Origin of the sequence: Nostoc sp. DedQUE07, assembly GCF_034530975.2 — a bacterium.
Taxonomy (GTDB): domain Bacteria; phylum Cyanobacteriota; class Cyanobacteriia; order Cyanobacteriales; family Nostocaceae; genus Nostoc.
In genome coordinates this window covers 1-57,671 of the sequence record NZ_JAVRCC020000009.1, presented here as the reverse complement: position 1 = coordinate 57,671, position 57,671 = coordinate 1, and the positions used below count along the sequence as shown (strand labels likewise).

The 57,671-nt window shown below is 40.6% G+C and carries 49 protein-coding genes and 3 pseudogenes (1 of these 52 running past the window's edge); 27 read left to right on the top strand and 25 right to left on the bottom strand.

The window, feature by feature from the left end; translation table 11 throughout:
• Both RMZ95_RS10030 and RMZ95_RS10025 read right to left on the bottom strand, forming a co-directional pair.
• Positions 1–386, bottom strand: partial view of an alpha-ketoglutarate-dependent dioxygenase AlkB gene (locus RMZ95_RS10030; protein ID WP_322686813.1) — the 5' portion only. The gene continues 286 nt to the left of window position 1, outside the view; the window shows 386 of its 672 coding nt (coding positions 1–386); the start codon lies at positions 384–386; the stop codon falls past the left edge of the window.
• 10 nt (positions 387–396) lie between these two features.
• Positions 397–1,188, bottom strand: coding sequence for a hypothetical protein (locus RMZ95_RS10025; RefSeq protein ID WP_322686814.1), 792 nt, complete (start codon positions 1,186–1,188; stop codon positions 397–399).
• A 255-nt stretch (positions 1,189–1,443) separates the two neighbouring features.
• Here RMZ95_RS10025 and RMZ95_RS10020 point away from each other — a divergent pair, with 255 nt between their 5' ends.
• Positions 1,444–1,899, top strand: a complete 456-nt coding sequence (locus RMZ95_RS10020; RefSeq protein ID WP_322686815.1) for a gamma-glutamylcyclotransferase — start codon at positions 1,444–1,446, stop codon at positions 1,897–1,899.
• A gap of 9 nt (positions 1,900–1,908) precedes the next feature.
• Here the strand turns inward: RMZ95_RS10020 and RMZ95_RS10015 are convergent, their stop codons facing one another.
• Positions 1,909–2,523 (bottom strand): anti-sigma factor family protein, encoded by a 615-nt coding sequence (locus RMZ95_RS10015; protein WP_322686816.1) that lies wholly within the window; start codon positions 2,521–2,523, stop codon positions 1,909–1,911.
• Between the two features lie 166 nt (positions 2,524–2,689).
• Positions 2,690–3,346, bottom strand: coding sequence for a sigma-70 family RNA polymerase sigma factor (locus RMZ95_RS10010; RefSeq protein ID WP_094352725.1), 657 nt, complete (start codon positions 3,344–3,346; stop codon positions 2,690–2,692).
• A gap of 1,226 nt (positions 3,347–4,572) precedes the next feature.
• Between RMZ95_RS10010 and RMZ95_RS10005 the strand changes: the two genes are divergently transcribed.
• Entirely contained in the window at positions 4,573–5,175 is a 603-nt protein-coding gene (locus RMZ95_RS10005; protein WP_322686919.1) for a L,D-transpeptidase, read from the top strand.
• 90 nt (positions 5,176–5,265) lie between these two features.
• Here RMZ95_RS10005 and RMZ95_RS10000 read toward each other — a convergent pair whose 3' ends face one another.
• The 5 genes from RMZ95_RS10000 to RMZ95_RS09980 form a co-directional block, all read right to left on the bottom strand.
• Complete coding sequence (locus RMZ95_RS10000; RefSeq protein ID WP_190909652.1) at positions 5,266–5,805, bottom strand: late competence development ComFB family protein; 540 nt, start codon at positions 5,803–5,805, stop codon at positions 5,266–5,268.
• 121 nt (positions 5,806–5,926) lie between these two features.
• Complete coding sequence (locus tag RMZ95_RS09995) at positions 5,927–6,862, bottom strand: M23 family metallopeptidase (RefSeq protein ID WP_322671389.1); 936 nt, start codon at positions 6,860–6,862, stop codon at positions 5,927–5,929.
• A gap of 516 nt (positions 6,863–7,378) precedes the next feature.
• Positions 7,379–8,083 (bottom strand): DevA family ABC transporter ATP-binding protein, encoded by a 705-nt coding sequence (locus RMZ95_RS09990; protein ID WP_322686817.1) that lies wholly within the window; start codon positions 8,081–8,083, stop codon positions 7,379–7,381.
• A gap of 95 nt (positions 8,084–8,178) precedes the next feature.
• Entirely contained in the window at positions 8,179–9,351 is a 1,173-nt protein-coding gene (devC, locus tag RMZ95_RS09985; RefSeq protein ID WP_322686818.1) for an ABC transporter permease DevC, read from the bottom strand.
• Positions 9,352–9,499: 148 nt separating this feature from the next.
• On the bottom strand, positions 9,500–10,696 hold the full coding sequence (locus tag RMZ95_RS09980; RefSeq protein WP_322686920.1) for an ABC exporter membrane fusion protein: 1,197 nt from the start codon (positions 10,694–10,696) through the stop codon (positions 9,500–9,502).
• Positions 10,697–11,315: 619 nt separating this feature from the next.
• Here RMZ95_RS09980 and RMZ95_RS09975 point away from each other — a divergent pair.
• From RMZ95_RS09975 to RMZ95_RS09965, 3 genes are all read left to right on the top strand, one after another.
• The gene (locus tag RMZ95_RS09975) at positions 11,316–12,776 is read left to right on the top strand and encodes a hypothetical protein (RefSeq protein ID WP_322686819.1); all 1,461 of its coding nucleotides are present in this window, start codon (positions 11,316–11,318) and stop codon (positions 12,774–12,776) included.
• A 141-nt stretch (positions 12,777–12,917) separates the two neighbouring features.
• Positions 12,918–13,538, top strand: coding sequence for a hypothetical protein (locus RMZ95_RS09970; RefSeq protein WP_322686820.1), 621 nt, complete (start codon positions 12,918–12,920; stop codon positions 13,536–13,538).
• A gap of 66 nt (positions 13,539–13,604) precedes the next feature.
• The gene (locus tag RMZ95_RS09965) at positions 13,605–14,555 is read left to right on the top strand and encodes a nuclease A inhibitor family protein (protein WP_322686821.1); all 951 of its coding nucleotides are present in this window, start codon (positions 13,605–13,607) and stop codon (positions 14,553–14,555) included.
• 57 nt (positions 14,556–14,612) lie between these two features.
• On the opposite strand, the gene RMZ95_RS09960 is transcribed toward RMZ95_RS09965, so the two are convergent.
• The 3 genes from RMZ95_RS09960 to RMZ95_RS09950 all read right to left on the bottom strand — a co-directional run bounded on the left by RMZ95_RS09960 (position 14,613) and on the right by RMZ95_RS09950 (position 18,105).
• Entirely contained in the window at positions 14,613–15,317 is a 705-nt protein-coding gene (locus RMZ95_RS09960) for a DevA family ABC transporter ATP-binding protein (protein WP_322686822.1), read from the bottom strand.
• Between the two features lie 95 nt (positions 15,318–15,412).
• Entirely contained in the window at positions 15,413–16,585 is a 1,173-nt protein-coding gene (gene devC, locus RMZ95_RS09955) for an ABC transporter permease DevC (RefSeq protein WP_322671385.1), read from the bottom strand.
• 209 nt (positions 16,586–16,794) lie between these two features.
• Positions 16,795–18,105 carry an HlyD family efflux transporter periplasmic adaptor subunit gene (locus RMZ95_RS09950; RefSeq protein ID WP_322686823.1) on the bottom strand — a complete coding sequence of 437 codons (1,311 nt, stop codon included), beginning with the start codon at positions 18,103–18,105 and terminating at the stop codon, positions 16,795–16,797.
• A 362-nt stretch (positions 18,106–18,467) separates the two neighbouring features.
• Between RMZ95_RS09950 and RMZ95_RS09945 the strand changes: the two genes are divergently transcribed.
• Entirely contained in the window at positions 18,468–19,082 is a 615-nt protein-coding gene (locus tag RMZ95_RS09945; RefSeq protein WP_322671383.1) for a TetR/AcrR family transcriptional regulator, read from the top strand.
• Positions 19,083–19,163: 81 nt separating this feature from the next.
• A complete protein-coding gene (locus RMZ95_RS09940; protein WP_322686824.1) occupies positions 19,164–19,871 on the top strand; it encodes a Crp/Fnr family transcriptional regulator in 708 nt (235 codons plus the stop codon).
• A 21-nt stretch (positions 19,872–19,892) separates the two neighbouring features.
• Here RMZ95_RS09940 and RMZ95_RS09935 read toward each other — a convergent pair whose 3' ends face one another.
• The gene (locus RMZ95_RS09935; protein WP_322686825.1) at positions 19,893–20,510 is read right to left on the bottom strand and encodes a PAS domain-containing protein; all 618 of its coding nucleotides are present in this window, start codon (positions 20,508–20,510) and stop codon (positions 19,893–19,895) included.
• A gap of 581 nt (positions 20,511–21,091) precedes the next feature.
• Positions 21,092–21,604 carry a translation initiation factor IF-3 gene (gene infC / locus RMZ95_RS09930; protein ID WP_322671380.1) on the bottom strand — a complete coding sequence of 171 codons (513 nt, stop codon included), beginning with the start codon at positions 21,602–21,604 and terminating at the stop codon, positions 21,092–21,094.
• 216 nt (positions 21,605–21,820) lie between these two features.
• On the opposite strand from infC, the gene RMZ95_RS09925 reads away from it, so the two are divergent.
• Both RMZ95_RS09925 and RMZ95_RS09920 read left to right on the top strand, forming a co-directional pair.
• A complete protein-coding gene (locus RMZ95_RS09925; protein WP_322686826.1) occupies positions 21,821–23,161 on the top strand; it encodes a DEAD/DEAH box helicase in 1,341 nt (446 codons plus the stop codon).
• Positions 23,162–23,346: 185 nt separating this feature from the next.
• Entirely contained in the window at positions 23,347–24,999 is a 1,653-nt protein-coding gene (locus tag RMZ95_RS09920) for an adenylate/guanylate cyclase domain-containing protein (RefSeq protein WP_322686827.1), read from the top strand.
• A 111-nt stretch (positions 25,000–25,110) separates the two neighbouring features.
• On the opposite strand, the pseudogene RMZ95_RS09915 reads toward RMZ95_RS09920, so the two are convergent.
• Positions 25,111–25,734 (bottom strand): annotated as a pseudogene (locus tag RMZ95_RS09915) (Uma2 family endonuclease).
• Positions 25,735–25,958: 224 nt separating this feature from the next.
• Between RMZ95_RS09915 and RMZ95_RS09910 the strand changes: the two are divergent.
• A complete protein-coding gene (locus RMZ95_RS09910) occupies positions 25,959–27,326 on the top strand; it encodes an NAD-dependent succinate-semialdehyde dehydrogenase (protein ID WP_322686828.1) in 1,368 nt (455 codons plus the stop codon).
• A gap of 212 nt (positions 27,327–27,538) precedes the next feature.
• Positions 27,539–29,182 carry an acetolactate synthase large subunit gene (locus tag RMZ95_RS09905; RefSeq protein ID WP_322671403.1) on the top strand — a complete coding sequence of 548 codons (1,644 nt, stop codon included), beginning with the start codon at positions 27,539–27,541 and terminating at the stop codon, positions 29,180–29,182.
• Between the two features lie 360 nt (positions 29,183–29,542).
• On the opposite strand, the gene RMZ95_RS09900 is transcribed toward RMZ95_RS09905, so the two are convergent.
• Positions 29,543–30,034, bottom strand: coding sequence for an orange carotenoid protein N-terminal domain-containing protein (locus RMZ95_RS09900; protein WP_322671374.1), 492 nt, complete (start codon positions 30,032–30,034; stop codon positions 29,543–29,545).
• A 598-nt stretch (positions 30,035–30,632) separates the two neighbouring features.
• Between RMZ95_RS09900 and RMZ95_RS09895 the strand changes: the two genes are divergently transcribed.
• Positions 30,633–31,028: a hypothetical protein gene (locus RMZ95_RS09895; protein ID WP_322686829.1), complete on the top strand. Its 396-nt coding sequence runs from the start codon at positions 30,633–30,635 to the stop codon at positions 31,026–31,028.
• Positions 31,029–31,140: 112 nt separating this feature from the next.
• Here the strand turns inward: RMZ95_RS09895 and RMZ95_RS09890 are convergent, their stop codons facing one another.
• Together RMZ95_RS09890 and RMZ95_RS09885 are read right to left on the bottom strand one after the other, a co-directional pair.
• The gene (locus RMZ95_RS09890) at positions 31,141–32,589 is read right to left on the bottom strand and encodes an AAA-like domain-containing protein (RefSeq protein WP_322686830.1); all 1,449 of its coding nucleotides are present in this window, start codon (positions 32,587–32,589) and stop codon (positions 31,141–31,143) included.
• Positions 32,590–33,171: 582 nt separating this feature from the next.
• Positions 33,172–33,567, bottom strand: coding sequence for a hypothetical protein (locus RMZ95_RS09885; protein ID WP_322686831.1), 396 nt, complete (start codon positions 33,565–33,567; stop codon positions 33,172–33,174).
• A gap of 458 nt (positions 33,568–34,025) precedes the next feature.
• On the opposite strand from RMZ95_RS09885, the gene RMZ95_RS09880 reads away from it, so the two are divergent.
• From RMZ95_RS09880 to RMZ95_RS09870, 3 genes and pseudogenes are all read left to right on the top strand, one after another.
• Positions 34,026–34,205, top strand: coding sequence for a hypothetical protein (locus tag RMZ95_RS09880; protein ID WP_322686832.1), 180 nt, complete (start codon positions 34,026–34,028; stop codon positions 34,203–34,205).
• A gap of 18 nt (positions 34,206–34,223) precedes the next feature.
• Positions 34,224–34,625 (top strand): annotated as a pseudogene (locus tag RMZ95_RS09875) (Coq4 family protein); the annotation flags it as partial.
• 402 nt (positions 34,626–35,027) lie between these two features.
• A complete protein-coding gene (locus tag RMZ95_RS09870; protein ID WP_322686833.1) occupies positions 35,028–37,760 on the top strand; it encodes a zinc-dependent metalloprotease in 2,733 nt (910 codons plus the stop codon).
• 145 nt (positions 37,761–37,905) lie between these two features.
• On the opposite strand, the gene RMZ95_RS09865 is transcribed toward RMZ95_RS09870, so the two are convergent.
• From RMZ95_RS09865 to RMZ95_RS09855, 3 genes are all read right to left on the bottom strand, one after another.
• Complete coding sequence (locus RMZ95_RS09865) at positions 37,906–38,793, bottom strand: alpha/beta hydrolase (RefSeq protein WP_322686834.1); 888 nt, start codon at positions 38,791–38,793, stop codon at positions 37,906–37,908.
• Positions 38,794–39,051: 258 nt separating this feature from the next.
• Positions 39,052–39,561, bottom strand: a complete 510-nt coding sequence (locus tag RMZ95_RS09860) for a HugZ family protein (RefSeq protein ID WP_322686835.1) — start codon at positions 39,559–39,561, stop codon at positions 39,052–39,054.
• A gap of 164 nt (positions 39,562–39,725) precedes the next feature.
• Entirely contained in the window at positions 39,726–40,382 is a 657-nt protein-coding gene (locus RMZ95_RS09855; RefSeq protein WP_322686836.1) for a DUF3386 domain-containing protein, read from the bottom strand.
• A 100-nt stretch (positions 40,383–40,482) separates the two neighbouring features.
• On the opposite strand from RMZ95_RS09855, the gene RMZ95_RS09850 reads away from it, so the two are divergent.
• The gene (locus tag RMZ95_RS09850) at positions 40,483–41,154 is read left to right on the top strand and encodes a LuxR C-terminal-related transcriptional regulator (protein ID WP_322671358.1); all 672 of its coding nucleotides are present in this window, start codon (positions 40,483–40,485) and stop codon (positions 41,152–41,154) included.
• Positions 41,155–41,515: 361 nt separating this feature from the next.
• Here RMZ95_RS09850 and RMZ95_RS09845 read toward each other — a convergent pair whose 3' ends face one another.
• Positions 41,516–42,166 carry a sigma-70 family RNA polymerase sigma factor gene (locus RMZ95_RS09845; RefSeq protein ID WP_322686837.1) on the bottom strand — a complete coding sequence of 217 codons (651 nt, stop codon included), beginning with the start codon at positions 42,164–42,166 and terminating at the stop codon, positions 41,516–41,518.
• 429 nt (positions 42,167–42,595) lie between these two features.
• Between RMZ95_RS09845 and RMZ95_RS09840 the strand changes: the two genes are divergently transcribed.
• The 11 genes from RMZ95_RS09840 to RMZ95_RS09790 all read left to right on the top strand — a co-directional run bounded on the left by RMZ95_RS09840 (position 42,596) and on the right by RMZ95_RS09790 (position 54,592).
• The gene (locus RMZ95_RS09840) at positions 42,596–44,320 is read left to right on the top strand and encodes a fatty acyl-AMP ligase (RefSeq protein WP_322686838.1); all 1,725 of its coding nucleotides are present in this window, start codon (positions 42,596–42,598) and stop codon (positions 44,318–44,320) included.
• A gap of 283 nt (positions 44,321–44,603) precedes the next feature.
• A complete protein-coding gene (locus RMZ95_RS09835) occupies positions 44,604–45,533 on the top strand; it encodes an acyl-CoA desaturase (protein WP_322686839.1) in 930 nt (309 codons plus the stop codon).
• A gap of 49 nt (positions 45,534–45,582) precedes the next feature.
• Positions 45,583–45,894 (top strand): acyl carrier protein, encoded by a 312-nt coding sequence (locus RMZ95_RS09830; RefSeq protein WP_322686840.1) that lies wholly within the window; start codon positions 45,583–45,585, stop codon positions 45,892–45,894.
• Positions 45,891–47,276, top strand: a complete 1,386-nt coding sequence (locus tag RMZ95_RS09825) for a thioester reductase domain-containing protein (RefSeq protein ID WP_322686841.1) — start codon at positions 45,891–45,893, stop codon at positions 47,274–47,276. The genes RMZ95_RS09830 and RMZ95_RS09825 overlap by 4 nt, the downstream gene beginning before the upstream one ends.
• A gap of 140 nt (positions 47,277–47,416) precedes the next feature.
• Entirely contained in the window at positions 47,417–48,121 is a 705-nt protein-coding gene (locus RMZ95_RS09820) for a lysophospholipid acyltransferase family protein (RefSeq protein WP_322686842.1), read from the top strand.
• Entirely contained in the window at positions 48,102–49,835 is a 1,734-nt protein-coding gene (locus RMZ95_RS09815; protein WP_322686843.1) for an FAD-binding oxidoreductase, read from the top strand. The genes RMZ95_RS09820 and RMZ95_RS09815 overlap by 20 nt, the downstream gene beginning before the upstream one ends.
• Complete coding sequence (locus RMZ95_RS09810; RefSeq protein ID WP_322686844.1) at positions 49,832–50,641, top strand: SDR family oxidoreductase; 810 nt, start codon at positions 49,832–49,834, stop codon at positions 50,639–50,641. Before RMZ95_RS09815 ends, RMZ95_RS09810 begins: the two co-directional genes overlap by 4 nt.
• A gap of 8 nt (positions 50,642–50,649) precedes the next feature.
• A complete protein-coding gene (locus RMZ95_RS09805) occupies positions 50,650–51,567 on the top strand; it encodes a phosphatidate cytidylyltransferase (protein WP_322686845.1) in 918 nt (305 codons plus the stop codon).
• Between the two features lie 161 nt (positions 51,568–51,728).
• The gene (locus RMZ95_RS09800) at positions 51,729–52,364 is read left to right on the top strand and encodes a CDP-alcohol phosphatidyltransferase family protein (protein ID WP_322686846.1); all 636 of its coding nucleotides are present in this window, start codon (positions 51,729–51,731) and stop codon (positions 52,362–52,364) included.
• Positions 52,365–52,370: 6 nt separating this feature from the next.
• Positions 52,371–53,291, top strand: coding sequence for an archaetidylserine decarboxylase (gene asd, locus RMZ95_RS09795; RefSeq protein ID WP_322686847.1), 921 nt, complete (start codon positions 52,371–52,373; stop codon positions 53,289–53,291).
• A gap of 11 nt (positions 53,292–53,302) precedes the next feature.
• Entirely contained in the window at positions 53,303–54,592 is a 1,290-nt protein-coding gene (locus RMZ95_RS09790; protein WP_322686848.1) for an MFS transporter, read from the top strand.
• 206 nt (positions 54,593–54,798) lie between these two features.
• Here the strand turns inward: RMZ95_RS09790 and RMZ95_RS09785 are convergent, their stop codons facing one another.
• From RMZ95_RS09785 to RMZ95_RS09775, 3 genes and pseudogenes are all read right to left on the bottom strand, one after another.
• On the bottom strand, positions 54,799–56,172 hold the full coding sequence (locus tag RMZ95_RS09785; protein WP_322686849.1) for a DUF2330 domain-containing protein: 1,374 nt from the start codon (positions 56,170–56,172) through the stop codon (positions 54,799–54,801).
• Between the two features lie 26 nt (positions 56,173–56,198).
• On the bottom strand, positions 56,199–57,095 hold the full coding sequence (locus RMZ95_RS09780) for an RnfABCDGE type electron transport complex subunit D (RefSeq protein ID WP_322686850.1): 897 nt from the start codon (positions 57,093–57,095) through the stop codon (positions 56,199–56,201).
• Positions 57,096–57,326: 231 nt separating this feature from the next.
• Positions 57,327–57,671, bottom strand: a pseudogene (locus RMZ95_RS09775) (calcium-binding protein); the annotation flags it as partial.

The window sequence follows — 57,671 nt, the reverse complement described above, 5'->3', positions numbered from 1 at the left end:
AAAACGCTGTTAAACTTAACTTTTGCAACTTTGTCAACTTTCTCTTTTACTTGTAAGAGTGTAGGTATCCAAGGTTCTGGATCAAGATGAATCCCTGAGAATTTATATGACATATTTCTATCTCCATACCAAGCTGTTTTTCTTGGTAAGTTTACTTCCTTACCATAAATTTTCATCTTGTCTTGTCGCCATTGTATTTCGTTAAACAAGGTTTGAAAAAGCTCATCGCTATCTTGCTGATTAAAAAAATTCCGATAGAAACTAACATCTGCATCTTGCATAGATAAAACTTCTTTATGCATACTCTCTATTGTCTCATCTACAACAGAGTTAAACCCGGAAAATAAGTCTCCCTGAATTGCATTACCGCCTGGTCTATTTTTCATAAAGTTTTTCTCAAATTTTTATAAGAAACTGCCTTTCATACCTTTGTATTCTGCTAAGTTTAAATTTTCCTGTGTTATTATAAAAAATCTCTTGGGAGATTGCTTCATCTGAGTAAAAAGAATTTTTAACTATAGTATGCTCGTTGAATAGTTGATAAAAACTATCTATTCTATAATTCCTTTTATTATTATACGGACTTGTACAAATAATCCGATTAAATCCTGAAAATGAATTGATTATTAGCTGATACAGCTTATTTAAATCGAAATCTTCTACATCTAGTATATTTGAAAATAGATGAATCTTAATGTTTTTATAACTTGAAACAAAGTCACTACAATTTAAGTTATCTATACACTTGTTGACAGTTTGGATTCGAGAGTTATTAGAGAAAGCAGGTTGTAATATTTGGCGAACAAAGCTGTAGCCGCGCCACAAGGCAATCGAAGATGGCTCTATGAGTGTAATTGATTCTATTTTAGGACTGATGCGTTTTTCGATAAGATAGTCGATTAAAACGCAGCTTGCAAGCGCCTGCCCACATCCCCAGTCGATGATTTCTACGCTTTTACCTTCTGTGTAGTGAAAGTTAGTTGAAGGAAAGGCTGCATAGAGCTTGTGAAAGTGGTGTCCGCCGTAGAGAGCAATATACTTATCACATTCCGCTTCTGTATTGAGTACTCTTCTACCATGATCTATATCGACATCTCTCAGAAGTGGAAGTTTTTCTATTTTAGGTTTGTAAATATCCTCAAAAAATCTAATCTGTATCTGTGCTTCCTGTGGGCTAGAAATGATCATGAGAAGGCTTAAGAGTGGATCTAACTACTCTCTTAAATTGCCCAAATAACTTATATTAACTAGCTACTTATTATACTTAATTCTTATGAGTATGATGTGAGGCGGGGATTATTGGTGAAACTTACGATATTCTTCTCTAAATTATTCTTGTGTCTCTGTAATGAGACTTTCTCACTTTTTCGCTATGCTCACACCACGCATTTACAATACTCAGTCCTGTGGTAGGAAAAGAAATTTAGATGGTTAAAATAGGTGATGGTTAAATCAAATATAAAATTTTCTGATTTAGTACAGGTTTTTGTCTACGGCACGCTCAAACCAGGTGAAGCTAACTATAAAAGATACTGTGCTAGCAAAGTCGTTGATGTCAAAACAGCTTTTGTACAAGGCAAATTATTTGCCCTGCCAATGGCCTACCCAGCGATGACGCTAGGGAATAGCCAAGTTTACGGATATTTACTCTCTTTTTCCAACCCAAAGATTTTAAATGAGCTAGATGTGCTGGAAGATTACCAGCCCAATAGACAAACACCAGAAAACCTCTATAATCGACAAATTATCGAGGTTTATGAGCCACAGTCGCTCTCTTATAGTTGGGCTTGGGTTTATTTAATGACTCTAGAACAAGTTGAGCAATTAGGAGGTTTACTCCAACCTAGCGGCTGGTGGAGCGGCTGTGGTTTAACCCTAGAGTACAGTTTTGAACTGTAAACTTTGCGATTAGTTTATGTCCTGTTTGGGGTCGTGTCGTTGCGGCTGAACCTGATAAATTGAATTTTCTGGAGAGGCTACTGCTGCTTTCGGAATTTCAATTACCGGGTTATTTAGTCCCACCATCAGCGGGGAAGGGGGAACTATAGACGCTGAGGACGTTTGTATCGGTTCTCTTTGTGGTTGTTGCGCCAGTTGCGGCACCATCGAACCACCACCTACTAAGCCAGATATTGCACCGATCGCACAAGCAGCAACAGCTGCACCTGCCGCTATCCAGTTTAAACGGGAGCGGCGGCGCAAACGTGTCAATACTTGCCCAACTGTTTCTTCTGGCGACTGTTGGGCTGCTGGCACTGGGAGCGTCCGCAAACCTTGGCGCAGTTTTAACAGTCGGGCATACAAACATTTAACTGAGGCATCATTTGCCAGCCATTCTTCTACTTGCCTGCGTTCGGTGGCTGTGACTTCACCATCGAGGTAAGCACTCAATAACTCGAAGCGATCGCGCTTCACCATATCCATAAGACCCGTTGATTCATTGGTATGCTTGGCCATTCCATCTGACAAATCTTGAGGAAGTTGCAAAGGAGAACGGTCGTAAAACTGAGAATCAGTAGTCATCTTAACATTATTACCAATTCATACACGGGTAAACTGGGCGGGAATTTTGGGAGAATTAGCCAATTTTCTACCTTTAGGCAGAAACAATCTACGTCTTTCTAGTAATTTTTAATCTATGCTTAAATTTTGCCATTGGGCAGAAGCAAGATACTGTAAATTAAGAAAATTATGAGTCTAGATAATTCTGCAAGTGGGCTTGCAGCCTCGATCTAGCTCTGGCTATTCTGGACTTCACAGTTCCTAGAGAAACTCCAGTGATTTCGGCAATTTCTTCATAAGCCATGCCTTCGATTTCTCTGAGGACAATGGTAGTACGAAAAACTTCTGGTAAATCCGCGATCGCTTCCCGCAATTGCTCGTAAAATTCTCTCGTTGTCAGTTCTTCTTCAGGGCCTGGGGTATCACCAGCGATTTCCCAATCCATCTCGCCGTCCTCTAAGGAACGGGGAGCATCCAGTGACAAAGGACTCATCACCCGCTTGCGTTTACGTAACTCGTCGTAAAACAAGTTCGTGGCAATGCGGCTTAACCAGCCCCGAAATTTAGCAGGCTCTTGTAATCGGTTAATGTTCCGATACACTCGAATCCAAACTTCTTGAGCCAAATCGGCTCTGTCAGGCCAATCTGGAGCTAAGTGGTATAGAACTCGATCGACTTGACTTTGATAGCGGCGTAATAGTTCCGCAAAAGCAGCACGATCTGGTCGCAGTCCGGCTTGACAGCGCAAAATTAAATCGTGGTTAGGGAGTTTGTCAACTTGCACTGATGCTTCTGGATACTTTGCATCAACCGTTGACCAGGATACAGTAATCGATTGACTCATAGATCGTACTGGCTCTAAATCATCCCTATCTATTAGACCTGCTAATGGTACAGAAGTTCCATGCTCAGGTGACGGATTTATGACTGGAACACTGAAGCAGACAATTTTGGATATATTTGTAGCAATAAGCAGAGCCACTTTTCCTTATACTGCTCCCATAGTTGCCTAAGACCTATCAACGAACAAAGGCGCGATCTAATGCACATTTTAGTACTTTTAGCAACTGGGTATATACGCTTGCTCGAGATAATTAAATTTAGCTATAAAAATGAAGATAAAATTTTGTAATTCTAACTTCTTGATACCTTTAAAATTCGGGTAATAATTTCTGGAAGTTAGGTTGCTGTGGTTGCTAAGATGGTGATTTAATTTTTTGATTTCGTTACCAGAATAGTTGCTGATTGTTCTGATTGTGGACCGAAAGCAGTACTAGAGTTATGTTGCTCTGGTACGCGAACTTGAAAAAATAAATTGAGGGAAAATGTAATTGTTACCGCTAGCAATAGTTTTTCAAACATGGTTTTTCATCCACCTACACCATTAATGATTGATTGCTACATTTCAAGAGTTCCACTAAAAAGTCTGAGGAGAGGCTTACGACCCTCAAAACTTTGGAGGAATGAGGTTGCTCACTTGAAGTTTTGCCGCTGGGAAAATTTGCATAGTCTTAGTTTGCCCAGAGGTGTTGGCAGATTTATAGCGGAAATGATAAGTATTGATAAATTTTTGATGACCGGATGATGAACTCATCCAATTGCTCGGCTGGATATGTCAGGGATAAACAATAGGCGATGGCAATGGTAAGAAACGAATCTGTAGGGCGTATGGTAATGCTGCTTTGTTTTGGCACAGCATTTTTATCCTTAGCTGTCCATTGGCGCATTAGTACGGCGGAACGGCAGTATGAGAAGTCTGCATCTACTTCGATGCGGCGAGATTCTACCCGAACCAATCTTAAGGGAAGCCGGACTGAAGGAGTCTACAAGAATCTTTCCCAAGTGAGTTTGGGGGAAATTGCGCTGGGTGGATCTGTGCCACCTGATGAAGTTACCCAAGGCTCGACTGCCCAGAGGACGTTTACACCAAAGTCCTCTGCTATTAAACCTAAAACTAAATCAAAAATAATTAAGAAGAATCTAGCTAAAACAACTACTCGTAAAGCTTCTACACTCAAGTCTTCTACCATTAAGTCGCAAATAATTAAGAAGAATCTAGCGAAAGCAACTATTCGTAGGGCTTCTAAACTCAAGCCTGCTACCATTAAGCCTCAAACTAAACCCCAAATTATTAAGAATAATGTAGCTAAAGCAAGCGACTTACCAACTCAGCCGCAACTGGTAGCGCCAGTAGAAAGACAAAATCCAGTTGCAGATAGTTGGCCAAAAGGTCTGTGGTCTCAGGCTTCAGCCCAACAAGTACCATCTAGTAGGCTGGCAAATGTCAAGACGCAAGTGGTGGTTGATTTAAGCGATCGCCGCACTTATGTATATGCAGGAGAAGAGGTGATCGCCAGCTATCCCATTGCTGTCGGCAAGAAAGGTTGGGAAACGCCCACAGGTTCTTTCCAGGTGATCCACATGCGACATTATCCAATCTGGCGTCACCCGATTACTGGCAAAGTATTTGAGGCTGGTACGGATAGTCCCTTGGGAGATAGATGGATTGGTTTTTGGTCAGATGGACGGAATGAAATTGGCTTTCATGGCACGCCGGATGTTGACCTGGTAGGAACGGCTGTATCCCACGGCTGCTTAAGAATGCGTAATTCTGATGTCCGATTGTTATATGAGCAAGTGAGTATAGGGACAAAAGTGTTAGTACGTGATTAATTAGTTAAGAGTCATTAGTCCTTTGTCCTTTGTCCTTTGTCTAAAACAAATGACCAATGACTAATGACTAATGACTAATGACTCTTAAAATTATAATTTTTGCTCAAAGTTAGGCGCGTATGTTTGGAGTAAAGCACTAACTTGGCGTACAACCTCATTGCCAGTATTTTTACCCAATGCTTGCCGTTCTGGGAAGAAATTGGGTCGATCGAGGTAACGGTTAATCGCCTCGCTTATTTGTTGAGAAATTAAGTCTTGCAGTTGTGCCTGAGCCGTTTGGCGCTGGAAGTTAGCACCCTCTTCTGTAGTAGCATACAAAGGTGGTAGCCGATTGAGAGCGTAAGCGGCAATATCCCCGACATCTAGAGAACTTTCGCTAGTGGCTTCAATTTCTGCGACTCGGGCGATCGCTTCTGTCAGCACCAATTCTTCCATAACGTTAATGAATTGTTTGCGAGGTACCGCCACTACCTCACCAGTCAATAACGCACCCATCAGGCGATCTAACGCCATATACTCTTCAATTGAGAGTTCTGAGGCGTTATCACAGATTCTACCGACTTCTGCTTCCATAGCTGGTGTCAAATAACCATCCTGGAGAGCTTGTTCTACAATTTTTTCGATACTCATAACGCTTATCATCATTTATGTTGGCAAAGCTTGGTAGGGACGGTATCAATCCAATTTATTTTGCCTAATTCTCAGCAAAAAATACACAAATTATGCAAAGACAGGATCAATTCTGCCTCTACTAGTTAACAACCTTAGTTCGCCAAGGTGTTGGATCAACAGATTGTCCGTTGACATATAGACCCCAGTGTAAATGTGGCCCCGTGGCAGCACCTGTTGAACCTACTGCACCAATTAGTTGACCAGCTTTCACAAAATCACCTTCTTTAACGTTAATACGACTCAGGTGCATGAAAATACTAGTTACTCCTTGACCGTGGTCAATGCCAACTACGTTACCGTGTATCCGAAACCCTTGGGATACCCTACCTACCAAAGCAACTCGCCCAGCGGCTGGGGCAATTACCGGTGAACCGGCAGCACCAGCGTAGTCAAGACCACGATGATAGTAGTCTTTTGCAAATGTACCATTATAGTAGCGACGTACACCATAGTTTGTACTCATCCGCCCTGCATTTGGCTTCAGAAATACTCCATTCCAATACTTTTCTGGTGTTTGTAGCGCCTTAAAAGCTGCCACACGCTTAAGTTCATACTCTGTAGCATCCACTCCAGCTTTACCAGGTGGCAAAGTAATACGTTGTACGGGGAATTTGCGATTAAGCACATTCACTGCTAAGTTTTGCACTTGACCATCCCCCGCAACCCGAAGTGTTCTAGTTCCAGCTTTTTCTAATGGAGTTGTGGGAACAAAAGCCCGATACTGATTGGGCGCAATTTCAAAGGCTGGGTATGTATTCTTTCCACTGGCTACTGTTGGTTTTGTACTATTCTCTGGATTATCTAGATTAATCTGCACCGAGAGTGTATCCCCTAATTTAGGATTAGTTGGAATCACCTTTACTTGCAAAGCATCTACAGGTAATGCCAAGGTCATCGGGAGAACAGCAAATATTCCCTTTAACACATTTATTGCACGGCAATTGGCTGTCAAAGTTTTGACATCAAAACCGAGCAAATTTTTGTTTGAACTACTAGCGCTATTCTCAATAATCATAGAACTACAAAAACCCTTGCTTGTATTGGAAAATAGATTAGCTTATTATCGCTAGTGTTTCCTGTTTGAAGCCGATGTTGTTGACAACCATAAATTTTCGGAAATTCTCCAGGTACTTATGGATTGCAAGGGCAAATCATTTTATCTGTAATTTTAGGAAATTGGTTTTAACTCTAATAACCAAGGTGTATGACATTGGCAATGAGCATAAAATTTAACTGTGATTACATAAATAATACTTGAAGGAAATCTTGGAATCAACTGGACACTTTTTCAACTGGACACTAATATCACATTGTTAGGTTGAAATTGGTATGGGGAAATTACTTAAACTAGGTAAGTAAGTCAGTGAAGATAAATTAAACTATATACATACCATTTGGAAATATTTTAAAACTTACTGAGAATAGCGCTTTAGTTGCCAAAAAACTATGATACTAAGGCAAAAATGTGAGTCTGCCACGCCACACTTCAGATTTACTTTATAAATCAACTCTGAATCAGGGAATACGTTAATTAACTTGAGGCTGAAAGTATTACTTTTGACTTGAGTATGCCATCTTCCATCTGAACTATGCGATCGGCAATGTCTAGGATGCGGTTGTCATGAGTAACCATCAAGATGGTACAGCCTTGTTCTTTTGCCAATTTTTGCATGAGATTGACTATATCTCGTCCTGATTGACTGTCAAGGGCAGCGGTGGGTTCATCCGCGAGGATTATTTGAGGATGACTGACTAAAGCACGAGCGATCGCTACTCGTTGTTTTTGTCCCCCAGACAGTTTATCAGGATAGTAATGCAAATGATTTCCCAATCCTACTTGCTCTAACATTTGGGCTGACCTAGCTCGCATCTTTTTTAACCCAAGATGTTTGTGCAATTCTAAAGCCATTTTGACGTTTTGGAGTGCCGTTAAACTACCATGCAAATTATGTGCTTGGAAAATATAACCGTTACGGCGTCGCGCTTGCACTAGTTCTTCAGCACTAGCACCACAAAGTTCTCGTCCCAACACCTGCAAACTACCAGATTGAGCAGAACGCAACCCACCCGCTAAGGTTAGTAAGGTAGTCTTTCCAGAACCAGAAGGCCCAGTCATGATAATAATTTCACCAGCATTAATCTCTAAGTTGATATTACATAAAACTTGCTTGCGGAGTGAGCCGTGACCAAAGTGGTGGTCGAGATTTTTAATAGAGATGACGGGTTTGCTAGTCATAAATAGCTCGATTACTCGTGATGATTGTCATTTGTCCTTAGTCATTAGTCCTTTTGAGTAACAAATGACAAATGATCAATGACAAATGACAATTTTTAGAACATATCAGCGGGATCGGTGGCTTGGAGTTTGCGGGTGGCGATCGCACCGGAAATTGTACACATAATGATGGTCAGTACTAATACCTGTAATGCCGGAATCGCGGTCATGTACATGGGCAAATTTGTAGCACTGCGAGTCAGTTGATAAAGCACTAAGGACACTCCCAGTCCGGGAAAGAAGCCCAATGCTGCCAAGATCAACGATTCTTCAAGCACCACACCTAGTAGGTAATAATTGCGATATCCCATTGCTTTGAAGGTGGCGTATTCTCGAACGTGGGCATTAACATCGTTAGAGAGGACTTGATAGACGATGATCGTGCCCACTACAAACCCCATCGATACACCTAAACTGAAAATAAACCCAATTGGGGAATTTGTTCTCCAGAAGTTATTTTCAAATTCAATAAATTCGGCGTGGGTTAATACTCTGACATCATCTCTGAGGTAGGCTTTGAGCATTGCTGCTACTTTTTTCGGTTCATAACCTGGTTTCAGAAGAATCAAACCTAGACTGACACTGCTGGACTGTCGCCCAGAAAATAGCCGCAGAAAATTTTGATCGCTGGTAATCAGGTTGCCATCAAAGCCAAAGGAAGCCCCGACTTGGAATAAGCCACTAATGGTAATTGTGCGCCGTTCTATTTCAGTAGTCAGGGTTTTACCTTGGTCAATTTGAGCGATCGCTTTTTGATAATCTCCTCTTGCACCACGATCGAACAAGACGGTATCCGGCATTTTGATCGCTTGTAATTGCTGGTTAACATCTGGTAAGTCAAAGGCTGGTTTGTCTGGGTTAAAGCCGATAACTAACACCCCTGTCTCACGGTGTGTTTGGGGATTCTTCCAGATTGTGTTGTTAAAATACATTGGTTGTGCTGACTTCACCCCTGGTATATCCATTGCTTGGTAAAGTCGCCGCCGAGAAAATGTAGACAAGCTTGCTAAGTTACGGGCTTGGGGACTGGTTAAAACAATGTCTGCTTGCAAACTGCGATGTAGTCTAGTGTTACTGTCATACAGCGCAGTCTGAAAACCTAGCTGCATGAACATTAGAAGATCCGCAAAGGCAATGCCTGATAATGCTACGAAAAGACGGCTTTTTTCATGATTCAATTGCAGCCATCCTAGAGGAGTTCGCCGTTGCAGTTGTTTGAGCAATCTCATAATTAGGGACTGGGGATTGGGGATTAGGGACTTGGGATTAGGAACGGGGGATTAGGGACTGGGGATTGGGAGGGACTTCAGAACTCCACTCATCTACTTCAGAATCTCCCAGTCCCCAGTACCCACTACCCAGTCCCCAATCCCCTTTTCACAATTCAATTACTGCCTTAACTTGCATATTGGTTAAGGTGGCGGCTTTTTGGCTGGAAGTTTCATCTAGTCGAATGTGGACTTCTACTACTCTGTTGTCGATATTGCTGACGGGATCTGTGTTAATGACATTCTGCCGTCGCACTTGCAAGCCTTTGCGATCTACGATTCCCTGCAATTCAATCGGGAGGTTATCACCAAAGATTCGCACTTGCTGTCCTAAATGCACTTTGCCGATATCGCTTTCGTAGACTTCGGCGATGACATACATCTGGCTGGTTTGTCCAATATCTGCAATGCCATCATTTGATACTAATTCTCCAGGATGGGTATGGATCTCAAATACCTGTCCATTTTGGGGCGATCGCACTTCAGCTTGTTCTAGATTAACTTTTGCCAAATTCATCGCTGCTAGGGCACGATTGACTTCTGCTTTAGCAGCTTCTACATCCACTCCGCGCACTTCGGCGATTTCATCGAGTGTTGCTGTGGCTTGTTTAACTTGTTGCTGACTAGTTGATTGGGTACGATTTAACTGTGCTTGGGCTTCTTGCAAGGTTTTTTGAGCGGTTTCCAAGTTTAAACGCTTGCTATCCCGTTGCGAGGCGGAAATTGCGCCCTGTTGATATAGTTGCTGATAGCGTTCGTCTTCTGCTTGGGCGTTACGCACTTCGGCTTGAAATCGCTCAATTGTCGCGGCTTGGGCATTAATATCACCTTGGCGTTCGGCTTCTAGACGAGCGATCGCAGCTTTTTGGGCGGCAATTTCACCGCGTTTAGCACCTGCTTGGGTGCGGTTTAGGTTTGCTTGGGCTACTTTTACTTGTTCTTGCGCCTCTTTTAATGCTGCTTGGAGGCGATCGCGGCTGTTCAAAATTGCGATCGCTTGTCCTGCTTTTACCTTATCCCCCTCTTTCACTAATAACTTTTCTACCCGACTTCCTTCCGCAGACACCGCAGCAGAGAGTTTAATTACCTTTCCCTGTGGTTCGAGTCGCCCTAAAGCTGTTACTGTTTTTAATTGTGGCAATTGTGTTGCTGGCACTTGTGCCTCTTGATTGGCATAATTTTGCCCGCGTTTTACTATATAAAAACTTATGCCGCCAACCAATAAAGATATAGTTATACCTATAGCAACGGATGGACGCAGAATAGACTTAGGGGACGTTCTGTACCCTAGCTTTGAGTTTCGCACCATAGATTACCTCTTAACTAGTGGCGCAGAAAAAAGAACAGATTAGGCTTTTCTCCGTAATTGTTTGCTAATTGCTACTTCTTTAGTCAGTTATTCTTGATTTATCACTTCCAAGTCCATAAAATAATTTGGAAATTGTTGAGCTTTTACTTAGATGAAGTGATTTAGCTGGTTAGGATAACAACGAATATCTCTACCGAATTAGAGGTTTATGTTTTTAGCAAACTACTTTTGTTTTATGAAAGTACTCAGGTATAGTAAACGGTTTTAAAATTCCGGGTTGTAACAGCGCCAACAATCATAATCAAATTAAGTAAATAACAAAAAATATTTGCTGTGATTGCGATCGGTGGAAATTTATATCAAATTTTGATGATTATAGTGTTTCCTAATGACATGATGTACCTCACTCAGCGAAGAACCGCTATAATCCCATTCAAAGATAACGTTAACTAAACCGCATTGGGATACCTGTAGCTTGCAATTTTCACAAATCAAATAGGATTGCTGTATTAATTATGTTTGCTATTGGGAATTATAAAGATAGTGATACAGAACTTTCACAATAGTTTTGACGCATTTTTTATAGTATAATTGTACTATTTTTAGTTATACAGCCATGCAACCTCTTCAGCCAGTTAGCGGATCGGATTTGCAAAGTTTTTTGTCAGCGCCAGAGGAGTTATTGCAACAGTCAGTAGCATTGCAATTAGCCGTTGCTAGTTTCCATCAGACACCGCGTAGTCTCCTAGAGATTCTAGTTAATAGTCCTGATGAGCAGGTAGCAGAAGCAGCAAGCTTACACGTAAATTTGGCAGGAGAAATAACAGAAGGCTGGCAGCAAGCAGTTGATGAAATCCTGCAACAGCGTCAGCTAGGGCAAAACGACCGATTGGCGGTAGAACTGCTCAAAATTGGGCCTGTCCCTCCTTGCTTTCTCAGCGAGTGGGTTCCAGCCGAGCGACTAATTCAAGGGTTACGAAATCCCCAAATGCCCTTGCGCTATCGGTTGCAACTGTTAGAGCGACTGGCACAGGAGCCAACTTTAGAACCACGCTTGCAGGTAGCAGAATCACCAGAAACGCCCTTGGCAGTATTGGAACAGTTGGCGGGTGATTTGGAATTACCAATTAGGTTAGCAGTGAAATTTAATCCCAGTTGTCCACCACCATTAATTGAACTGGTAGAAGGGCAGCATACCATTGCCTCTGACTGGAATACAGATGCAGAACAGCTAGGGATGCTGGGGCAGAGTCGTTGGGCGTGGGTGCGGTTGGCTGTGGCGCAAAATCCCTCAGCGACAGCAGAGACGCTGATGCAGTTGGCTGGAGATGCAGTGTACAAAATTCAGTTAGCGGTAGCGAAGAATCCAGAAACACCCGCAGATGTGTTGGCTGTGCTAGCAGAACATCAAGATAAAGCGATACAAGCAGTTATAGCAGAACATAGAAATGCAACGGAAGAAATATTGCATCAACTGTTCCCAACTCAACAACAACTTTTGGAAAGAAGGGAAAATTTACCAACTAGTATTTTAGAGCGATTTTTTAACGAAGTAGCTACTAACTCCAATACACCAATTACTGTTTTACAACTTCTTGCAGGTGACGAAAACTCCAGTGTACGCACTGCTGCGGCTAGCAATTCTAACCTACCTGAAACAATACTGACACAACTGGCAAACGATGAAAAAGTCGAAGTCCGCCGCGCAGTTGCTCAAAATCCCAACACACCTGCATCCATCCGCGAAACCCTCCGCGATTTAGTTGTCCAACCCACCACCCGCCAAACCAGTCCCACATTGCGCGGACTCAGCCGCCTCTACAACCCCAGCACTGATGATTTAGTAAGCATACTTGTAGAATACGCGAGTTCAGAAAATGCCTTTGTGCGGTTCGTGACACTGCTTAATCCCCTAACTCCTCATGAAGTGCTGACTCAAGCAGCGCAGTCTGCATCCTGGCTAGAACGCTACGCCGTTGCTGATAATTCAGGGACTCCAAGCGTTTTACGCCAGCAACTTGCTGAAGATAGCAACCGGATTGTCCGCGCAGCCGCTAGAGTTAATACTAATTCGTAATATTTCGGCTGCGCTCAATACAAGTTCGTAATTCGTAATTCGTAATTAAGAGATGTCAGATTTCGTGGGGTTTCAGGATTTGAATTTGTTGCTGGATTTTAGAGAATTGGTATAACTTGTAAATAATTGAGGATGTTGCAGATGGCATACAGTGATTTTACACTTGCCAAAGTTCGGGAAACATTTCAACTTGTAATTGATGAAAAGCGCAATTTATTCAAAGATGTGTCGTCTATTCAACCTTTCGCTAGCTTAACAACGCTCTTAGAAGAATACATTCAATTAGCAACTGCTATTAACACTGAAAAAGCGCGTTCAGAATTACTAATCATGCCAGTTCTGACGGAAGTTAGACGACAGTTAAATTATCAAATATCACTGTTTTCTAGAACAGATTTTGATGTAGATAGTAGTAAAGGAGTGAATGGATTTTGTGATTTCATTCTCTGTGGTTCTGAAGAACAGTTTTACATTAAAGCGCCTGTGCTTACAATTGTTGAGGCGAAAAATGAAAATATAAAAGGTGGTTTAGGACAATGTATTGCCACTATGATAGCTGCCCAATCATTCAATCAAAATACTCAACAAGAAGTTAAGACAATCTATGGAGTTGTCACTAGTGGAACCAACTGGCGGTTTTTAATGTTGAAAGGACTAACAGCATACATTGATATAGTATTCAACTATATCAATGATGTTGAAAAAATTCTTGGTATTCTGTTGCAACCATTTCAAACTGCTTTGCTACAAGTATCGTTATGATAATCATCGTAAATAAAAAAATAATTTGCTTAAGTATCAACCTAAAAATTAATTATAGCTAATTGTATGAATTTTGAAACCGAAAAAATCTTAGCTACTCTCGAAATTCTAACTGAGCAATACCTCAATTTCCATTTACCAAATAATGAAAATTCCTGTTTAGAACCTTTCTTTTGGGATGTAACTCAAAAAGGGTATTTTAGTTTACTTAATCTTGGATACGATCGAGGATGGATAACTCTAACGGATATTGATGTTGCTGTAAAAAGTTGGCAAGCATTAGAACGTCGCGGTTATTTAAACCCAGATGATGATCCTGGTGACTATGAAGATGAAGATATTATCAGTTCTGAATTAGCTGATGAAAGAGCAAAGATATATCAGACATTGGCTGATACCATCCAAAAAAATATTTACAATATAGAAGTTTTTAAATTCAGTCAAATTCCTGCCTATTCATTTTATGTGGTGTTAGGGCAAAACCAAGAAAATAATTGGTTTTGTTTTTCTCAAACTGTTGCTAGAGAGACAAGATTAGAAAGAGAAATAAAATGCTCTAATATACCTGATTTAACAATGCAGTCATCTTTGGATAGCAATACCGCTAAATTGAAAGATGAATTTCAGCAAATCATCAATCAATTACAACCTATTAGTATTTATGGTTATTACGGTGGTGGTTATGATTATAGATTCAATCATTATTTAGTCACAGGGATAGCAAACTCTAAAGAAAAAGCTCTGTTAATAGCTCTACATCAAGCAGGAATGCTTGATATTGCTAGATTTTATGAATTTAGCCCAGAAGCTTTATCTTGGAGATGGGACAAAGATGAAATGGTTAATTTTTACCCCAAGTATCAAAAAATAAATCAATTTTTGACACAAAATCTTTCCGATTTAAGAATGATTAGATGTAGTTTTTGGAATCGTGAATGTATATATGTCATTGGCCAAACCAATGCTGGAGATGTAACTGGCATTTATATAGAAAGTAATTTTGATTACAATCCCTAAAAATATGTTGCTCGTTGATTGTATTGGATTTGTGAGAATTGCTCACAAAGAATCTGCTTAAGATGCTGCAACAACAGCACTGTCATTTACTAACTTGCCATCTTCCATATAAACGATGCGATCGGCAATATCTAAAATGCGGTTGTCATGAGTAACCAATAGAATGGTACAATCTTGTTCCTTAGCTAGTTTTTGCATCAGGTTAACTACATCTCGTCCCGATTTACTGTCAAGGGCGGCGGTGGGTTCATCTGCTAAGACTATTTTAGGACGACCGACCAACGCACGAGCGATCGCAACTCTTTGTTTTTGTCCTCCAGATAAATCATCAGGATAATAATTCAAGCGTTCTCCTAATCCTACCTCCTCTAACATTTGGGCTGACCGGGTTTTCATTTCTGCCACCGAAATATTATTATGCACTTCCAAACCCATTCTGACGTTCTGGAGTGCTGTCAGGCTACCGTGCAAATTGTGGGCTTGGAAAATATAACCGTTATTGCGTCGTGCTTGGGTAAGTTGTCCTTTGTTAGCGCCACACAGTTCTTGTTCTAATATCTGCAAACTGCCAGATTGGGCAGAACGCAAGCCGCCAACTAAAGTGAGAAGTGTAGTTTTACCAGAACCAGAAGGCCCAGTCATAATAATAATTTCGCCAGCGTTAATATCCAAATTGATATCAAAAAGAACTTGCTTGCGGAGTTGACCATGACCAAAATAGTGGTCGAGATTTTTAACAGAAATTACAGGTTGACTACTCATAAATAGCTTGATTACTCGTGATGATTGTCATTTGTCCTTAGTCATTAGTCCTTTTGAGTAACAAATGACAAATGACTAATGACAAAGGACTAATTTCAAAACATATCTGCGGGGTCAGCAGACTGTAATTTCCGAGTAGCGATCGCACCAGAAATTATACACATAATCATTGTCAGAGTTAATACCGTCAAAGCTCGTGCTACGGTCATGTAAACTGGCAAATTGGTGGCATTACGAGTTAAATGATAAAGTCCTAAAGGTGCGATTGCTCCTGGGATAAAGCCTAAAACCGCCAAAATTATCGCCTCTTCAAACACTACACCTAATAAATAGAGATTGTTATACCCCATTGCTTTGAAAGTGGCGTATTCTTTGATATGGGAATTCACATCTGTAGAAAGAACTTGATAGACGATAATCACGCCCACCAAAAACCCCATTGCTACACCCAGGCTGAAGATAAATCCGATCGCCGTATTTGTTTTCCAATAATTTATTTCAAATTCGAGAAATTCTGCTTTGGTTAAAACTTTAACATCATTATCTAAATGAGATTCTAAAGCTGCTTTCATCTGTTTTGGGTCATAGCCTGGTTGCAACTGCACCAAACCGAGACTGACACTGCTTGCTTCTTGTCTAGGAAATAATCGCAGAAAGTTCTGGTCGCTGGTGATTAAAGTACCATCGGCTATGAAGGAAGCTCCGACTGAAAATAAGCCGCTAACGGTAATTGTCCGCCGTTCTATTTCGGTTGTGACTGTTTTACCTTGTTCAATTTTGGCGATCGCATCATTATAATCTCCTCTAGAGGCGCGATCAAACAGAACAGTATCTGGTAGCTTAATAGCATCTATCTGGCGATTCACATCCGCTAAGTTCAACATTTGCCGATCGGGATTGAACCCCATAACTAATATTGTCGTCTTCTGATGTGTTTGGGGATTTTTCCAATCAACAATGTTGACATACATTCCTTCTGCCGACTTTACACCTGGTACATCCATTACTTGATACAACCGCCGCCGCGTAAAGCTAGACATATATGCTAGATTACGTGCTTGCGGGCTGATGACAAACATATCAGCCTGCATACTCCGATGCAGCATTGTGTTACTTTCAAACAGGGCATTCTGAAACCCTAGCTGCATGAACATCAAAACATCGGCAAAGGCAATACCTGACAATGCCACCAAAAGACGACCTTTTTCATGACTTAGTTGCAGCCATCCTAAAGGCGTTCGCCGCCGTACTTGTTCGATTAATTTCATAAGAGGGAGTGGGGAGTGGGGAAATGAGGGAGAGGAGGGAGCAGGGGGAGCAGGGGAGATGAGGGGACAAGGGGACAAGGGGACAAGGGGACAAGGGGACAAGGAGATAAACAAAACTCTTAACTCTTAACTCCTAACTCAGCACTCCTAACGCCCAATGCCCCATACTTCGGCTACGCTCAGTACAAGTGCCCAATGCCCAATTCCCTTTAAAGTTCAATCACCGCCTTGACTTGTAAATTAGTTAAGTTAGAAGCATTTTGGCTGGATAGTTTATTTAGTTGCACATGCACTTCTACTACTCTGGCATCAATATTGCTAGAGGGGTCAGCATTGATCAGATTTTGCCGCTTTACCTGCATACCAATCCAATCCACTCTTCCCCCTAATTCATTGCGGAGGGAATCACTGCTTACCAGCACCGGTTGTCCCGGACGCACTCTCTTGATATCACTTTGGTACACTTCTACTACTGCATACATCTGGTCGGTTTGACCTAAAGCCACAATTCCTTCATTGCCAACAGTTTCTCCGGCTCGTGTATTTATTTCCAAAATTTGACCGGCTTTAGGAGCCACAACGTATGCCTCTGCCAGTTCTGCTCTAATTTTCTCCACGGTGGCTTGAGCGCTGTCTATCTCTGCCTGTGCATTTGCTATATCTGTAGGACGAACTTCAGTGGTTTGATTTAGGTTAGCTTTTGCTTCGTTAATCTGCTGTTGCAAGCTGGCAAGGGTTTGATTTTGGTTGGCTTTTGCTTCGTTAAGCTGCTGTTGTAGGGTCGCTACAGTTCTTGTCTGGGTGGCTTGGCTTTCAATTAAGGCTTGAGTAGAAGTTTCAGCGCTTAGGCGTCTTTTATCAACTTCTTCGCTAGAAATTGCTCCTGCTTTGTATAAAGTTTCGTAGCGCTGCACGTCAGCTTGGGCATTATTTTTTTCGGCGGCTACGCGAGCTACTGTTGCTTGCAAGCTGCGTTGTTGCCCAAGGAGTTCTGCTTCTAGACGATTAATTGTGGCTTGCTGAGTTTTAATGTTTCCTTGTAGTTCTACTTGTACGCGATTCACTGTAGCTTGACGCGCTCCAATTTCTCCCTGTTTGGCTCCAGCTTTTACCTGGTTAAGGCGGGATTTGGCAACTTGAACTTGTTTTTGTGCTTCAGCCAAAGTAGCTTGTAGGCGAGCGCGGTTGTCCATGATCGCAACTACCTGCCCAGCTTTGACGCGATCGCCTTCTTTCACCAATAGTTGCTGTACCCGATTTCCTTCACCCATTGAAGAAGGCGCTGACAGTTTTATTACCTCTCCCTTTGGTTCCAACCGCCCTAATGCTGTTACTGTTTTTACCACAGGCTGAACTGCTACTGGTGCTTTTTGCTTTTCATTACCTGTAGCCTGAAGCCTCAATACTGTATAAACACTGAATGCACCTGTCACAAAAGCTGCAATAATTGCAAGTAGAAGAGGCGATCGCAAAAGATTCTGAGAAGACCTTAAACCCTCTGAATTCCTGTTTTGCTCCATACTATTTTCCCCTTACCACCAGTAGCAACTTGTACTAAACTGTCCAGTTCAATTTATGCTAAACTAAACGGACTAGTTTAGTCAAGAAGATACAACCAAACTTGTCAATCAATTTACTCGGCATTATCCAGCAAAATGCTATTTCCGATTAAGATTGATTGTCTACCACAAGAAAGTAGCAGAGAGGAAAGCTGATAATAGAGGCTTTTGGGCTTTATCGAAGGGTATATTTATCACCGAAAGCATGAGGAAGACTGCCCCCTGCCCCCTGCCTCCTGCCTCCTGCCCCGTGCCTCCTTCATTCATCCTGGGGCATTTTGCAGCATCTATTAATATTGTTTATAAGAAAGGATGATTAATAAATGGTACGCATCAAAGCTGACGAAGTGGATCGAGACAATTCCGTTGATAAAGTGGAGCAAATTCTGCAAGGGGCAATGCAAGAATTCCTTCAACATGGCTATGCTGGTACAAGCATGGATCGGGTAGCAGTAGCAGCAGGTGTTTCTAAAGCGACAGTCTACAGCCACTTTCAAGATAAAGAAGGACTTTTTAAAGTACTGTTAGAGCAACTGACAAGTAAAAAGAATAGCTCCATTTTTGGCACAGAACCGATTGAGGGAGAACCAGCCACAATACTGCGCCAGGTAGCAACCAAAGCATTAGATCAGATGCTTAATGACGAAGAACATAGTGCATTTATGCGAGTACTAATCGGAGAATCTGGGCGTTTTCCTGAGTTAGCTCAAATTTGTGTTCGGGTGATGATTAAACCAGTAGCAGAAACTCTCACTCACTACTTGGCGGCTCCAGAATTAAACATACCTGACCCAGAGGCAACAGCAAGAATTCTCTTAGGAACATTGGTGCATTTTCATATTACTCAAAATGTGATGCATGGACAGGACATCGTACCAATGGAAAGCGATCGCCTGATTGATGCCTTGACACACCTAATCACTAAATGTGCTGATTGATTTGGTTATCTCCCGGTGCGTAGCGCTTGTTTGGTCGAAAGGTCATAAACTGATAATTAAAAAACAAGCCCTAACAAAAATATGGCTATTGAAAACCTTCTGCTCACCGCCTTGCCCCGCGAGGTGTACAAGCGGATAGAAAGCAAACTGGAGCAGCTAGACCTTTCATCCGGCAAGATACTCAACAGACCGGGCGAAGCCATCGAAGATGTCTACTTCCCGCTCACCTGCCTGATCTCAGTCACCATCACGATGATGGACGGCATTACAGTAGAAGCCGGAGTGGTCGGAAGCCGCGAGATGGTAGGGATCAACGCCTTCATGGGCGGTGAGGAGACGACGCAGACCGAGTACATCATACAGATTCCCGGTAAGGCGGTGAAAATGAAGGCACATCTGCTGCTTCACGAGTTCGACACCAATAAGTCGTTGCGGGACGTGCTGCTCAAATACACACAGGCTTATATCGCGCAAATCTCGCAGAATGTTGCCTGTAACCGCACTCATACTATAGAAAAACGCATGGCCCGTTGGTTGCTTGAGTCGAGCGATCGTCTCTACTCCGATGAACTATTTTTGTCCCATGAGTTCCTCTCCCATATGCTGGGCGTGCGCCGTTCTGGTATTACCGAAACCGCCCACATCCTAGAAAAGAAAGGTCTCATCGAATGCAGCCGAAAGAAAATCAAAACCATCGATCGGCAGGGACTAGAAAAAGCTTCTTGCGAATGTTATGAGGTAATCAAACAGGAATACGATCGCTTGCTAAAGTTTAAGCTAGAGAGATAACGAACAAAGTCCTTCTCACCTTTATAGCGATAATAGAGGCTGATACGAGACGCGATCGGTGTCGCGCACCATCCAGCGCAAGCCTGTTAACTTGCCTTTAACATCGCGGATAGGAGCTACAGTCATAGCAGCCTCAAAAGGCTCACAGTCACGCGGCTGTATCTGTAATATCCACTCTTGCACATAGTCACACTCAGAACTGTGCATCTGGTTTAGTTGGGAACGAAACGCCTGACGTTCTTCTACTGCAATGAAACAAACTAACGGTTTGTTTACCAAAAATCGTTGTTGAAGATTGAACAGTGTGGCAGTGGCACGATTAGCTGACAGAATTTTCCCTTGTGTATCGCTCACCAAGTAAGCATTTGGTATGAAATTTAATAGGTCTTGGTAGCGCTTGTATACTTCTCTAAGCCGCGTTTGTACATTTACCAATTTTTGAGTTTGCTCGAACAGTTTCTCTGTAGCTATCTCTAGTATTTTTGAAGCAGTATCAAGTTCTTTCAAGACTGCCAGCAGCAAATCGCTTTCTGGCTGTACTGCGGTGTTGGCATCTTCGTACAAGTTAGCTAAACGCTCTTGCAGTGACTGTAACTTCTGGGCAAACATATTTAGATTCATTATCAATTCAGGTGACATATAAGTTCAATCCCTGAATAGAAAGAGACTGTTAACCAATTCCTAATGGGTTTTATCCCACCAATCATTCGTTACTGGCTATAAACCTAGTAACGAGAAGTTAAGAGATATTGCCATTGATGAATTTGTTCTCAAATTTCTTAGACTTAGGGGTTACTTAGATTTAAGTATTGTTTAAAGAGTAAAAAACTTAGTGGCTCCTAGTCAGTACGATTCCGTACAATACACCTGCAAGAGGTCTATTATCTTCGCTCTAAAAAGTGATAAACGACATAAACCCAAAAGCCGCACCTTTAATTGTTAGTGCGGCTTTGAGTTCTACAGAGATGGGGTTGGCTCTATTAATATTCGTAAAAAGTATCTGGGATATTTTGATGTCCCAGTACTTGGGGTTATGGCATCCCCCACTGGTTTAAGATTTCATCATCTCCAGCGTAGCTCTGTGCAAGCACGACTTGATGCACAATGAAAAAATCCCCTTGCTGTCTTAAACAGGGAGAATGCCAATGTTTTTTTCATAGAAGCTACAGTGCCTTCCTTACAAGCTGCTACAACTATATCCTCCAGCGATCGCTAGATAACTAGGCAGGAATGACTTGAATAACTAGGGCACGTTTATCTAGCGACTGGATCTTACCTACTTTACTAAGATCGTTTGCAATTCGGTCTAGCATCTCTCCCGCTTTGTCACGATATTGATGTTCTCGGCCTCGTAAACGAATGGCAAACTTGACAGAATCGCCTTTACTCAACCATTGACCTGCTTGTTCGATGCGTAAATTGTAATCAGCCAGACCCACGTTTAGACCGAATCGAACTTCTTTTACCGTGGGTCTAGCACTTTGGCTTTGACGTTTTTTCTTTTGATACTGAAGCTTGCCATAGTTGAGAATCTTGGCGATTGGAGCGTCTTTACCTTGAGAGACTACAACTAAGTCAAGCTCTAAGCTTTCGGCTAGCTGTAACGCCTCATTGGTGTCGATTAGACCACGATTGTTATTCTCATGGTCGATCAAGAAGACGCTAGGTGACTTGATTTGTGAATTAATCAGTTGCTTTTGGATTGCGATAACGAATTTCTCCCATTTGTTCAATACTTTGCTTTACAAGCAGGTAATGCCAATTTAACACAACACAGAATCAGAGCAACTTTAAACAACACAATGAACGCCAATCTGTTAGAATGAAGCACTGCGGCACTCGCTCTCAGTCTTTGCGCTACTGCCCATCCAGCTTTTCAATGATTTTTATCCGTCCGCCTAAGACTGACGCCATCATTGGCGACAGGCCGATGTTATTTTTGGAGTCTTATGTCTTTTTCCAATCTCGGCTTGTCCAATGAAATTATCCGTGCAGTTACCGAACGAGGGTACACGGAACCCACGCCAATCCAGATGCAGGCGATTCCTGCTGTTTTGTCGGGTAAAGATTTATTAGCTGGGGCACAAACTGGCACTGGAAAGACCGCTAGTTTTACACTGCCGCTCTTGCATCGATTGTCGTCTAATAAGAGCAAAGGTACGCCAAATGGATACCCACCAATCCGGGCACTGATTCTCACCCCGACTCGCGAACTCGCTGCCCAAGTGGAAGAAAGCGTGCGCGAGTACGGCAAGTACTTAAATCTCAACTCGATGGTGATATTTGGTGGAGTCAGTATTAATCTGCAAAAACAGCGTTTGAGGGGTCGAGTGGATATTTTGGTTGCGACTCCAGGGCGACTGCTAGACCACGTACAGCAGGGTACGCTGAATTTATCGCAGATTGAGGTTTTGGTGCTGGATGAAGCCGATCGGATGCTGGATATGGGTTTTATTAATGATATCCGCCGCATCCTCTTACTTTTGCCCAAACAGCGACAGAATTTGTTATTTTTCGCGACTTTCTCAGACAAAATTAAGACACTAGCCGCCGGACTACTCAATAATCCAACGATGATTGAGGTAGCACGCCGCAACGTTACCGCCGATACGATCGCCCAGAAAGTTTACCAAGTAGACCGTGACAAAAAACGCCAATTACTTGCTCATCTGATTCGGCGAGACAATTGGTATCAAGTGCTAGTGTTCACTCGTACCAAGTATGGCGCTGATCGTTTGGTGAAGCAGTTGGGCGAAGACCGCATTCAAGCCTTGGCAATCCACGGTAATAAGAGCCAGCCTGTGCGTACCAACGCTCTGGCCAAGTTCAAAAATGGCACCTTACAAGTATTGGTGGCGACAGACATAGCTGCTAGGGGGCTTGACATCAGCGAACTGCCCCATGTTGTTAACTTTGATTTGCCCAATGTACCAGAAGATTATGTTCATCGTATTGGTCGCACCGGTCGCGCTGGCGCATCAGGTGAAGCTGTATCGCTAGTGTGCATTGATGAACAGCATCTCTTGAAAGATATCGAAAAACTGATTGAGCAACGCTTGCCGAAGGAAGTGGTTGCTGGTTTTGCGCCTAACCCCGATACCAACCCCGAACCAATCCCAAATGGACGGCAACACAGAGCCAAGCCTGGAGGTGACAAGCGTCCGGCTCGTACTCCTAAACCGTTACCACAGAAATCGGCTAAACGTAAAGCAGCGCCACCTGCCACCAATGGCCAGAAACCTGGCGCTCGTTCATCGGCATCGCGCCGTTCTGCTAAAGGCGATCGCTAACATTCGCTAGCTGTTCAATAGATTGATTTTTCACGCCTCCTGGAAAACATTCAATGTAATCTCTGTCACATACAGTTGTCGGAATGCAGTTAACAGTGTCATAAACAAAAGGTGAAGGTTAATCTGTAGGGTATAACTTACCTTAGAGTTGCTTGACCTCTAGCTTCGATGGATCTATCACACTCATGACTGAACTGACGCTACGCCTACAAGAGGGAGATACCGAAACCACGATCGCAGTTGACCAAGATGTATTTACAATTGGTCGTTTGCCGGAATGTAACTTGTACTTACCTTTTGGTGGAGTATCCCGCACCCATGCTCGCCTAGTAAAAACGGCTGACGGTGTGTGGACTATTGAGGATCTGGGCAGCAAAAACGGGACGCAAGTCAATAAATATCTGGTTAACTATCCCCAAGAGTTACATCATGGTGATATTGTTTGGCTGGGCAATGTTAGCCTGGTAGTGCTGCTCACAACCCCTGTTTCTCAACCGACACATGAGTATGCCGGAATTTCGGACATTAACGAGCAAAGAACAATCCTTCATAATGTTGAGCAATTACAACAGCAATGGATTGCAGCTGATAGCAAAGATGGCAACATCAGTAATAAGGACAAAACTATTGCCCGTCTCAAAGATTTAGTTGACATAGCAAAAAATCTTTGTGCAGCCGCATCTATAGAAGAGATTTTTTCTCAGGTGCAGCAAGTAGTTTTTCGTTATCTTGATAGTATCGATCGCTTGGCATTATTAATTGATGTCAATGGTTGCGGCCAGTTGGAATTAATGAATGCTGCCACTAGAAATATTTCCCAGCAGAAACATCTCCCTTCTGATGGTAGTTGGATTAGTCGTAGTATCTGTCAAAAAGTCTTTGACGAAAAAGTCGTCATTCAAACCGGTGATACTCATCAGGATGAACGGTTTGCTAGCGAACAGAGTATTTTAGTCAAAGGCATTCGTAGCGCGATGGCAGTGCCTTTATGGGATGAAAATAAAGTTGTGGGCGTACTGTATGCCGATGCCAATTTTTCTTCTTATCATTGGGCAAATGAAGGTGAAGAAGAATTGAGCTTTTTTTCCGCTTTAGCAAACCTTGTCGCTTCTAGCGTGCAGCGTTGGCTATTAGTAGAAAAACTCAAAACTGAAGAGATGATTCGTCACCGACTAGAACGCTATCATTCTCCAGCAGTTGTACAGCAGTTAATCTCTGTAGGCGGATTACCGGGTGGCCGTTTAGCTCCCACTGAGAGCGAGATCAGCATTTTGTTTGCTGATTTAGTTGGCTTTACGGCAATTTCTGAAAGGTTAACACCAACTGCGATCGCTCAACTATTAAATAATTTATTTGAAGAAATGCTAAAAGAAGTGTTTACTTGCGGTGGCACTTTAGATAAATATATTGGCGATTGTATTATGGCATTTTTTGGCGCTCCAGAACCGCAAGCAGATCATGCCGAGCGCGCTGTTACAGCTGCCAAGGGAATGCTCACTCGTCTCGAACATCTGAATGCCAATGGTTTTTGGCTAGAACCTCTGCAATTACGGATTGCGATTAATAGCGGTAAAGCAGTGGTGGGAGATGTCGGTAGTTCCCAAAGGGTAGATTATACGGCATTAGGCGCAACGATTAATCTTGCTGCTCGGATGGAAGCAGTTTGTCCCCCTAGTGAATGTGTTATTAGTGAAGCCACCCATACAATGCTTTCACAACCCTCAGACTTCCAAGAAATGGGAGATTATCGTTTTAAAGGTATTGAGCGATTAGTTAAGGTTTATCAGACAAAATTGCAACCAGTACCAACAATCATTGCTCCAATCATGAATCTTTAGGGATTGGCATGGGCTTTGAGGTCTAGATTATGTAACCCATCTAGTGACATACTCCTATAAAGATGAATTGAGAATGCTAGCAATTACGAATTACGAATTACGAATTACGAATTAGCTGACTATGCCAGCGCGAAAAATTTGCTCTGCGGTCAAATTAAACTCTGGAAATGTTGGCGACTCGATGCGGTCATCTCCTCGAAACTTACTAACGCGATACTCACCTTCTTCTAAAGAGCAAACCAAAATAGTAGGTTGTTTGGGTTTGCCAATAAATTCTCTACCGCCTAATGCAGCATAATCGACAATCCAGTATTCAGGAATTCCCATTTCTTCATAATCAGCATATTTTTTCAGATAATCATCACGCCAGTTTGTACTTACCACCTCAATTACTAAAGGAATTGATGCTGCTTGAGTAACAGTTGATTCTTTTTTCCACCGAGGTTCATTAACTAAATTAGGGAGATTTAGGAGTAATACATCTAGTGAGTAAGCTGATTCATTTTCAAGTGGTTTGACTAATACTGTTTTTGGTATACCATATGGCAGACCAAGGCGACTATATTCTCAAGTAATTTTTGTAGCTAAAAATCCAATCACCTCTTCATGGTCGCCTGTTGGTGGTGGCATCTCTACTACTACTCCATCATATAATTCGTAACGTTGTCCTGTGTTATCTGGATATTTAGCAACGAATTCATCGAATGTAACTACTTTGCGTAAGACTTGAGTCATGGCTTGATTCCTCAATTGTGCAAATTATAGCAACTTTACTTCTATTGAATTCCTCACTATTAACACTTATTAATTGGTATATTTTATTTCAGAAATAATTGCAAAATTGTAATATTAAGCAACTAATTCTGGGTTATAAGACTAGAATTTGGGTGTAGCTTCCAGAATTGATCTGTGTAACACTAGGAAGCCTACCGAAGCTATTTTTAACGGGAGGTCAGGTAATGGCGATCGCCACCATTAATCCCGCCACTGGGGAGACGCTTAAAACCTTTGAGGCGCTCAATGATGCAGAAATTGCCGCTAAACTCGATTTAGCCGATCGGACTTTTGAACAGTATCGTCAGACTAGTTTCTCTCAACGATCGCAGTGGCTTTCAAAAGCTGCCGATATTTTAGAGCAGGACAAAGCAGAATTTGCTAAATTGATGACTCTAGAAATGGGTAAACCATTTAAAGCGGCGATCGCAGAAGTCGAAAAATGCGCCCTCGTCTGTCGCTACTATGCCGAACACGCCCCTGATTTCTTGGCTGATGTCAGTGTAAAAACTGATGCCAGCCACAGTTTTGTACGTTATCAACCAATAGGTGCAATTCTCGCAGTGATGCCGTGGAATTTCCCCTTTTGGCAAGTGTTCCGCTTTGCCGCACCAGCCCTAATGGCGGGGAATGTCGGCTTACTCAAACACGCTTCCAACGTGCCGCAGTGCGCCTTAGCAATTGAAGATATTATCCGACGCGCAGGTTTTCCTGAAGGTGCGTTTCAAACTCTATTAATAGGCGCTGCCAAAGTTGCCGATTTAATGGCTGATGACCGCGTAAAAGCTGCTACCTTGACCGGAAGCGAACCAGCCGGTGCATCCCTCGCCGTCGCCGCCGGCAAACAAATTAAAAAAACAGTTTTGGAATTAGGAGGAAGTGACCCGTTTATTGTGTTAGAAAGTGCTGACTTAGAGACAGCAGTTGTCACAGCTACTACAGCACGAATGTTAAATAACGGGCAATCATGTATTGCAGCGAAACGTTTTATTGTCGCAGATGCGATCGCAGACAAATTTGAAAAATTACTTTTAGAAAAATTTGAGGCGCTGAAAGTTGGCGATCCCATGCAATCAGATACCGATTTAGGCCCACTGGCAACTCCTGGTATTCTCCAGGATTTAGAACAACAAGTGCAACGTGCTATTAGCAGCGGTGGTAAAGTCCTCACCGGCGGACATCCTTTATCAGATCGTCCTGGAAACTTTTATCCGCCAACGATTATCATAGATATCCCCACCGACACACCAATTGCCAAAGAAGAATTCTTTGGCCCGGTAGCCTTGTTATTCCGGGTTCCAGATATTGATGCAGCCATTAAACTCGCTAATGACTCACCCTTTGGCTTAGGTGCAAGTGCTTGGACAACCAACGACCAAGAGAGCGATCGCTTGGTTGAAGAAATCGAAGCTGGTGCAGTGTTTATCAACAGTATGGTCAAATCCGATCCTCGGTTGCCCTTTGGTGGCATCAAGCGTTCTGGATATGGCAGAGAATTGAGTATCCAAGGTATACATGAGTTTGTCAATGTTAAAACTGTGTGGGTTAAATGATTAGTCATTAGTCATTGGTCATTGGTCATTGGTCATTGGTCATTGGTCATTGGTCATTGGTCATTAGTTATTGGTCATTGGTCATTGGTCATTAGTCATTGGTCATTGGTCATTAGCGATTAGTCAAAGAACAAAAGACAAATGACAAAGGACAAATGACTAATGACAAAGAACAAAAGTCTTATTCGTTAATAGAGTTGTCGGAAAATAAAATGAATACAGCAGAGTTATTGGTGCAGTGCCTAGAAAATGAAGGAGTGGAATACATTTTTGGACTTCCTGGTGAAGAAAATCTTCACGTTTTGGAAGCGCTAAAACATTCTTCAATTAAATTTATTACGACTCGTCACGAACAGGGTGCAGCATTCATGGCCGATGTCTATGGACGCTTAACCGGAAAAGCCGGAGTATGTCTTTCTACTCTTGGCCCTGGAGCAACCAACTTAATGACTGGGGTAGCGGATGCTAATCTCGATGGTGCGCCCTTAGTGGCGATTACCGGTCAAGTGGGAACAGATAGAATGCACATCGAATCCCATCAATATTTAGATTTGGTGGCAATGTTTGCACCTGTTACCAAGTGGAATAAGCAGATTGTCCGACCAAGTATTACACCAGAAGTAGTACGGAAAGCATTTAAGCGATCGCAATCTGAAAAACCTGGTGCAGTTCACATTGATTTGCCAGAAAATATTGCTGCCATGCCCGTCGAAGGCAAACCTTTGCGTAAGGATAATAGCGAAAAAACTTATGCATCTTTTGCTAGCATTCGGGCAGCAGCTGCCGCAATTTGCCAAGCTGTGAACCCATTAATCTTAGTCGGAAATGGAGCAATTCGCGCTCATGCCAGTGATGCCGTAACACAATTTGCTACCTTGCTGAATATACCTGTTGCCAATACCTTCATGGGTAAAGGCGTGATTCCATACACACATCAACTAGCTTTGTGGTCAGTGGGATTACAGCAAAGAGACTTCATTACCTGTGCCTTTGATAACACAGATTTAGTAATTGCGATCGGCTATGATTTGATTGAGTTTTCCCCGAAGAAATGGAATCGTAATGGTGAAATTCCGATTGTGCATATTGGGGTAAATCCGGCAGAAATTGATAGTAGTTATATTCCCAACGCCGAAGTTGTGGGAGATATTTCAGATTCCCTCTATGAAATCTTAAAATTAGCAGACAGACAAGGCAAACCCGATCCCTTTGCTATTAGTTTAAGATCGGAGATTCGGGCTGATTACGAACAGTATGCCCATGATGACGGATTTCCGATCAAGCCGCAAAAGTTAATTTATGATTTACGCCAAGTGATGGGCCCAGATGATATCGTCATCTCTGATGTTGGCGCACATAAGATGTGGATGGCTCGTCATTATCATTGCCATAGTCCCAATACTTGCATAATTTCCAATGGCTTCGCAGCTATGGGTATTGCAATTCCTGGCGCTTTAGCAGCAAAACTGGTTCATCCCAAGCGCAAAGTTATTGCTGTCACAGGCGATGGCGGCTTTATGATGAATTCTCAGGAATTAGAAACAGCCTTGCGTGTCGGTACGCCTTTTGTGACGATAATTTTCAATGATGGTGGCTATGGGTTAATTGAGTGGAAGCAAGAAAATCAATTTGGCAAAGGAAACTCATCCTTTGTGCATTTTAGCAATCCTGATTTTGTCAAATTAGCCGAAAGCATGGGTTTAAAAGGCTACCGAGTTGAATCGGCTTTAGATTTGATTCCCACTTTGAAAGAAGCCCTCGCTCAAGATGTACCCGCCGTGATAGATTGTCCCGTAGATTATCGGGAGAATCACCGCTTCAGTCAAAAAGCCGGCGAGTTGACTTGTGCGTTGTAAATGTAAAAAGCAGAGATGCAATTAATCGCGTCTGTACAAGAGTTAGGAGTTATTTATTCCTAACTTTTTTAGTGTTTTGGTAGGGTGCGTTCGCACTTGGTGTAACGCACCACTTTATTCTTTACGGGGAACAGTTATTCACTATGAAGATCCCTTTGAGCCTACTGTACCTATAAAGGATTGGGAAGTCTTGCAACGATTTAAATTATTATTGCGATCGCACACTGTCTCGTAGACAGGAGGAACGAAGAAGCAATCCCACCCGCAAGCGAATTTGATTGCGATCGCAATCAATACTAAGTTTGTACTTGATAACCCGCAACTTGGGTTAATAGATAGCCTTAACCATCCTCAAAAATTCTAAATTTCAGCACCTGATTTTGCTTCAGTACCCATTGGCGAAACATAATCGCGGAAAAGAGTAATCTGCTGCTCAAACTCTAATCCTTGAATTTTGCCAAACAAAGCTTTAGCTTCGGAAGGAAGTTGATAATCACCAGGTACAGGAATGATAGTCCCATCATCCATTCCTTGAGATAATCGATACCAAAATAGGAGTTTTGTGGTATCACCCAAAGAGCCATACTCACGAGAAATTTGGCTATCCGCTTTATTAATCAAATCACGCTGAACTTGTAATTGTTGTTCGTGAGATAATTCCTTAACTTGATTAAATAAACCTTCGGCTATTTCTGGAGAAACAGTACTGGCTCCCGGAGCAGCTGGAGTAATTGAACCCCCCATTTCTTTATAGATAAACCAAAATAAAGCAAGTTGTTGATCTACATTTAAGTTTTGCCAAGCTTGAACGTGTTCGCGAATAGTTGGATCGTTGGTTTGTGTGTATGTCATGATTAATTTCAATTGCAATTACTTATTTATTCTTAAGCAATGTTACCAAATGTATATTTAGAGTTTTACCCTACTGAAGACATATGTCTTAAAATCATAAAGAAGATCGTTCAAAGCCACAATAATGCTTGACAAGTGCCAAATGAAATAGTTGGCAATTAAAAGTCTGCTGCCAAATTGAATAATTGTTAAAAGCTATTTCCCTGGATAGATGTTATTTTTATTGTAATTGTGCAAATCCAGTGATAGCGAGTTTGCGAACATTATTAGTAATTACTGAAAAGGGGAAAGGGTTAAAGGGAAAGGAAAAATTCCATTCCTTTACCCCTTCCCCTTTCCCCTTTGCCCATTCCCTCTTCTTCATAAATGAAGAATTGTTAATCTCTATTTTCACGGGTTGCGTTGGCGTAGCCCGCCGCAGGCATCGCTCTGCATAATTCAGTTTTTCATTATTTTCTTAACTGTCTTAACTGTCATTGCATTTTTTTGAAGATAGCTGGAAAATACAAACGTGATATTCAGAAGCACAGAAATAACTCATCTTTAAAAACAGTTATTTGCTCGCTAATAATACAATTATATCAATCAATTCTATTCTTTGGGAGAAGAAAAATTTGTGAATTCATTCAACGAAAGACAAAGTTATATAATAACGCAAGGTCAAGGCATTTATCTATCTGGCAATCCCGTTAAAACTGAAAATTTTTCTATTCAAAAGACCCTACGCAATGGTGGAAAAATCCGTTTCAAAATTCGTTATTCTGCTGAACTACAGGGTTTCTGTCTGCTAGAAATTTTTCTAATGAGAGCACAAAATAGAACACTAACTGCTGGCATGACTATCCCCAATAGTGGTTCGACAGCTAGTTTTCAAGAACAAGAGCAAGAATTTGGTATTTGGGAGCCAGAAGATTATTACTTCTTTTTCAAAATGTCTTCCAATAATGGAAAATTTTATATCGAGAATTATCAGCTTTATTGGTCAAACAATTAATTATTTTTCGTTGCAAACCTTGTTTCTAATCCCTAGAGAATCGCAAGATAGGGGATTAAAGGAAGCCAGCCATTACGTGAACCTCAGAAAAAGAGTTTGTGACAGTTTGTTCTCAAGCACGTTTTTGCAATGATTCATATTCAAATTCAGTAACACCTAGTTGTTTTCTAAAGTAAGCACGGTAGAGTTCACAACGCGGTAGGATGCGATCGCTTTCATAAGCGATCAAACCCAAGCTTTCGAGCTTATGAGCGTCAATGGGATTGAGAGAAATACTTTGCTTTGCCGCTACAACGTCAACATACGCCTTTACTAAACTAGGATTTTCTTGTAAGATTGCCCAGTGTCGCCATAGATGATAGCGATAGATACCGCCGTTAGCGATCGCATCTTCTATCAGTTCTTCTAAGGTCATTCCTTGACAGCATAGATAATATAGAGCAATCCGAATCAGTGCTGGATGTCCCCCTACAAGAGACATCAGTTGCTTAACTTCGTTATCAGAAGTCCAATCTAAACCATGTCGTAGGGCTAAGTATTTTACTTGGTGGGCAGTAAATTCTGGCAGACGGATCGGTAGTCCAATATTAAATGGAGAACGGTTGATATCCAGCGAGACATATACTTCTGTGGAGTAAACTACCACTAGTCTGAGTTTCTGCAAATTGCCATCTTGTCGTGCTTCTTCATACCAAGAGCGCAACAAACCAAAGAACTCTGGAGCAATTTCTGGATATTCAAAAAAGCGATCGACCTCATTTAACACTAAAACTACTGGATTTTTGCACTGCTTAAGCAAATAAGATTGCAAATATAAACTGCAACTCAACTTACAACCTATTTCCTCATCCCAGTTTTCATTTAGCTTTGGGTTAATACCTAATTCTGTTGCAATTTGCCAACAAAAAGAACGCAAAAGTTTATTTAAGTCTGTCAGACAACTTGAATCGATTTGGTTACAATTCACATTCACCGAGCGATAACTTTGCATCTTGGCAAAGGCTAACAGCCGCAGCACAAGAGAACTTTTTCCCATTTCTCTTGGTGCTCGAATCCGGATCACACAGCCTGGTTGAATTACTTCTCGATAAACAAGTTCCTCGATGGGGGGACGATCGACATAGAAGGGGGAATCTACAGGTACTGGCCCATCTGGGTATGACCAAAGATTTTCGAGCTGGTTGTGGTGTTGAGTCGCAAGAGAATCTAAGGATAAAGACGGAAATAATTTTCTTTCTCCTGTATCTAAACTCATTGAGAGAGTTGGAGAAGCTTCATTACGATCTGGCTCACTCAGGATTGCATAGTCTCCGCTGCATAATTCTAGGTTAAAAGCGCTAAAGCACAATTTCAAGGTTTTTTGATCCACGCCTGTATTCAATGACCATAATCGGTTTAGAGTTTTGGTAGATACCTTCATGCGATCGCCTAAATCTTCTAGAGTGAAGCGATGTCCATTGTTTTCTACCTTTTCTATAGCCAGAATTGCCCTTTGTAAACGCTTCAGCCCAGCGATCGTTAAGATAAGTCCCCGCTTTCGTGTACTCTTAGATTGCTTCATATCATTAATTATCTATCTACTTTTTTTCTGACCGTCTTAGCTATCTCCTCATTGTTTCATGTTTTTAAGTAGTTATTGAACAGTTACTTACCCGTTCTTAAAGTGTTTTTCAGCTAGTAAAAAAATATACACTTGTATTTGAAGATAGTTAGATGGGTAGGTATAAATAAACGTCACTACATCAATTGCCATTTTTGCTATTTCTATGGAAAGGTGCAGACATTCCTGTATCAAGCATCCTTTACCATTTGCAAATAAAAAATCACAAGCCTTAATAGTTCACTTTATTTATACTGTTTTATTAAGTGTTATAACAATTGCACCGTATAAGTAGGAGAGGAATGGAGGTGAGGTATTTTGAATGCAACACGCAGTAGGGGCGCATAGCTAACTATGCGCCCCTACTAAAGACCTATATTTTAGGCAACTGAGAAACGCTATAATCTTTCATCAAGAAGAGTAAGCGCGTTACCCAAGAAGTATTTGAAGACTTTGTTGATTTATTACCAACGTCTCTATGCGTAACTAATTTATTGGCGAAAAGTTATTACTACTTGCTGCCAATAGGATATTCTGACGCATTTAGGGTGCAACTTTGTTTGTGATATTTCTGCCCGCCTTTGCCGCACTATCCCCTACATCACTAGCAGTTTCTTGAGCGCCCTCTACATACCCAGATCCAAATTCTTTAAAGGCTTCTCCTGACTGTTGCCCAATCTTCTGAAGTCGTTCGCCAGGAGAAGCTTCTGTTTCACGAGCGTCTTTAAACCACTGCCCTACTGTTTTCGGTCTTTGAGCATCATTCTGCTCTACCTGTTCACGAACTCTCTCTTTTAAGCCCTTGTCATTTTGCCCATCACTAACATTCGTTGTCAGCATTATAAAACCAACTAGGACAACAGCTAAAAAACCTTTTATCTGAAGTCCTTTAAGCAAGGAATTGATGTGACTAATCGTCCTAGAAACCAAATTTATCATGCCAATTAACTTATTTTTTGGAGTACTAGTAAAGACTAACTATAAAAAGGCAATCATCCTTCTAGCAAAAGGCATATCTTAGTTATAAAAAAGAAAGGCTTATTCAACCCTGGGGAAGAGAGAACTTATTTACGCTCTTTTGTGGATCTGAAAAAATACAATATTTGTAGATTGGGTTGAACAAAGTGAAACCCCCAACAAAAGCAAGGATTCTTGGTGTTAGGTTACTCTGCGGGAAGCCTCTTTGTGTCTACGTTCGTCAACTAAAGCTACACCTGTATTTATAAAAACTAGTCACAACAAGGGTTTCTTATTTTTATCTGTCAAGATTTCTAGTCTGTTATTTGGCATATTCACCTAACTTTGTCCTTAACAGTTATTCGATGTTAGATAATTTTGTATCAAAGTCTACCCCTGGCTCTCTCTCAACTGTTGTTAGCCCATTACGGAAAAGTATTATGCTCAAAAAACTACAACAACTCAAAGCAATTCTGGCTTATAAAAACTCAGAAAATTTGGGTGATATTGCCATTCTTAAATCCGAGTTTTTTGGTACTAAAGTTTCTCCAACAGTTGCTTCCAAACTACAACCAATAGTAGGATATTATCCCGCAATTGATTTAAACCAATTAAGTTAATATCTTCAAGGCTCCTTTGGACGAGAATATGCCAATCAGATGCGGATAAATCAACTAAAACCATTAAATATCAGTCCTAAACTAGAAGACGTTGCCAAACGTAATCTATTTGCTCTGCGATATTTAGTTACCCATGATATTTTTCATGTCTTACTTGATTTTGACACCACTTATGCAGGAGAAATTGGTGTACTTGCTTTTGCTGCTACACAAAACTACAGTAAATCACTTGAAATCAGTCTGTGCTTGGCTAGATTGCTCTATCCAATTTTAGCTCGCCAACAAATCAAAGCGATTTTCGCCAACCTGGAGAAAGGGCGAGAACTAGGCAAGAAAGCTGATTTTCTGTTGGGCTACCGCTTTGAAGACCATTGGGAAGAACCAATTGACCATCTGAGAAAAAAGTTGAGATTACCATAAATTTCCACAATTCATCCGAAAAAAGGATTTACTTGCTTAATAACAGCTTTTTTAAAAGCCCTGCTCTTTTTTTATAAAAAATGCTTGATATTGCTTAGGCTGTCAAATGTAGCGCTAAATACATTTTTAATGCTACATTTGGTTTTTAATACAGATATAAGTAAAAAAAACATATATCTTTAGCGGTAAAAATTATCTGCTTTAAGACATAAATCCTTAATGGGTAATTCCTAAAGAGCTACTAATAACAATTAATATTTACAGACTTTTAGGTTAGAGACATTGTTTATCTGACTAAGTGGATTTATATGGTAGTCCTTAGATATTTGAAGGACTTGCAGATGACAAACTAATCCACATTTTTCCTTAACACGATAACTGCTTCAGGTGGAAAGCCAAAGGATGAAATACTGGATAACGAAATTAGTATTTTGTATAGTATTACTGTCTAACTTGTTTCTATCAAATGATTATGCAGGAGCAACCCAACTTTCAAATACTTCTAATATTGATGTACAGCAATTAAATACACTGCCAGTAGTTGAAAACGTAGCAAGTGCTGACAAGAATATTGCTGAAATTAAAAAGGAGGATTTTTGCCGATTTAATGGGATTGTTAATCGGGTAGATAAACTAGAGGGACTTTTCACACTTTATTGCAGCGAGGATTCGGGAAAAGTTTTCTTAGAACTTAAGCCAGAGCAGCTAAATAAAGATTATCTAGCTATAGTGACATTGGAATCAGGCGTTGGGGAAAGTGGGGTTTATAGTGGATTACCTCTCTCTGATTTTATCTTTTACTTCCAACGAGTAAATAACCGATTGCATTTTGTTGTACGTAATTTAAAATTCCGTACAGATAATATACCAGAACAGCGATCGCTTGCTCGCTCATTTAGCGATTCAGTCCTTTATTCACTCGAAATAGCTACTATCGATCCAAAAAGTAAAAATATTCTGCTCGACCTGAATGGACTGCTAATGCAGGATTTACCTGGATTAACTCCTCTATTAAAATATTCTTTACAAGCTGATTACCGCTTAGATGTACGCAAATCATATTTTGGTGATGTTAACAGCTTCCCAGAAAACGTAGAGATTGATTCGATTTACGGTTTTTCATCACTAGAAGGCTCAAATTTAATCGCTGTACCCGATAGCAGGGCACTCACTCTAAAGGTACACTACAGTTTTTCTCAACTGAGAAAAAACAATGGTTATATTCCCAGACTTGCCGATGACAGAGTTGGATATTTTACTACTGCTTTCCAAGATTTCTCTAATAATAATGCTCGCGAATCATTTGTACGTTATATTAATCGCTGGCATCTAGAACCATCCAATCCTGATGCTCCCTTATCTCCACCCAAAAAACCAATTGTGTATTGGATTGAAAATGCTGTACCACTAGAATACCGCGATGCGATTCGTGAAGGTGTTTTGATGTGGAACAAAGCATTTGAAAAAGCTGGATTTCAAAATGCCATTGAAGTGCAGCAAATGCCAGATGATGCTGATTGGAAACCAGCAGATGTACATTACAACACCATTCGCTGGTTCAATTCTTTAGATGCAGGTTTTGCCAAAGGGCCGATGCGCGTCAACCCATTCACCGGGGAAATATTGGATGCAGATATCATTGTGGATGCCAATATGGTGCGTTTAATTCAGCAAGAATATCACGCACTGATGGAAGCAAATTCATGTCAAGAAAAAACGAAAGGACGTGAAGACGCGGAGAAATTCCTGGATAGATTTGCATCATCTTCCTCTGCTCACTTTTTCTCCTCAGAGTCCTGCTATGGTATGGAATCTTCAAATCAAGCAGCTATGGGGGCGCTGGCGTTGTCAATGTTGCCAAACACTACATCTAGTAGTGAAACGATGAAGGAGTATGTGCATCAATATTTGCGTTCTCTCATCGCTCACGAAGTCGGGCACACTCTGGGTTTGCGCCACAACTTTTACGGCAGCACCATGTTAGCGCCAGAAGAATTAAATAATACTGAAATCACTCGCACCAAAGGTTTAGTGGGTTCGGTGATGGACTATGTACCTGTGAACATAGCACCACAGGGAGTACAGCAAGGTGACTATTTCCCAAGAGTTATTGGGCCTTATGACGAATGGGCAATTGAGTATGGTTATAAAAAATTTCCATCAACAGCGCTGGAGGTAACTATTCCAGAATCAGAAAAAAGTTTTTTAAACCAGATAGCCCTAGCGTCGCCTCAACCAGAATTATCTTATGCAAGCGATGAAGATATCTGGGACATTAATCCTTTAGCAAATGTCTGGGATATGAGTAGTGATGTGCTACTGTATTCGCAGTGGCAAATGGATAATGCTCGTTTTATGTGGGAGCGTCTTGATAAGGGTTATCTATCGAAAGCCAAAAGCTATAGTAACCTACGCCTTCAGTTTAATAGAGTACTTAAATATTATTTTCGGAACGCCACTTTGCTTTCTAAATACATTGGCGGACAATCGTTTCGGCGTCTCCATACCAGTAATGATGCTGCTTGGGCATTTGTACCAGTTTCACTTTTAAAACAACGCCAAGCATTGACAAAATTGCAAGAATATGTATTTGCAGATGATGCTTTCAGCTTTTCACCACAATTGCTCAATCAACTAGCACCATCGCGTTGGGGAGACTGGGGTAGTTCTGCACCTAATAACCGCCTTGATTATCCAATTCACGATCGCATTTTGAGTTTTCAAAGTATGATATTGCGATCGCTATTAGACAGCGATCGCCTAAATCGGTTACAAGATATAGAATTAAAAACTCTGCCTGGAGAAGCGCTTTCCATACCAGAACTGTTCGACACCCTGCAAACAGGCATCTGGACAGAAATTTTTGCCCCCGGAGAACCAAAGCCAATTTCGAGCATCCGGCGTTCATTGCAACGGGAGCATCTGAATATTTTGTTACAGATGATGTTGGGTACTACTAATACACCTGAAGATGGTCGGACATTGGCTTGGTATAAATTGCGCCAACTCCAAAAAGCCATTGATGTCAAACTCAAACAACTTGGCGAAAGCCTTGATGTTTACACCTTAGCTCACTTAGAAGCTTCTGGCGATCGCATTACTAAAGCATTAAATGCACAATTATTTTCTAAATAGTCATTTGTTATTTGTCATTTGTCATTTGTCATTTGTCATTTGTCATTGGTCATTTGTCATTTGTCATTTGTCATTGGTCATTAGTTATTCTCCTCTGCTCCCCGGTCACTGAGCGTAGCCGAAGTGCTGCTTCCCTACTGCCCACTTACCCAAGATACCGGTGCAATAAACCAATGAAAACTTCTGGTATTTCCAAATGAGGTAATATTCCGGTATCTGCGATCGCATAAAAATCTCGAATTGCTCTTGGATTTAGATTTGCCAAGCGTTGTCCTAATTTGATGTTGGTAAATTGTGCTTTTTCTCCCCAAAAAATGACGGTGGGAACTGTTAGTTGTTGAATATATAAACTCAAGTCGAAGTAAAGATCGCCTCGCAAAAATGCTAAAGCAGCAAACTTGGCATTAGGTTGTTGTGCCGAGGTTAAATAAGCCTCCACCATCTCTTGAGATACTCGTTGTGACTTAGCAAAGAGAAAACTTTGTAAAAAATTTCGGACTGCAATTTCATTTTCAGCACCAATCATGTAAATAAAATTGTCCAACAGAGGCGCATTGATTACCGAAAGCGGAAGTCTGCGTCCAGCACCCTGTCCAAAATCATCAAATCCAGAAGGGGAAACCAAAAACAGTGCTTTGAATAAATTGGGTTGAACAATAGCTAGGCGAATAGCAAAAGCAGCTGTAAGAGATGAGGCTACCACTGTCACCGGCTGGCGACAAGTTTGGATGATAAACTCTGCGATCGTGCTGAGATAATCCCTAATTTTATAATCCCGCACTGGATGGGCCGACTCTCCCCACCCGATTAAATCGGGAGCTAAAATGTGGTAATTAGAGGCAAAAGCTGGGTAAACTTTAGACCATTCATAGGCAGACGCTCCCCCACCAAAGTTATGGAGAAATAGTAGTGGAGGTAAATCTTCAGTGTCAGCAATCGTCCAAGGTGCATTCGTTTGGGTATAGTAAACCATTGCCCCCAAGAATGTATGAATGACTTTATGCCCAAAGCCAGGAGGTTGAAACTGAAGCATAAAATTAAAAAGTTTAGTTTATTTGAATTTGCCTACAGTCAAACTAATTCAGGAGTCAAAATACATCTGTCTGAATAGTTATATAGCAGAATTCAGTCCTTCTGAATTCAGAAGTAAAACAGGCTTTAAACCTGGCTTTTAAACTTAGATTGTATACCTCTCTAACTTGAAATTTGCTGTATCCATTAGACTTGATTCTTTCTAAATTCTAAATTCTGACTCCTAGATGCTGAATTCTTGCAATTCATAATTCATCATTTATCCTTGCTTTTTCTCGGCATCTCCTGTGATTTGAACAAGTTGATGAAGGTTATCGCCACTAATATGATATGCTCCTCCAAAACCAACTACAAAGCGACCTTCACTTGGAGTTAATCGGAAAATCCGAAAGTCAGATAAGCCGCGCAACACCTCGATAATTTCACCAAACCGCTCTTGAAATTGCTCAACAATTTGATTCCAATTGTCAGTTTCACGCTCTATCAAAGTTGCCGTACAATCAAAACTCAAACGACGACGGGCAAAAATTAGATTACTTTTAGCTTCATCCTCGATAAACAAGACACTAACATGAGGATTGGCATAAAGATTTTTGGTGTGAATCGAAAGACCACTAACGTAAATGTAGATATTCTTGGAATCATCTATTACAAAGGGAGCATAACTAGCATTGGGTATTGCTTGTGCGCTCACAGTGCTAATAATTACACTCTCAAATGCTTCAGGGAACTTTTCGTACTCAGCTTGAATGTTTTCAAGTTGACTCATAAAGTAGATTACCACGCTTATTAGGAACACCTAATTAAGTATCTTAACGTGATTGAGCGATGTCTACGAGAAGCTACAGTTACGCATGGAATGCCCAAAAAATAAAAGCGATCGCTCCCTTTAACTCAAGAGCGATCGCTAATTTTTAGATTACAGAATACAGCTTAAGCAGCAACAGGTTCCAACAATTTAATGTCAGAGAAAATAAATTCCTGAGTAGAAAATTGTCCTGCTGTCTCGGTGCGAATCTCCCGACGATTTAGGATGAAATAGTCACCAACTTTTTCATACTCATCAATAAATTCGCTTCTACCGCCCTTCTGTTCCCCAGTTTTGGGGTCATGGTACACAGAGTCATAGGTATGGGACAGGTAGCCTTCCCCGGTATCGTGACTGCTGAAGGTGTCAATGGTAACGTAAGTCCCGTGGATTAGACGGTGAACATGGCAGACTTCATTATTGCGGACTTTGTATTTATCGCCCTCAGCCTTACCACCCATTAAAAGCTCAACCGCACCTGTTTCGTCAGTTTTACCATAACTAAACGTATTGGCGCTGTGAGTGTCTTCAAAGCTGCGGCGGACGCGGTGAATTGCTATCTCCCAGGCTTGACCATGAATTGCTTTCTGGGCTGACTCATCATCTACATCCAAAACTTCGGCTTTGAGATTGGCACTGATGATAACTTTGCCTGTAAACACTTTACCATCATGCTTATAGGTAATATTTGCAGTATAACCAGGGAAATTCTTGTCCCAAGTATAGCGGTTTTCATAAGCAGCCCGGAAAAGTTCCTGAGCAGAGAGTTGTGTAACTGTCATGTGCTTCTCCTAGTCGCTACTGTAATTAGCGTTTTAGTTTCCTTGGTATTAGCATAGAAGTAATTGTTGAGGCTTGGATAGTCCCCAACTGGGTACACTTATGGCTAATTCTCTACACGCTGTATTTCAGGCGATCGCTAATGTCCAAAATGAGCAAGAGTTAAGACTCGCTCTCACGGATAAAATTAGCGAGCATTTTGGCGTGCAAAATTGGGGTATTTATCTCCTAGATGAGCAACCAACCACTGAGATTAATGTTCCAGGCATTCCAGCAGTATGCTTAGAGAGCAATCCAGTGGGACGCTATGTAGTTGAGCGTCATGCTCCCGCCCACGAACAGTTATTATTATCGCCAGGAGACTGGAAGCATTTTTGTTCGCGTTCCGACCACGAACACGTGATGACCGGGCCAATTGTTTGCGATGGTCGTCTTGTCGGAACCCTTAACTTGGCTCGTGACAAGGGAAATCCTGCTTTTAATGGTAACGATTTAGCTGACTTGAGCGCTTTATGCATTCATTTGTCAGCAAAAATGGCAACCCTACGAACAAAACCCAAAATATCCAATTCCCTTTTAGTTAGTCCTTTGACAGCGCGTGAGTTAGAAATTGCCGAGTTAGTGGCACAGGGGTTAACGAATGCAGAAATTGGAGAAAAACTTTGGATTACGCAAAATTCCGTCAAACAAGCTTTGAAGAGAATGTTTCGGAAGTTGAAGGTTTCGGCGCGTGCAGAAATGGTAGCAAAGCTACAAGATATACAAGTTTCTTGAAGGAGGTAGAGGCAGAAGGCAGTGCATTGGTGTCAGTAGTGCTGAGTGCTGTATATGGATAGCGGGGCGTTTAGCCCGTGCTGAGTATAACCCCATAGTTGAAATAAGAACGTATTTTTTCTTGCACTACGTGTCCTTGTGAACAGTGAACAGTGACCAGTGACCAGTTACCAACCGATTCTTGCTGATATAGCACAAGCTTTGGTGGTTAGGACATCAACAGACGATAAAACTTAGACACAAAAAGGCTTTTCACCCAGTCCCCAGTCCCCATTACCCCTTATCCCCAGAGGGGGCCCCACCATCCCCAGTCCCTTGCTATAACTGATAACTGTTATCTCAGCATCGCTAACAGCACCGATCATAATAATCCCTCCAATTCTGCAAACTTACGCAAACGCGGTAAACATTGGCGTTGATAAAAACTGCTTAATGTCGGAATTGACAACCTAAATTCCTCAGATAAATCTTTCCAGCTAACTTCTGGGGGTAAGCGTTTGAGAATTAACACCTGACAATTCACATCTGGACGCCCTTTAATGTAAGTACCGCGCAGTTCTCCATCCGAATCTGTCTTCGCCCATATCTCCAACTCTTCCAAAATCGGAGGTGCTTGGGGGGTAGCCTGTAGGTTATCTACAGGATCGATAGTTTCACTTGTTCCACTGGATGTAGACTGACGAATTCTCAGAGGGACTGTTGTGGCTTGTTCTCGGTTCTGCTTAAGGTAAAAGTCTTGTAGTCTCCGTTTTAGGTAAGCATTCAGCCAGGTGATCACACTGCCATAATTTGGATCGTAGATTTGACCTGTCAAACCTTCACAAACATTGCGACAGAAATACAACCAAGTTTGTTGTAGTGCGTCTTGATAGTAGGGAGTATTTTCCCTCCAGAGTCTATTTGCTGTCAAGCGAATAATTTGCGTGAGCAGCTTCTGACGCTGAGGGCTTCCAGGTTGGTGTCCACAGGCTTCTGTAACTAAGCGGCGTAGCTGTTCATCGAATTGAACCATGACAATCTTGGCGAAGAAAGCAAGAATATCTTAGTATTGCGTATAACAACACCCGAAGAATTACCTTTCGTCAAGATAAGTAGAAGGAGTGGAAAAAATCAAACTATGTTAATAAAAGTAAAGTAGGCTAAAATCCTCTTTCTTCCTGTCTCCTGCGGATGCTCTCTACGTTCGCGAACAGCGTGTCGCAGACAGACGCTCTTGCTAGCTTGCAACTCTTACAGAGTACGCGGACTCGCTCTGTGCGTTGCCATGCCGTTGGCGTTCGCGTTAGCGTCTCTGAAAGAATGTGGTGACAAATCCAGGTTCCACATCCCGTGAAAAGTCAGCTGAATTCCTTATCAATCCTTAAATTTAGAATTGCTGGTATTTTTTCTGAATATAATTTGGTAAATTCTTTAATATTTATACTTGATAAAATTACGTGGGATGAACCTGGAGATTGCCAATTTTATTGATATTGTTAAAGCAAGAGCCTTGATTGAGCCAGATAAAACATCTTTTATTTTTCTGCAAGACGGAGAAACAGAAGTTGCCAAGCTTACTTATAAAGAGTTAGACCAACAAGCAAAGGCGATCGCATCTCAACTACAAAGTATCATAAATCCTGGCGATGCCTACGGCGCGCTACGCGTACGCGCTTTACTTCTCTACCCACCTGGACTTGATTTTATTGCTGCCTTCTTTGGCTGTTTATATGCTGGAATAATTGCAGTTCCCGCTTATCCACCCCGGCGGAATCAACATCAGTCTAGATTAGAGGCAATTATTATAGATGTTCAACCGCTAGTTGTTCTCACCACATCTGATTTGTTAGCAAATATCAGCAATCAACTAGGTCAAAATCAACAGTTACCAAACTTGCACTATATAACTACTAACAATATCGTTAGTAGTGAAAATTTTATCCCCTATCAAGCCTCACCAGACACTCTAGCTTTTGTGCAATACACTTCCGGATCTACAGGGATACCAAAGGGTGTAATGATTACGCATGGCAATTTGCTATATAACAGTCAGCTAATCCAGAGTTGTTTTCAAGACACACCATATAGTTTGGGAGTGTCTTGGTTGCCACCTTATCATGACATGGGATTGATTGGTGGAGTGCTACAACCGTTATATGTTGGTGCGCCTACGATCTTAATGTCACCTGTAGCATTTATCCAAAAACCTTGGCGCTGGCTACAAGCTATTTCTCGCTACAAAGCAACTACCAGTGGCGGGCCAAATTTTGCTTACGAATTATGTGTAAAAAAAATTACTTTAGAACAAAAAGCAGAACTTGACTTGAGTAACTGGATATTAGCTTTTAATGGAGCAGAACCTATTCGTATAGAAACTTTAGAACGATTTGCAACAGCTTTTAAGTCTTGTGGTTTTCGGCAGGAAGCATTTTATCCCTGTTATGGTATGGCAGAAGCAACTTTATTGGTTTCTGGCGGTTTGAAAACATCTCTACCTAGTGTTTGCCAAGTTGACAAAGCAGCATTAGAGAAACACCAAATAGTTGCAGATGTCAATACTTCAGAAAATCTTCAGAAAATGGTTGGTTGTGGTTACGCAAGATTAGACCAGAAAATAGCGATAGTCGATCCTGAGTTACAAATCCCATGTCCAGAGGGTAAAGTAGGAGAAATTTGGGTATCGGGTGCAAGCGTAGCTATGGGATATTGGCAGCAACGAGACCTAACAGAACAAACTTTTAATGCTTATCTAGCAGATGAAGGCCCCTTTCTCAGAACTGGGGATTTAGGATTTTTACAGCATGGTGAGTTGTTCGTAACTGGCCGAATTAAAGATTTAATTATCATTAGAGGTTGCAACCATTATCCTCAAGATATTGAACAGACAGTGCAACAAAGCCATCCTGCTCTAGTTGTCGGTTCTGGTGCGGCATTTGTAGTAGATTTAAACGGCGAACAGAAATTGGTAGTAGTTCAGGAAGTCGAGCGTACTTACTTGCATAAGCTAAATGTTCAAGAGGTAGTCAGAAATATTCGTCAAGCAGTTGCAACCGAAGATGGGATACAGATTAATACTATAGTACTGGTTAAAACTGGCAGTCTTCTTAAAACTTCTAGTGGTAAAATTCAGCGCTTTGCTTGCCGAGAGGCATTTTTATCTGGAAATTTACAAATAATAGATATGTAAATAACTATAAAAATGCATTGCATTCCGCAGCTTTTATAGTAATATCAATTTTACTCTGAAAGATAAATTTATAAATCAGAAATAAAGAATAAGGACGTTAGTCACCAGAATTATCTAATTAAATTCTGCGTGATTTACGGATGTAGCTTGCTTTTTAGTAAGAGTATAAATGGGTTTAAATTCACCATAAAATTAACAATTTTGTGGTCTTGTTTTGGTGGGTTTAAATCCACTCACTTATTGATTATGACTTTATATTTAAACTTATTGCTAGGGGTAAAAAATGTCCGCTCAACTTAAAGTTTCAGTATCAAGTATTTATTTAGAAAACATTAAGCGACGTTTTATTTTAGGAATTTTTTTTATATCTTTATTTGGATGTCTAGCGGCTTTAGCTGATTTTTTTATATTAGGTATTACGGCTTGGAAAATAGGTCTATTGTTGTTCATGTTAATCCTGACTGGTATAGGAATTACTGTTGGCTTTCATCGATATTTTGCTCACAAAACTTTCAAAAGTATACCAGTAATCGGCATTATTCTAGCTATTCTTGGTTCTATGGCAGGTCAAGGTTCGGTGATTTCTTGGGTGTCTGTTCATCGATGTCATCATCAATATAGCGATCGCCCTGGAGATCCTCATTCTCCTCATCTTCACGGTGAAGGAATTGGCGGGAGGCTCAAAGGTTTGTGGTATGCCCATCTTGGTTGGTTATTAGATGGAGAACTCCCCAATTCTCTTGTTTTTGCTAAAGATTTACTCCAAGACCCTATTTATCAAAAAATCAACCGACTATATGGGATATGGATTATTTTAGGTTTAATTCTTCCAGCGATTTTAGGGGGAATTATTACTTGGAGTTGGCTGGGTTTTTTACAAGGATTTATCTGGGGAGGAATGCTCAGACTTTTTTTCAGCTTTAATAGTGGTTACATTATTAACTCTATAGGTCATGTTTATGGAAAAAGATTGTTTAAAAACATAGACCAAAGTAAAAACAACATTTGGTTGGCGATTCTTACCCTTGGTGAAGGTTGGCACAACAACCATCATGCTTTTCCTAACTCAGCAAAGTTTGGTTTAAAGTGGTGGCAAATAGATCCAGGATACTGGGTAATTTTTACTTTACAAGCTATAGGTTTAGCTTGGGATGTAAAGCATCCTAGTTTAGAAGCAATTGAATTCAAAAAACTGAATGAAATTTCACAATAATACTCTCAATTAGCTAAAAATAATTAACAAAACTTTCAAATAATAAAAAATGGAACTTGAAAATTTACAAATTGATTCCACATTAAAAGCCTCAGAAGTATTGAAAACAAAGGTTACTGTAGCAGAAATTCAAGCCTGGCTAATTTCATATCTAGCTACCGCTTTAGAAATAGCTTCAGATGAAATAGATGTCACTTTGCCTTTACATAGTTACGGATTAGATTCTAGTGCCGCAGTCAGTTTGACTGGCGATCTGGGTGATTTTCTGGAATGCCAGTTAGAACCGGATTTACTAATTGATTACCCAACTATTGAAGCTTTAGCTCAACATTTGGGTGATATAGAGGAAATAACCTTATGAATCTCTATCAACTTTTTGATTGGCTTAATAAACAAGGAATTAAGTTATCGGCTCAGGATGGTAAGCTACATCTGCGTGCGCCGAAAGGAGTATTATCTCCAGAAATTCAGAAAATTCTCAGCGAACGGAAAGCTGAAATTCTGGAATTTATGACTCAAAATCATCAAAAAATTGAAAAATTTATAGATTTATCCGCAGAAGCAGTTTTAGAATCAACTATTTATCCAGAAAATACCGCTACCTCATTGGTAACTGAACCCACTTCTATTTTTTTAACCGGAGCAACAGGTTTTTTAGGGGCTTTTTTACTATCCGAACTATTACAACAAACTCAAGCAAAAATTTATTGTCTTGTGCGTGCATCCGAACTTGAAACTGCCCAAGGGAGATTGCAAAATAATTTAAAGTTTTACAACTTGTGGAATAGTTCTTTCCAGTCAAGAATTATACCAGTTTTGGGTGATATTTCTCTGCCACAACTGGGTTTGACAACAGCAACATTTAGCAAACTAGCAAATGAGATTGACAGTATTTATCATAGTGGAGCATTACTAAGTTATGTGTACTCTTATGCTCGATTGAAACCTTGCAATGTTTTAGGAACACAAGAAATTTTACGATTAGCCTGCCAAAGTAAAACCAAATCCCTGCATTACATTTCAAGTTTTGCTGTATTTGAGTCATCAGCTTATTGCCAAAAAATAGTCGATGAAAACGAATCACTATCTGATTGGGAAGATATTTATTTGGGATATTCTCAAAGTAAATGGGTAGCAGAGAAGTTGGTTATGGAAGCCCGCGATCGCGGATTGCCAATAAATATTTATAGGTCAGCTTTTATCTCTGGGGATAGTCAAACCGGAATTTGGAAAAACAATGATATTATTTGTCGGATGATTAAGGGTTATATCCAGATGGGTAGTATGCCTCAACTCGACTATTTTTTAGATTTATCTCCAGTTGACTATGTAGCCCAAGGAATTGTTTATTTATCTAGACAAAAGCAAGCGATCGGCAAGTGCTATCATCTGAATAATCCTCATCCTTACCATTGGCAAGATTTGTTTGCTTGGCTTTGCTCTTTAGGTTATTCTATCCAACTCATTCCTTATCAACAGTGGCAAAAACAGTTGTCTGCTACTATGCGAACAAACCAAAACGTTTTAACATCTCTAATTCCTTTCTTTTGCAAACAATGGGGGCGAGAAGAAATCACAATTCCTGAGTTATACCAACAAAATATAAGACCAAAAATTAGTTGTCAAGAAACTCTTAATACGCTGAGAGAAACTGCGATTATTTGCCCTCCTGTAGATACTGCTTTACTTAAAATATATTTTTCGTATTTCCTTATTAGTGGTTATTTAGAACCAGCTTCATAAAGTTAAAACTAGGTAAATATCAGATTACCAAACATAGCTAATTATAAAAAATTGTGAAGATAGAAGTAAATTCAAAGAAAAAATTTTCCTAATGACTCATAGCTGATAAATATTTACTGACCAATGACTAAGATAAAATAATGACAGAAAATCAACTTTTAAATTGGCTAGTTAATATAGGTCAAAACATTATTTGGATAAGTGGTAAATTGCTTTACCAACATTGGTTTCAGCTTAAATGTCAAGGACTAGAAAATATTCCCCAGGATAGAGCTTATATAATTGCAGCTAACCATGTTAGTCATCTTGACGGCCCAGCAGTGATAGCGGCCCAAGGCAAACATTTTAAAAATGTTTACAGCTTGGCAGCAAAAGACTACTTTTTCAATCAACCATTCAAAGCATGGATGTGCCAGAATTTTTTCAACATGATTTGCTTTGAACGCAAAGGTAATTTTTTAAATTCTCTGCGTTCCTGTCAAAAAATTGTCGAACAACACAAAGTAATTCTGTTTTTCCCAGAAGGAACTCGCTCGATAACGGGTGAGCTTCAACGCCTAAAACTGGGATTAGGATTGTTAGTGCTGCATTTAAACGTTCCTGTCATTCCTGTTTATATTCATGGAACTTATCAAGCATTGCCTAAAGGTAGACATTTTCCCAAACGACATCCAATTTATGTCAGTTTTGGCTTACCTTTAGACTTCAGGCATTATCAAACTAAACAAAATATACTTGACACTCGTCAAATTCAACAACAAATTATTAATGATGTATATGTGGCGATCGCTCAACTGCACGACAATTTAAGAGGAGGAGTGAATTATGGAAACTTGGGGACATAAATGGGGGTTTGCCGATACCCAGTTTATCATCAATGACGATCGCTCGGTAACTTTGACAGGCGATCGCTATAATTTATCAGGCTACAAAATGCCTTATTTTATTTCCCATATAGAAGAACAATTAGGTATTGAAATTAATCCCCATGAACAGCAACCAGAAATAACAGAAAAATTTATTTACCCTTTAAATATCAATAAAAGCTTTTGTCAACAATTAGAAAATATATTTCCTAGTAATCAATACACATTTGACGAGCCAGAACGTCTTTTTCACAGTCATGGGCAAAGTGCTTTTAAAGAAGTTTACAAAGTTCTTTACTCTAAATTAGACCGAACTGTAGATATGGTATTTTATTGCCAATCAGAGTTAGATGCCCAAAAAATTATAAATCTTGCCATAGAACACAATATCTGTCTTGTTCCTTTCGGTGGCGGAACTAATGTTAGCTGCGCCTTAAAGCTACCAGAAGATGAAAAAAGAATGGTAGTTTCTGTAGATATGCGGCGAATGAATAAAATTGAATGGATAGATAGAGATAATCTCCGCGCTTGTGTACAAGCAGGAATTACAGGTCAGCAGCTTGAGGAACAGTTAAGAAAAAATGGATTTACTTGCGGTCACGAACCTGATAGTTTAGAGTTTTCGACTTTAGGGGGTTGGATTTCTACAAATGCGAGTGGAATGAAAAAAAATCGCTATGGCAATATTGAGCAAATTGTAGAAAACATTACTCTAATTACCCCTAAAGGCACAATTGAACAAATACAACCAATTACCCGCGCTTCAATGGGAATGCAGATTCAAAATATCCTGTTTGGTAGTGAGGGAAACTTAGGATTAATTACCAAAGCTGTGATTAAAATTCATCCTATTCCCCAGGTAAAAAAATATGGATCTCTCGTTTTTCCTAACTTCGAGTTAGGAGTAGGATTTTTATACAGTTTAGCTCATAGCGGATTTGTTCCAGCTAGTATTCGTTTGGTAGATAATAATCAATTTCGCTTCGGTCAAGCCTTGAAACCACAGCCAACTAATATCAAAGGCTGGATTGATAAACTCAAAAAGTTTTATTTATTAAAGCTGCGTGGCTTTAATCCCTATCAAATGGTAGCAGCTACTATTGTTATGGAAGGATCTGCTCAAGAAATTGCTTATCAACAAACTAATATATATGCGTTAGCTAAAAAATTTCAAGGCTTGGCATCGGGGGCAGAAAACGGACAACGAGGCTATATGCTAACTTATGCTATTGCCTATATGCGAGATTTTTTAGCTAGTTTTTTTATTCTTGGCGAAAGTTTTGAAACATCTGTCTCTTGGAGTCAAATTCACCAAGTTTGTCATGCTGTTGACCAGATATTAAAAGAACAGCATGAAAAGTTTAATTTACCTGGAAAATCTTATCTATCTTACCGAATTAGTCAAGTTTATCATACAGGTGTTTGTTTATATTTTATGTTTGGCTTTTATAGTAAAGGAGTTGAATCTCCAGAAATAATTTCTCTTCAAATCGAGCATTATATCAGAGTAGCAATCATGGAAAATGGTGGTTCTATTTCTCATCATCATGGTGTTGGTAAAAGTCGCCAAGAATTTATCAAAAATACTTTGTCATCTGACAGTATTGAATTGATTAAAGAAATCAAACAAGCCAACGATCCACAAAACATTTTTGGGATCGGCAATTTTTGTGCAGACGCTAAAACTATATGAGTCAGTTTAATGGTTTAGTGGCGTTGATTACTGGGGCTTCCTCTGGAATTGGGGCAGAAGTTGCCAAAGAACTTGCCCGTGAAGGTGCAAAGGTTGTGCTTTTGGCGAGACGCACGGAACGATTAGCAACTATAGCCGCAGAGATTGACCCCAGCGCTCAGAAGGTACTAGCTATATCCTGCGATGTAACTTTAGATAGCGAAGTAGAAAAAGCTGTCAGTCTTGCTCGAAGTAAATTCGGTAAGATTGATATCGTTGTTGCTAATGCAGGTTGGTCTTTAAAAGGCAAATTGGCAGACTTAAATGTGGATGACTACCGCAAGCTGTTTGCAACAAATATTTTTGGAGTTCTCAACACAATTTACGCTACCTTAAATGACCTGAAGAAAACGCAGGGAAGATTAGTTGTTATTAGTAGTGTGAAAAGTTACATTGCCTTGAGTGGTGATTCTGCTTATAGCATGAGCAAATTTGCTTTGCGGGCTTTATGCGAGTCATTATCTCAGGAGTTAGCGCCCGATAATGTATCGGTAATACACATTTGTCCTGGCTACGTTGCTACTGAAATTCGCCAAGTAGATAACCAAGGTATTTGGCATCCAGAGTGGCAAGATTCTATTCCGTCAATGTTGCTGATATCGCCGTCACAAGCAGCAAAAGAAATTGTGCAAGCGATTTCTCAACGGAAAAAAGAAAAAGCGATCGCCAATTACAGTAAGGTAATTATTTTTCTGAAACGCCATTTACCAGGCTTGGTTTTATGGATAATATCTAGGTTCAAAATTAAAGTTTCTTATAAGAAGTGAGAGAATTTGTGGAAATTTTCAACCCGTTAATTTTGCCAACCCTTGTTATTGCTGGGGGGGAAATAGCGATCGCTTTATTCTTTTTCATGATTTTCGCTATTATCTATCGACGCGACCCGACAAAAGTTAAACACGATGCTCTCAAATTAGCTATCTTAATCGGCATTGGATTGATTTTAATTGCTGCGGCAGGGCTAGGAAAATACGGATTACTCCCTGTTGCTTTGTTCTTAGCCTATTTTGGTTGGCAAGAATTACTAGAAACTGTGCAAATTAAATATGGCGCGATCGCTTTACCTGTGCTGTTGCAGCTATTGGGAACTGTTGGGATTGTGGGCGGAGTTTGGGGAAATGTTTTTGCTATTTTTTGCAGCGCGATCGTTGCTACTTGGGTGGCGATCGCTTTACCAATTTTAATCCTGCGTCATCCACCCCCAATGCACGGTATTTTAACTACAGCTTTTGGCATAGTTTTTATTACTATCCCCTTAGCCAGCTTATTAACACTTGCCGACTCTGCTTATCAAGAATTTAATCTACTCATCTTACTAGTATTAACTAATGATGGTTTTTCTCAAGGAATTGGCAAAATATTAGGAAAAACGCCTCTAATTCCTGGGATTAGTCCTAATAAAACCTGGGAAGGAACTATTGGAGGACTCCTAGCTTGTCTTGTTTTAGGCTGGAGTCTTAGTTTCATGTTACCAGAATGGCGACTTTGGCAAGTTTTGTTATTGTCTGGAGGAGTTGCTTTGATGGCATTAACTGGTGATTTGATTGCGTCTTCGCTAAAGCGAGAAGCAGGAATTAAAGATTTTGGTCAAGTTTTAGCAGTAACTGGAGGAGTTTTAGATAAGTTTGATAGTGTAATGTTTACAATTCCAATTTTTTATTTTATTGTGCATTGCAAACAGTCTTTAAACTAACCTTTTAATAGTTTTCTGAATCTCCCGTATTTCTGGAGATAATTAAATTTGCTTGTCGGGTCTTATTTCGCTGAAATCTGGGTATTTTAGCAATATCTTCGTTAAACCCGTCCTGACAAAATGTAATCAAATAAGTTTTTTATATTATCTGCAAAAACGCTATGTTTAGTCCAATTATACGGCAAATTGATTTAGCTAACAGTTTAACTTTAACAGGGCTAGTTTTGAGTTTAATCTCAGTTTTTTTAGCAGTACATGGGCATTATAATGAAGCTGTAATCTGCATGATGTATGCAGGAATAATTGATTTATTTGATGGTCTGGTTGCTAAAAAAATTTCCCGCACAGAATTACAATCTGAAGTCGGTAAGCAATTAGATAGTATTGTTGATGTTTGTTCGTTTGGTTTTGCTCCAGCAACTTTTGCTTACTGCTTTGGATTGAAGGATTTATTATCTATTGCAGTGCTAATATTTTATCTCGCAACAAATGCCTTACGATTGGCATATTTTAATACTACAGGTTTAATGAATGAAGGAAGCGAACAATATTATACAGGCTTACCTGTGACTTACGCGGCTTTGTTTATTCCCCTAGCATTTACAGCTAGATTTGCTTTACCTGATGAAACAATGAAGTTTATCTTAGATGGTGTTTACCTACTATTAGCTCTAGCAATGGTAGGCAATTTTAAAATGCTCAAGCTGCGAGGCGTTTGGTATGGGATATTTGCTCTCGGCGCGATCGCACTTACGGCTGTATATGGTTGGGTAAGTACTGTAGGCATATACTTCTAGGAATAAATGACAAGTAAAACGCTGAAAACTGAAATTTATTACCTCGAACGTCAGACAGGAGAAATTATTTATGAGCAGATATTTGCTGAAAAAACTTTACGTTTATTATATGAAAATTATTTTGGATTTATAATTTTTAACTATTTACTTAATAACAAGACATTTTGTTGGCTTTATGGCAAATATCAAGATTTACCTTTGACTAAAAGCCAAATTAATAAATTTGTTCGTCGGTATCAAATTGATATTAAAGAGACTGAATTGCCACTGAAAAATTATCACAGCTTTAATGCTTTTTTCTCACGCCGACTCAAACCTAATGCTCGCGTATTTACTACCGAGTCAAATATATTTTGCGCTCCAGCAGATAGTAGAATTTTAGTTTATCCAAAATTGACAGCAGAAACTCAGATTCCTGTGAAAAGTTCTTCTGTTACGATTGCAGAATTACTAAACTGTGAAAAATTAGCTCAAATCTATCGCCAAGGTTCAGCACTTTGTCTGCGTCTTGCTCCCTATGATTACCATCGATTCCATTTTTCTGATATAGGAAAAGCATTACAAGCAAAATATATTCAAGGAAAATATCACTCCGTTAATCCACTTGCGCTTGCCAAAGTATGTAATATTTTCTCTCTCAATAAAAGAATGGTAACAGAATTTATTTCTGATAATTTTGGCAGAATCGCCTATATAGAGATAGGTGCTTTTACTATCGGCAGTATCATTCAGACTTATACTCCTGGCATAGTTTATAAAGGTCAAGAGAAAGGATATTTTCAGTATGGAGGTTCTACTTTAGTTCTCTTGTTCGAGCCTGGAACTATTTGTTTTGATGACGATTTAATTCAACATTCACTAGAAGGTCTTGAAGTTTACGTTCAGGCTGGTAGTAAAATTGGGAAAAAACCCCAGATCAAAAGTTAAGGAATGGGAAAATGCGAACTTTCCTTGTGATTTGGTTTGGACAGCTAATTTCTCTGATTGGCTCTGGATTGACTAGCTTTGCGCTGGGAGTGTGGCTGTATCAGACTACTGGTTCATCAGTACAATTTTCTTTGATGTATGTATGTGCTGAACTTCCCTATATTATTCTTGCTCCTTTTGGGGGTGCGATCGCCGACCGATGGAATCGACGCTGGCTAATAATTTTAAGTGATAGTATTTCTGCTGTTTGTACTCTTTCCATTGCTCTATTAATGTGGCAAGATTGGTTACAAATCTGGCATCTTTACTTAGCAGTTGCAGTCAGTTCTGGTTGCAAAGGATTTCAACAACCCGCCTATTATACAACCCCAACTCTTTTTGTTTCTCCAAAACATTTTAGTCGTGCTAATGGCATGATTCAGCTTGCTCAAGGAGCGGGACAATTATTATCTCCTATCTTAGCTGGGATATTGGTAGATATAATTAAAATTTACGGCGTTATTTTAATTGACTTTACCAGCTTTATTGTTGCTCTATTGACCCTGTTGACAATCCCTTTTCCTAGTGTTTCCAGTTCCCAATATATTCAACATTCTCAGACTTCACTGTTAGATAATATTGTTGAAGGCTGGAACTATATTAAAGCTCGTCCTGGTTTATTGACGCTGCTGATGTTCTTTTTTATTACTGACTTCACTATTGGTTTAGTACAAGTTTTGATAACTCCAATGGTTTTAAGCTTTGCTAATGCTAAAGTCCTCGGTCAAATTTTTTCCATCGGTGGAAGTGGTTGGTTATTTGGGGCAGTTTTAATGAGTACATGGGGCGGTTTTAAACGTAAAGTTAATGCAGTTTTATGTTTTGAGTTTATATTAGGTTTATCGATTTTAGTTGCTGGTATGCAACCTTCAGCAATCTTAATTACTGTTGCGGCTTTTTTTGCTTTTTTCAGCGTTCCGATTATTATTAGCTCTCATAATTCGATTTGGCAGGTTAAGGTTGACCCGAAAGTTCAAGGTCGGGTTTTTGCGTTGCGGGGTGCGATCGCCTGGGCTGCTTTTCCCCTTGCTTATCTCTTGGCTGGCCCTTTAGCAGACTATGTATTTCAGCCTTTACTACTTCCAGATGGATTGCTAGCAAACAGTATTGGACTACTCATTGGTGTTGGCCCAGGACGGGGTATTGGTTTGTTATTTAATTTAGTTGGAATTTTTGTCATGCTGGCAACAATTGTCGCTTATAACTATCCCTATATTCGCCGAGTAGAAGACGACTTACCTGATTTTGTAAAACCTGTCTAGGTAATCATGGATAGCCAAAGCGTTGAAACTGCAACGATGGTATCAAAACAAGTGGTTTCGATCCTGGCAAAAAAATTAAGGGACGTAAGCGGCATCTGATGGAGCGACAAAAGAGCTAGGATGCAGCTAGAATAAGTTCCATCGCCCTAAGAGGTTATGTGAGGAGTATTTTTTGAATTAACTTTACTCCCCACTCCCCACTCTCCTTAATATAATCCCAGCCAGGATAGGACATTTTCCCACCAAGAATATTGCAGATTACCTACACTCAACTTCATTTTGTTGCGAATGTCTTGGATCTTCCAGTTGGTTAGTTTAGCTAGAGTTTGCGCCTCTTGTTCAAAACGTTTGGGTAAAGACTGCTTATATTCTCTGCCAGCCTGACATTTGAGTTCCCCTTGGAACGGATGTTGCAAAACATAGCGTCCTTGAAAAGATTCACTGTTGGCAGTTTGTTGAAATATTAAGTCTTCAGGGAATTTGTCGCGGGTATAACGAACATGCAATCGAGAGATGAAGACGTTACTTCTAGGAGAGGGACGACGAAAACTAGGGGGTACTGGCACATTACTTGTAGAATTATCATCTAGCCAAAATACACCTGCTTGCTTGAGTTCTTCTGGAGTCAGGGGTTCGGCGGAACAAGGATCGCAACTACCCATATCCCAAGCGTATTCTAAAAAACCAACTTTCCTGTCTTCTTTGGTGTAAACAGTTTGAAACATGGATTTGTAGAATTCACCAAATTCATCTTTGACAAACAAGGGAATATTTGCATCGGATGGGATTTTCACCGTTCGGTAGTTAGTGATTTCTGCTTGTCCTTGGGGCGAGAGAATGTAGACAATTAAATCCTGCTCTGTCGTAGCATTGATCATGCCTAAACGAATTGGCAGCATGAATTTAGGTGATTGATAGGAAATTTGTAACGGACGGAGGAACTGATAGCCAGATTGCTCGAATTTATCTAAGTTGACTTTAGCAACAAAGAATTTCATTGAGGAGCGAATATAAGGCTGAAGTAACTGTTTCGCACCTCTGGGGATTTTGTAGCCATTGCGTTTAAGCCAAGTTTCCAATCCACCAGATTCTTTCGCACTGAGGATCACAATGTCGTATTCGCCAACGTTGAAACGTGCTTCAACCGTCACACCCAAACTAGCATCGCCCCTTGCATTCCCCGCCTCACTTCTCGGTGCTGCTGGCGCTGGTGCTGATAATTCTCTATCGTAAACTGGGGCACAAGGATCTGAGTCGAAATATTCAACCAATCGCGGCGCACTAAAAGCATCTAGCCGCTCGATAATCTTGGGTTCAGTGACGCGAACTTGTTCTTTTTGCAACACTGTTGGCACTGGTACTACCATTGCAAAATCTTTGACTTCGCCTTGAAAATCGTTTGCCATTGTTAGGATAGTGCGATCGCCATCCCGTGCTATAACCACTTGAGAAGCTTTGTTATACAGTTTTGTATCAGCTTTGGCTACATAAAATCCACAAAATGCCCAAGCTGCTGGTGCAAAGCACAAAACAGCTACAATTGCTAACAATAATGGTGTTAAAAGTCGAAAAAATTTCATTATTTTATACCTCTATTTTTTTAGTGCTAGAGACTAGAGACGCGATGAATCGCGTCTGTACAAGAGTGAAGTTCTTCCCCTGCTTCCTCATCTTTTTCTTGCCAAGTAAATCTTGGGGCTAACCAGAAAACATCTAGGAGGATGCTCAAGGGTGCAAGGGCAAATAGCGCCCAGAAAACTGCTGTGGAAACAAAGAAATAATTTCGCAGGATAAAAGTCAATCCGGCGATGCAGATTGCCCAAACTACACGCCCAATTCGGGAATTGGGAATCGATCGCGGATCGGTAATCATAAATAGGGCGAACAGCAGTAAAGACCCACTCATCAATCGATGCCAATAAACATCCCAAGTCCAACCCAGCCAGAAATTGCGAATCGCCTCTAGCAAAGAGTAAGAACCCAAAAAAGCTGCTGTGGTGTCCCAGCGACCGATGCGCTGCAAAATCATGCCGCCAGTACCGAGAAATAATAGCCCATACCACCACTCTTCACCCCATTGTCCCGGCGAAACCCAAGCATCGGGGGTGAGAATCAAGGCAGATATAATGCCAAAATTGGCAGGATTGAAGAAATGCTTATCGCCGACTCGGAAGATAAATTTGCTGGCGATCGCAATTGCTGCGGCTATTGCCATTGTTGTCCAGTGGTCAGCCCGCAACAATAAACTCAGTCCCAGTGAGGTAATTAAAGCACTGCGAAGATTTAGGCTTTGTCCTTTGTCATTTGCTAATGACCAATGACTAATACTTCGACTACGCTCAGTACAAGTGACTAATGACAATATCCATTGAGTTGCTAGACTTGTGGCGATCGCTACCCCAATCAACTCTGGTCGCAACGTCCAATCTCGTGTACCGATTCCCAAGACTAGAAATAAGCCGAGAAATAGAATTTGATAATCTCGTATATCTTTGAGCAACATTACCCTTTTATTCAGGGATATCCCGTAGATTTCTCATCAATTTAGACGAGTACTAAGTAAAATGGCATTGCTGTTACAGATTTTGTTACAAAATAAAGCATTGACAGACCAAAGCGATCGCTCTGATGTTTGAACTTAAAGATAACCAAAAAAGGTAGGGATGCGATCGTATCCCTACCTTTTTCAAGTTAATTGACCGAAGTATGAAGATATGGAATAAAAGGAAAAGATTTATACCAGCACAACATCTAGATTAACTGAGAAGAAAGAAGGCTTGTTCTCAATGGTGGCGAATTGATACCCTGCGAAGAATAAGTCACCATTAGTGCTGTTGTAGCTGAACTGGTTGTTAGAGCTAGCACCAAATGCAGACTTGGAAATCTGGATTTTGTCACCCTCTTTCCACTCGAAGTCTTTGATGATATCGATACCTTCAAATTTGCTATTGAAGACAAACTTATCTGCGCCAGCACCACCTGTGAGTACGTCAGTGCCATAACCACCAACGATGAAGTCATTACCCGCTCCACCGCTGAGAACATTATTGGCATTATTACCAACAATCGTATCGTTGCC

Bases quoted from the DNA above. Each gene is read 5' to 3' on its own strand.
- RMZ95_RS10025 (WP_322686814.1), bottom strand. From the start codon at position 1,188: ATGATCATTTCTAGCCCACAGGAAGCACAGATACAGATTAGATTTTTT.
- RMZ95_RS10020 (WP_322686815.1), top strand. From the start codon at position 1,444: ATGGTTAAATCAAATATAAAATTTTCTGATTTAGTACAGGTTTTTGTC.
- RMZ95_RS10015 (WP_322686816.1), bottom strand. From the start codon at position 2,523: ATGACTACTGATTCTCAGTTTTACGACCGTTCTCCTTTGCAACTTCCT.
- RMZ95_RS10010 (WP_094352725.1), bottom strand. From the start codon at position 3,346: ATGAGTCAATCGATTACTGTATCCTGGTCAACGGTTGATGCAAAGTAT.
- RMZ95_RS10000 (WP_190909652.1), bottom strand. From the start codon at position 5,805: ATGAGTATCGAAAAAATTGTAGAACAAGCTCTCCAGGATGGTTATTTG.
- RMZ95_RS09995 (WP_322671389.1), bottom strand. From the start codon at position 6,862: ATGATTATTGAGAATAGCGCTAGTAGTTCAAACAAAAATTTGCTCGGT.
- RMZ95_RS09990 (WP_322686817.1), bottom strand. From the start codon at position 8,083: ATGACTAGCAAACCCGTCATCTCTATTAAAAATCTCGACCACCACTTT.
- devC (WP_322686818.1), bottom strand. From the start codon at position 9,351: ATGAGATTGCTCAAACAACTGCAACGGCGAACTCCTCTAGGATGGCTG.
- RMZ95_RS09975 (WP_322686819.1), top strand. From the start codon at position 11,316: ATGCAACCTCTTCAGCCAGTTAGCGGATCGGATTTGCAAAGTTTTTTG.
- RMZ95_RS09970 (WP_322686820.1), top strand. From the start codon at position 12,918: ATGGCATACAGTGATTTTACACTTGCCAAAGTTCGGGAAACATTTCAA.
- RMZ95_RS09965 (WP_322686821.1), top strand. From the start codon at position 13,605: ATGAATTTTGAAACCGAAAAAATCTTAGCTACTCTCGAAATTCTAACT.
- RMZ95_RS09960 (WP_322686822.1), bottom strand. From the start codon at position 15,317: ATGAGTAGTCAACCTGTAATTTCTGTTAAAAATCTCGACCACTATTTT.
- devC (WP_322671385.1), bottom strand. From the start codon at position 16,585: ATGAAATTAATCGAACAAGTACGGCGGCGAACGCCTTTAGGATGGCTG.
- RMZ95_RS09950 (WP_322686823.1), bottom strand. From the start codon at position 18,105: ATGGAGCAAAACAGGAATTCAGAGGGTTTAAGGTCTTCTCAGAATCTT.
- RMZ95_RS09945 (WP_322671383.1), top strand. From the start codon at position 18,468: ATGGTACGCATCAAAGCTGACGAAGTGGATCGAGACAATTCCGTTGAT.
- RMZ95_RS09940 (WP_322686824.1), top strand. From the start codon at position 19,164: ATGGCTATTGAAAACCTTCTGCTCACCGCCTTGCCCCGCGAGGTGTAC.
- RMZ95_RS09935 (WP_322686825.1), bottom strand. From the start codon at position 20,510: ATGTCACCTGAATTGATAATGAATCTAAATATGTTTGCCCAGAAGTTA.
- RMZ95_RS09925 (WP_322686826.1), top strand. From the start codon at position 21,821: ATGTCTTTTTCCAATCTCGGCTTGTCCAATGAAATTATCCGTGCAGTT.
- RMZ95_RS09920 (WP_322686827.1), top strand. From the start codon at position 23,347: ATGACTGAACTGACGCTACGCCTACAAGAGGGAGATACCGAAACCACG.
- RMZ95_RS09910 (WP_322686828.1), top strand. From the start codon at position 25,959: ATGGCGATCGCCACCATTAATCCCGCCACTGGGGAGACGCTTAAAACC.
- RMZ95_RS09905 (WP_322671403.1), top strand. From the start codon at position 27,539: ATGAATACAGCAGAGTTATTGGTGCAGTGCCTAGAAAATGAAGGAGTG.
- RMZ95_RS09900 (WP_322671374.1), bottom strand. From the start codon at position 30,034: ATGACATACACACAAACCAACGATCCAACTATTCGCGAACACGTTCAA.
- RMZ95_RS09890 (WP_322686830.1), bottom strand. From the start codon at position 32,589: ATGAAGCAATCTAAGAGTACACGAAAGCGGGGACTTATCTTAACGATC.
- RMZ95_RS09885 (WP_322686831.1), bottom strand. From the start codon at position 33,567: ATGATAAATTTGGTTTCTAGGACGATTAGTCACATCAATTCCTTGCTT.
- RMZ95_RS09880 (WP_322686832.1), top strand. From the start codon at position 34,026: ATGCTCAAAAAACTACAACAACTCAAAGCAATTCTGGCTTATAAAAAC.
- RMZ95_RS09870 (WP_322686833.1), top strand. From the start codon at position 35,028: ATGAAATACTGGATAACGAAATTAGTATTTTGTATAGTATTACTGTCT.
- RMZ95_RS09865 (WP_322686834.1), bottom strand. From the start codon at position 38,793: ATGCTTCAGTTTCAACCTCCTGGCTTTGGGCATAAAGTCATTCATACA.
- RMZ95_RS09860 (WP_322686835.1), bottom strand. From the start codon at position 39,561: ATGAGTCAACTTGAAAACATTCAAGCTGAGTACGAAAAGTTCCCTGAA.
- RMZ95_RS09855 (WP_322686836.1), bottom strand. From the start codon at position 40,382: ATGACAGTTACACAACTCTCTGCTCAGGAACTTTTCCGGGCTGCTTAT.
- RMZ95_RS09850 (WP_322671358.1), top strand. From the start codon at position 40,483: ATGGCTAATTCTCTACACGCTGTATTTCAGGCGATCGCTAATGTCCAA.
- RMZ95_RS09845 (WP_322686837.1), bottom strand. From the start codon at position 42,166: ATGGTTCAATTCGATGAACAGCTACGCCGCTTAGTTACAGAAGCCTGT.
- RMZ95_RS09840 (WP_322686838.1), top strand. From the start codon at position 42,596: ATGAACCTGGAGATTGCCAATTTTATTGATATTGTTAAAGCAAGAGCC.
- RMZ95_RS09835 (WP_322686839.1), top strand. From the start codon at position 44,604: ATGTCCGCTCAACTTAAAGTTTCAGTATCAAGTATTTATTTAGAAAAC.
- RMZ95_RS09830 (WP_322686840.1), top strand. From the start codon at position 45,583: ATGGAACTTGAAAATTTACAAATTGATTCCACATTAAAAGCCTCAGAA.
- RMZ95_RS09825 (WP_322686841.1), top strand. From the start codon at position 45,891: ATGAATCTCTATCAACTTTTTGATTGGCTTAATAAACAAGGAATTAAG.
- RMZ95_RS09820 (WP_322686842.1), top strand. From the start codon at position 47,417: ATGACAGAAAATCAACTTTTAAATTGGCTAGTTAATATAGGTCAAAAC.
- RMZ95_RS09815 (WP_322686843.1), top strand. From the start codon at position 48,102: ATGGAAACTTGGGGACATAAATGGGGGTTTGCCGATACCCAGTTTATC.
- RMZ95_RS09810 (WP_322686844.1), top strand. From the start codon at position 49,832: ATGAGTCAGTTTAATGGTTTAGTGGCGTTGATTACTGGGGCTTCCTCT.
- RMZ95_RS09800 (WP_322686846.1), top strand. From the start codon at position 51,729: ATGTTTAGTCCAATTATACGGCAAATTGATTTAGCTAACAGTTTAACT.
- asd (WP_322686847.1), top strand. From the start codon at position 52,371: ATGACAAGTAAAACGCTGAAAACTGAAATTTATTACCTCGAACGTCAG.
- RMZ95_RS09790 (WP_322686848.1), top strand. From the start codon at position 53,303: ATGCGAACTTTCCTTGTGATTTGGTTTGGACAGCTAATTTCTCTGATT.
- RMZ95_RS09785 (WP_322686849.1), bottom strand. From the start codon at position 56,172: ATGAAATTTTTTCGACTTTTAACACCATTATTGTTAGCAATTGTAGCT.
- RMZ95_RS09780 (WP_322686850.1), bottom strand. From the start codon at position 57,095: ATGTTGCTCAAAGATATACGAGATTATCAAATTCTATTTCTCGGCTTA.